The sequence below is a fragment of the Curtobacterium sp. VKM Ac-2861 genome, from assembly GCF_013204965.1.
GTDB lineage: Bacteria > Actinomycetota > Actinomycetes > Actinomycetales > Microbacteriaceae > Curtobacterium.
This window is the reverse complement of record NZ_JABMLA010000003.1, coordinates 56,205-112,165: the sequence shown is the minus strand read 5'-3', so window position 1 is coordinate 112,165 and position 55,961 is coordinate 56,205. Positions and strand designations below refer to the sequence as shown.

The following is a 55,961-nucleotide window of genomic DNA, read 5'->3' as shown; positions in this document are numbered from 1 at the left end:
GCCGCTCGCCGCGTGCTCGAGCCCGATCGCGGCCGGCCTGGCCGGCAGCGCCCTCAACCCCGAGACGCTCGTCTTCTGGAACCTCTTCGGCGGCGGTGACGGCCTCCGCATGCAGGCGATGGAGGACGGCTACGCGAAGCAGCACGGCGGATCGAGCTCGCTGCAGGCCACCACGTTCGCGTGGGGCAACCCGTACTACTCGAAGCTGACACTGGCGACCGTCGGGAACAAGCCGCCGGACGTCGCGGTCGCCCACCTGACCCGCGCGAAGCCGCTGTGGGACGGCGACCTGCTCGACCCGATCACGTCCGAGGACCTGGCGAGCGTCGGCCTCAGCGCCGCCGACTTCAACCAGAAGGCGTGGACGGCGCAGAAGACCGACGGCAACAACATCGCCATCCCGCTCGACACCCACCCCTTCGTGCTCTTCTACAACGTTGACGTGTGCAAGAAGGCGGGCCTGCTCGACAGTGACGGCAACCTCAAGGACCTGTCCGGCATGGACACGTTCGAGAGCGCCCTCGCCGCCGTCGCGAAGGTCACCGGCGGCACCGCGCTCAACGTCGCCAACGTCGTGCCGGAGACCGCCACGCCGTGGCGCTTCTTCTGGACGATGTACAACCAGATCAACGACGCGACCCCGTTCATCAGCGACGGCGGCGCGAAGCTCACCGTCAACGAGGACGCCTACAACGAGGTCACCAGCCGCACCCAGAAGTGGGTCAAGCAGGGTTGGATGAACAAGGCGCTCGACTACGCCACGGCACAGTCCCTGATGTTCGACGGCAAGGCCGGCTTCTTCATGCAGGGCGAGTGGGAGATCAGCACGGCGCAGTCCATCAAGGGACTGAAGTTCGGCATGGCCCCGATCCCGCAGCTCTACGACAAGCCCGCGACGCAGGCGGACTCGCACACCTTCGTGCTGCCGAAGAAGGACCGCACGCCGGAGCAGCGCAAGCAGCACATGCTCTTCATCAAGCAGATGCTCGAGCAGAGCCTGACCTGGGCCGAGGGCGGGCACGTCCCCGCCTACATCCCGACCTTCGACAGCAGCGCCTACAAGGAGCTCAAGCCCCAGTCGAACTACGCGGCCGCAGCCGAGACCGCCGTGTTCGACGACCCCGCCTGGTACGGCGGCTCCGGCTCGACCTTCGAGGGCACCGTCGGCGCCCAGCTGGCACTCGTGCAGCAGGGCAGCTCGTCGCCCGCACAGGCGCTCAGTGCCATCAAGTCGCAGCTCGCGACCTACCTGAACACCCCGAGCCCGCTGTGACCGGGCACACGACCGCCCGGCTCGTACGCTCCGGGCACACGACCCACGCGATCGCCGTGAACACCGCGCGAAAGGCACGATGACGTGACCACAGCACCTGTCCTCGACCGGTCCACGGACGCGGCCACCGCGTCGCGTCCGCGCCGGAACCGCACCTACGGCACCAGCCTCACCCGTGGCCAGGGCCGCAGCGGCTGGCTCTTCCTCGCCCCGTTCGGCTTGTTCTACGCGGCCTTCCTGCTCGGCCCGACGGTCTGGATGATCGTCTCGAGCTTCTTCAACACCTCGACCGTCCGCACGGGCCTCGGCAGCTTCGCCGGGTTCGCGAACTACGCCGAGATGCTCGGACGCTCCGACTTCTGGTCGTCGCTCTGGCACACGCTGCAGTTCACGCTGTACACGACGCCGCCGCTCGTCATCCTGGCGTTCGTCTTCGCCGTGCTGACGAACCGGATGAACCGCGGCCAGTGGTTCTTCCGGCTGGCGTTCTTCCTGCCGTTCATCCTGCCGTCGGCGACGATCTCGCTCATCTGGGTGTTCATCTTCACGCCGGCGACCGGCCTCTGGGCGAGCATGCAGTCGGCCATCGGCCTCACCCCGGGCTCCGGCATGCTGTCCAGCCCGAACACCGCGATGATCGGTGTCGCGATCGCCACCGTCTGGTGGACCCTCGGCTTCAACTTCGTGCTCTACCTGGCCGGTCTGCAGGAGATCCCGCGCGAACTGTACGAAGCGGCCGCCGTCGACGGCGCGTCGAACTGGCAGCAGATCAAGTCGATCACGCTGCCGCTGCTCGGCCGCACCACGACGCTGGTCATCCTGTTGCAGATCATCGCGAGCCTGAAGATCTTCGACCAGGTGTACCTGATGACGAACGGCGGACCGGGCATCTCCACCCAGGTCTCGCTGCAGCTCATCACGGGCGTCGGCTTCACCGACAACCGACTCGGTGCCGCCTCGGCAGCGTCGGTGCTCCTGTTCATCGTGATCGTCGCGATCGCGGTCATCCGGCAGCTCGTCGAGCGCGCTGCCGCCAAGCGAGAGATCGGGGCCTGACATGACCGCCACCGAGAGCATCACCACCGGCCGCGCCAAGCTCCGCACCGGCGTCTCGGCCGCCGCGCCCGCGAACGCCGCCAAGATCGGCGTCTCCGGCAAGGGCTTCAACCTGGTCGCCGGCATCATCCTGATCGTCTTCGCGATCATCTGGCTCATCCCCAGCCTGTTCGCCCTGAAGACGTCGCTGTCCGACAACGGCGTCGCCGCCCTCGGCGCGAACTCGATCCTGTCGAACTGGAACCCGACGCTGCACTCCTACGCGGCACTGTTCCAGGCCGGCGACATCTGGAACTGGTACCTCGCCAGCGCCATCACGAGCGTCGTCACGGCCGTCCTGACCGTCATGTTCGCCTCGATGGCGGCGTTCGCGTTGTCCCGCCTGGTGTTCCGCGGTCGGAACATCGCGTTCCTGCTCATCATCCTCGGGATCATGATCCCGACGCAGGTCCTGATCATCCCGATCTTCCAGGAGCTCAACGCCGTCGGCCTGCTGAACACCTACTGGTCGGTCATCTTCCCGCAGGTGCCCGCCGTGATCGCGGTGTTCATCTTCAAGCAGTTCTTCGACGGGATCCCGAAGGAGCTGGAGGAAGCGGCACGCATCGACGGCGCCAACATCTGGAAGATCTACTGGTCGGTCATCCTGCCGCTGTCGCGTCCGGTGATCGCCGCGGTGACGATCCTGACGTTCGTCGGTGTCTGGAACAACCTGCTGCTGCCGCTGTTCGTGCTGTCGAACCCGGACCTCATGACGATCCCGGTCGGGCTCGCCACGGTCCAGGGCAGCTTCGGTCAGCGCTACGCGGACATCCAGGCCGGAGCGATCCTGGCGGCGTTGCCGCTGATCATCCTCTACCTGATCTTCCAGCGGCAGATCGTGGAGGGCGTGACGGGTTCCGGCCTCAAGGGCTGACGCCGCCCCAGGGCGGACGGGAGGCCCGGTGCCAGCTGGCACCGGGCCTCCCGTCCGTCGGTCGGTCGCGTCTCGGGCGCGGGTCGCCTGCCGAGATCGGGCGTACCTGGCGGGGACGGGCGTACCTGGCGAGAAGTTCTGTGACGGTTCGCCCGAAGGCACCAGGCACCAGGCATCGCAGGCGCCAGGGGAAGGAACGAGCGCCGCTCAGGCGGAGACGGACTCCTTGGCCTCGTGCTTCCAGAAGCCGGAGAACGTGATGCGCGCCTTCGGCAGACCCGCACGGTGCAGGTGCCGGCGGCCCTCGGTGGCGAGGGTCGACTCGCCGACCACGAAGGCGTACCCGCGGTCGTCGACGGGCACGTGCCGCTGCAGTTCGGCGAGCGCCGCGCGGCCCGGGACGGCGTGGTGGTCGACCTCGTCACGGACGATCCACATGACCGTGACCCCGGCCGGTGCGTCGATCTCGCGGACGTCGCCAGCGGTGGGGACCTCTTGGATGATGCGGCCGACGGCGTTCCGGGGCAGCGACGCGGCGATGCCGAGCACGCCGGGCAGGCCGGTCTCCTCGGCCGCGATGACGATCTCGCTGGTGTCGTCCGGGCAGTCGAAGATGCAGCCCTGGTCGAGCATCGCCAGTTGGTCGCCGGGGCGGGCACCGCAGGCCCAGATCGCGGCACGGCCTTCGGGCTCGCCGTCGGCGTCGGTGTGCACGACGAAGTCGATGTCCATCTCGGCGGTGCCGTCGGGCATCGGGCGGAACGCGGCGACGGTGTAGTTCGCGCAGTGCGGGCGGACGTCCTCGGGGATGGCCAGGAACGTCGGCCACCACTTCTTGCCGTCGAGGTCCGGCATCCGGAACGCGTCCTGGTCCGGACGCCCGGTGAACAGGCGGAACCAGTGGTCGAAGCCGAGGAACGGGAACTCGTGCAGGTCGTCGCCGGTGACGGTCACGCGCTGCATCGACGGCGTCGTGCGCTCGGTCCGCAGGACCCGGGCACGGAAGAGCCGGGGATTCTCGGGCAGGAGCCGCGGAGTCTTCGCCATGAGGCAAGGCTAACCTAAGATGTTCTCCGTGCCAGCCCCCTCCCCCACCTTGGCTTCCGTCTCGGAGGCCCGCGTCACCGATGCGTCCGCCGCACTCGGCGTCCACCGCACCGCCGTCCGTCGCCGCGTCCTGGTGATCGCCGGACTGGTCGTCGTGCTGGTCGTGGTGGCGGTCGCGAGCATGCTCCTCGGCAGCAACCGGATCGGCGTCGACCGGGTGCTCGACGGCCTGTTCCGGACCGGGTCGACCACCGACGAGGCGATCGTCTGGGGCTCCCGGATCCCGCGCACGCTCATCGGTGCCGCGGTCGGTGCGGCCCTCGGGATCGCGGGGCTCCTGATGCAGGGACACACGCGCAACCCGCTCGCCGACCCCGGACTGTTCGGGGTCTCGTCGGGTGCCGGGCTCGCCGTCGTCCTCGGCGTCTACGTGTTCGGCGTCACGAGCACCGGCGCGACGGTGTGGTTCGCCCTCGGCGGCGCACTGGTCGCGAGCGTCGTGGTGTTCTCGGTGACCATCGCGGGCAGCGGGACGGCGAGCCCGGTACCCCTCGCCCTCGCGGGCGCCGCCGTCTCGGCCCTGTTGGGCGCGCTGACCTCGTTCGTCGTCCTGACCGACCAGGACTCGCTCGACGCGTACCGGCTGTGGGTCGTCGGTTCCCTCGCCGCACGCCAACTCGACATCCTCGGGGCAGTGTGGCCGTTCCTGGTCGCCGGGCTGGTGCTCGCGATCCTGAACGTCCGGGCACTCGATGCGCTCGGGCTCGGCTCGGACCTGGCCAAGGGCCTGGGCGAGAACGTGCTCTTCGCGCGGCTCGTCGGGCTCGGGGCCATCACGTTGCTGGCAGCCGGAGCGACCGCCGCCGCCGGGCCGATCGGCTTCGTCGGCCTGACGGTGCCGCACGTCGCCCGAGCCCTCGTCGGTACCGGGCACCGGTGGACCCTGCCGGTCTCCGGGCTCGTCGGAGCGGCGCTCGTGCTGCTCGCCGACGTCGTGGGGCGGCTCATCGGCGGGTTCTCGGAGGTCGAGGTCGGCATCGTCCTGGCCGTCATCGGCGGCCCCGTCTTCGTCGCCGTCGCTCGTCGCCGATCGCTGGTGTCCCTGTGACGGGCGCAGCGGTCCGCGCGCCCGGCCGTTCCGGTGTCCGCATCGGCCCGATCGGCCTCGCCTGGCGCCCGCGGGTGTTCTGGTACACGGTCGCCGCTCTCGGTCTGGTCCTGGTGCTCGTCGTCCTCGGTGTCGCGATCGGCTCGACCTGGATCGCCCCGGGCATCGTGCTCCGCTCCCTGGTCGGGCTCGAGACCGGCCCGGACGGCTTCATCATCACCACCCTCCGGCTGCCCCGTGTCCTCACCGGAGCGCTCGTCGGGCTGACCCTCGGCATCGCCGGCGCACTGACCCAGACCTTCACGCGGAACCCCCTGGGCACCCCGGACATCATCGGCGTGACCTCGGGCGCGAGCGTCGGCGCCGTGGCGGCCATCGTGCTCGGTGGGGGCACGTACTCGGTGTCCTCGATCGTGCTCAGCGGCGGGATCCCGGTGGCCGCGACGATCGGTGCGCTCATCGCCGCCGCCGTCGTGTACGGGCTCGGCTGGCGCGGCGGGGTGCAGAGCTACCGGCTCATCCTGGTCGGCATCGGCGTGAGCGCGACCCTCGACGCCGTGACGAGCTACCTGCTCGTCCGCGCCAAGATCACCATCGCGACCGCGGCGTCGCAGTGGCTCGTCGGCAGCCTGTCGAGCACCTCGTGGTCGAGCGTCTGGCCGCTGCTCATCGTCGCCGCGGTCGCGGTGCCGATCGCCCTGGCGACGAGTGCGGCGCTCGGCATCGGACAGCTCGGTGACGAGGTCGCGACGGGGGTGGGGCTCGCCGTCCAGCGGCACCGCCTGCTCGTGATCGCCCTGGCCGTCGTGCTCACCGCCGCCGCCGTCGCCGCCGCCGGACCGGTCGGCTTCGTCGCGTTCGTGGTACCGCAGGTCGGACTCCGGCTGGCCGGGACGAACCGGCCACCGCTACTGCTCGCCGGTCTGCTCGGCGCCGCGCTGGTCCTCGCGGCGGACCTGCTGTCCCGATCGGCGTTCCCGTGGCAGGTGCCCGTCGGCATCATCACGACCGTGATCGGTGCCCCGTACCTGATCTGGCTCCTCATCCGTCACCGCAAGGAGATGTCCCGATGACGACACCCCCGTCCACCCCGCCGTCCACCCCGGTCCTCGAAGCCCGCGGCCTGTCCGTCGGCTACGACCGGCACCCGGTGCTGACCGATCTCGACCTGCGCATCGAGCGCGGCACCGTGACGACGTTCCTCGGCGCGAACGGCTGCGGCAAGTCGACCCTGCTCAAGGCCTTCGGGCGCGTGCTGAAGCCGCAGTCCGGCGAGGTCCTGCTCGACGGTGCCCCGATCCGCAAGGAACCGAACCGCCAGGTCGCGCGGAAACTCGCGATCCTGCCGCAGTCCCCCGTCGCTCCTGCGGGCACGAGCGTGCTCGACCTGGTGATGCGCGGCCGCAACCCGCACCAGTCGTGGGCGAAGCCGTGGACCGCGGACGACGCCGACGTCGCCGAGCAGGCCATCGCGGCGACCGGGCTGACCGACGTCGCCCACCGCGACGTCGCGAGCCTGTCGGGTGGCCAGCGACAGCGTGCGTGGATCGCCCTGGTGGTGGCGCAGCAGGCCGACACGTTGCTGCTCGACGAACCGACGACCTACCTGGACCTCGCGCACCAGCTCGAGGTCCTGCGCCTGGTGCGCCGACTCAACCGGGAGCAGGGCTCCACCATCGTGATGGTCCTGCACGACCTGTCGCTCGCGGCCCGGTTCTCCGACCGGCTCGTCGTCCTGCACGACGGCGGCGTCGCTGCAGACGGCGCACCGCACGAGGTACTGACCCCCGCGTTGCTCGAGCACGCCTTCGGGCTGCACGCGCGCGTGTTCCCGGACCCCGTGACCGGGGCGCCGATGATCGTGCCCGAGGCCGACGAGCACGACCCGGCGCCGCATGCCGAACCAGACGTCGAACTAGCGGGTGCCGCAAACTTAGGTTAGCCTCTCCTAACGTGAAGCTCTCCCGACGCGGCTCCCTCCGAGCCACCCTCCTGACCTCCGTGGCCGTCTCGGCCCTCCTCCTCGCCGGCTGCTCGAGCACCGACTCGAACGACTCCGACGGCGACACCGCGGCGTCGAAGGCCTGGTCCTACGAGGACGCCACCGGCACGACCGTCAAGGTCGACCACACGCCGAAGCGCGTCGTCGTGCTGAACGACATCGCGATCTCGTTCATCGAGTACGGCCTGAAGCCGGTCGGCACCTTCGGCCAGCTGACCATGGCGAAGGACGCCCGCTTCGATGACCTGGACACCGACGGCATCACGCAGCTCGGCACCGGGTACGGCGACGTCGACCTCGAGAAGCTCGCAGCGCTGAAGCCCGACCTCGTCGTGACCTCGGTCTACCCGACCGACGAGAAGGGCACGCTCGACGACACGCAGCCCGGGTACGGCTTCAAGGACAACGAGCAGGAGAAGCAGATCGAGGCCATCGCGCCGGTCGTCCAGGTCAAGTGGGGCGGCAAGGGCGAGGACGTCATCGAGAAGATCGCCGACCTGAGCGAGTCCCTCGGTGCCAAGGAGTCGACGATCGAGGCCGCCGAGAAGCGCTTCGACACCGCCGGCGACGAGCTCGAGAAGGTCGCGAAGGAGCAGGACCTGTCGGTCGTCTCCATGTACGCCGACGGTGACGGCGCCTACGTCACCCGCCCGACCGACGAGCCGCTGCTGCAGATGTACTCGTCGTTCGGCGTCGACTTCGTGAACCCGAAGCCGAAGGGCTTCTACTGGGGCATCTACTCGTGGGAGAACGCGGGCCAGATCAAGGCCGACGTGCTGCTGCTGTCGCAGCAGGGCTACCAGGTCGCGGACCTCGAGAAGCAGCCGACCTTCGCCGACAACGCGGCGCTCGAGGCCGGCCAGGTGCACAGCTTCACCTTCCCGGCGCTCGACTACGCCTCGCAGGCCGGCTACATGACGGAGCTCGCGGGCTGGCTCGAGGACAGCAAGAAGCTGTCCTAGACGCAACCGGAAAGCAGACGGGAGGCCCGTTGCCAGCTGGCAACGGGCCTCCCGTCTGTCCGTGGTGCGTTCTCGAACACGTGCCCCGCCTGGTGTCGTCAGCCCACTGGCAAGGCGGCGTTCACCGCGGTCTGCGCATCGCGCCAGACCGCTGCGCGGGACCCCGCGTAGGTGCCGCCCTGACCGTTCGAGTAGTACCGCAGGTTGTGCTTCCCGCCGTCGGTGTTGCCCTGCCAGTACGCGGTCACAGCGCGCGAGCTCCCGCCGACCAACCACACCTGGTCGGCGGCGTCGGCCGTACCGGTCTTGCCGAACAGCGTGGTGCCGTCCGGGGTCTGGCCGCCGCTCGCCGTGCCGCCCCGGAACGCGCCCTGCATGACCTCGAAGGCCGTCGCCGCGGTCTGCGGCGAGACGGCCTGCGAGCAGGTGCGCGGCTGCCCGCCGAGCTCCGTGCCGTCCGGTGCGGTCACCTGGTCGATGACGACCGGCGCGCAGTAGCGACCACCGTTCGCGACGCCCGCGTACGCCGCCGCCATCGTCAGCGGCGCGATGCTCTCGGTGCCGAGCAGCGACGCGGGGTTCCACGGCAGCTCGCCGCCGGCGGCCAGGTGCACACCGAGGCGCTTCGCGACGTCGCGGATGTCGCACAGGTCGAGCTGTGCCGCCATCGACTGGTAGGCGGCGTTCACGGACTGGGCCGTGGCCGAGCGGACCGAGTACGGCCCCTTCTGGCCGGGCGAGTCGTTCTTCGGCTGCCAGAAGGCCGTCGTCTGCTCGCCGCACGCCGTCCACGTGCTCTGCGGGTGCGGCGTACCGTTCACGACCGTGTCCGGGCTGCGGCCGGCCTCGAGCCACGCCAGCAGCGTGAACATCTTGTACGTCGAGCCGGTCTGGAAGCCCGTCGAATCTCCGTCGGCCTGGTCGACGGCGTAGTTCAGCGACGTCGCCGTCGGTGGCGCCTGCTCCGACCGGTCGTAGTCGGTGTTCTGCGCCATCGTGAGCACCCGGCCGGTGCCCGCCTCGACGGTGTTCAGCGTCGCGCCCAGCGCGAGACGAGTCTCGGTCTTCGGGTCGTACCGGTCGAGCAGTTCCTTCTGCTTCGCGTTCAGGTCGAGGTCGAGCGTCGTCTGGATGCGGTACCCACCCGTCCGCCAGGCGTCGGCGCGCTGCTGCTTCGTCGCTCCGAGCTGCGGCAGTCGTGCGGCGACGCGTTTGGCGTAGTCGCAGAAGAACTCCGCACCGGTCTCGACGGCCTCGCACCCCTGCTGCGGTGCGGTGATGCGCACGGAGTCGGCCAGCCGCGACAGCCGTGCCGTGCGGTACTCGTCGGTCGTCAGGTGTCCCTGCTCGTGCATCGAGCGGAGGATCACGTTCCGCCGCGCGGCGTTGTCGCGGTAGTTGTCCGGCGTGGACAGGTCGCGGCGCTCCGGCCACTGCACGATCGCGATGAGCGATGCCGCTTCGGCCGGGGTCAGGTCGGTGGCGGACTTGCCGTAGTAGTGCTGCGCGGCCGACTGCACACCGTAGGTCTGGTCGCCGAAGTACGCGATGTTCAGGTACGCCGTCAGGATCTGCTCCTTGGTGTACTTCTTCGCCAGGCCGATCGCGAGCTTCATCTCGGCGAGCTTCCGCTGCGGCGACCGCTTCGTCGCCTCCTTGTACCCGGCCTTCTGCTCCTCGAGCGTCGGCAGCTCGCTCGCCCGCTGGATCTTGATGTTGCGGACGAGCTGCATCGTGAGCGTCGAGCCACCCGAACCGCCCTCGCCCTGCGACGCGGCGACGCTCACCAGGGAGCGGACCATCGACGTCGCGTCCACACCACCGGTCTCGTAGAACCGCTTGTCCTCACCGTCGACCGCGGCGTGCTTCAGCTGGTCGCTGATCTGGTCGAACGACAGCTCCTGCCGGTCCTGCGCCCACACGTTCGCCAGGTGCACCGGTTCGCCACCGCGGTAGGCCCAGACCTGGTTGCGCTGCGGCAGATCCCCGATCTCGATGTGCTCCGGCAGCGATTCGAACACCCCGATCGCCGACGTCGTGCTCACCCCGGCGACCGCGATCATCGGCGTCACGCCGACCCCGATCATCAACCCGGCGAGCACACTGCCGCCCACGAAGCCGAGCGCGGCTCCCCCTGCACGTCTCATCGTCATCGCTCTGGATCCCCCGTGGTGCATCACCGCACCGATCTGGCGCGGTAGTTCGGGAGCGTCCCAGCCGTTCTCGGGCGGTCGCCGGGACTTCGCCGCGGAACACCGCCGTGTCCGCTGGGAATGCGCCCGTCGTGACGGGATCGTGACGTCAGTGGGGGCGATCTCGGCCCTCCGGACGATGACGGGCGACCCCGAGAGCGCCCATCCCTGCGCGTCTCGTCGCCAGGCGGTCAGTTCAGTACGAGCGTGCAGCACGTGAGGCACGAGCTCCCAATGCACCTCCATCGAAAAAACGTCGGTCGTCGCGGCGCACGCCCGCGGCAACGAGGGGTCCTCGCGCCGAGCCGTGTCCCGCTGCCGGACGCACAGGCGAGCCAGACCCGATCTACATCGCCACGTTGTCTCGCAAGCCACTGTGAATGACACCTTCACCGAAGACGCTTGCGAGACATGGTTGTGAGAACCGTCGCATCCCCGGATCCCGCGGGACGGAACGCCTCGGCCGTGCTACCGACGAGACGTTTCGCAACCGTACGGACGCAAGACGGTGCTCGCGGCCCTACTCGGGCGAGTCCGCGAGCCAACGAGTCCGAGCGAGGACGTCGTCAAAAGGCAAACACTTCGCGTTCGGGCAGCGGGCACTGGTTCGCACCACGGTCGAGACGGGTGAGCGTCGACGGATCCACTGATCGTCGCCAACTCCGGTTCACGACTCCGGCGCCGGCGCGAGTGTCGCTTCGCTCGATCAGACATCTCGTCGCCGTCGCCCCAATGACCACCCCGTGGCTGAAGGGGTGCCCAGATGCGACAGATAGCTGCGCAGTTGGTGCGTGATCCGTCCACATTCAGTCGGGGCACGGTGTGGCAGCGCGGGTTCGCAAGTCGAAGGGGTCGCCGGACGTCAGTGCGCTGCACCAACCTCGATGAGGAGGACACCGCCGATGATGAGGATGATCCCGAGGCTCATCAGCCAGGTGAGGGGTTCCTTGAAGAGGACCTTGGAGATGATCGCGGTGAGGGCGACGCCGGCTGCTGCCCAGATACCGTAGGCGATCCCCAGGGGGAGACCGTTGGACAGTGTGAGGGTTAGTGCGATGAAGGCGAGGACGTAGCCGACTGCAACGCCGGCGTACTAACGTTTGTTGTCGATAGCGAGGCGAAGTGATGTGGTGCCGGCGACCTCGAAGAGGATCGCGCCGATCAGGAACAGTTAGGCCATCAGGCGGTCTCCGCTTTCTTTGCCGCCTGCGCACCGAGCTCCACGCAGAGCACGCCGACGATGATGACGACGACCCGCTGACCCGAACACGTCGCCTCCGACCCAGACTTGTCCAGTTAGAGTCCAAGACCTCCGAGAGCAAGTGTCATACAAACCCAAATCGGACCCTAACCGGACGCTCCTCCAACGTCATGCCTGACGTCCAGTTGGGGTGTACCTCAACCAGACGGTACGAAGAACGCCCCGCCGGAAGGGCGGGGCGTTCTGGGGGGACCTACAGACTGCTTTCGACGTTGACGACGAATCCAGTGACGTGGATTGATATATCCAATTGATGAACCTTGAAAGTGTTTTCTACTTTTTGGGTTTTGGCACCTGTCGGCCAACGGTCGGCAGCTGACGGAGCCTTATCCTGCTCGAAATCAGGCGCAATTGCGTAGATTTCTTTTATTGCTCCGGCGATCGGCCTGGCATTCGGAGAATCCGATGCAATGCTGTCAATTTCCCATGAGGGTGCATCGTCACCGAGCATGTCGGTGTACCACTCGCGGTGCGCCGGAATGATTATCCAATCTACGCTGTCGCCATCCTTAAGATCGAGGCTAAGATCCTCCAAATACCATCGGGGTATCCAAACCTTCATCAGACAGCCTTCTTCAGCCAGTTCGGGCAGTACTGTGCCTTACCGGCCTGCCGACAATATCCCGTGACAACTCCGCGCGGTTTACCATCGATTCTGTCTTTGTTGCGATTGACGATGGTTCGGTAATGCGCAATATTCTCGATTTTGCCGCGGTAAGTCTTGTAGAATGTCGTGTCATACTGATAGGTAGTCGCGTTTGGGTTACCTCGACTATCGGCGTACTGCGTTGCTCGCTGCACAATCTTCAGCGTGCCGTTATGCTTAGCGACAATCTTGTTGAAGTAGACACCATTGCGTAGATAGACGCGGTAGCCATACTTATCCGTCCAGCTCGTGTAGATCTCTTGTTCGTAGGACTGCTTCGCGGAGGTCGAACTAGCAGCGCTAGTGCTGTTGAGTTCCCCGGCCGGCGCGGTCACGACCTGCCCGTCACTGGTGGTGAGTTCAGTGTCAACTGGTGTTGGGTCGGTGTTGAAGGTGCTCAACGGCGACTCGCGGTGCACCTGTGCTCGGCTTTCGCCGGACTTTCCTTCGACTACGACGTTCCAGTAGTAGGTGCGCCCAGCCTCAAGCTGCCCGCTGGGGACGGTCCATGAATCAGCTTGCCAACCGCTTTCGACGATGGGAGTGGAGAGTCCGTCAGGGTTGGCTGTCACTGTGTACTTGAACTTCGTGTCGCCCTCGAACGCATCTCCGGTAGGCGCCACCGACAGCGTCACGTCGTCTGCATTCACCAAGGAGCCCTGTTCCGGCATCGTGGTGAGGTCTGCGCTACCCCAGTCACCCAGCCCAAAGGAGAAGCTGGATTCTGCAACAACAGCATCGGTCTCATCGACGATTGCTGCGGAAACCAGGTTGATACCACCGGTGGTGTCGAGCAGGAAATCTCCTGTCGATGACGCGGTCTCGTCGAGGCTTGTGCCCCAGACTGCGATCCCGTTGTTCGATACGACGAGTTGGAGGTCGGATCGGAAAGCAGGAGCAACCGAGTAGTGGCAGGATATGGCGTTTGCGGGGTACGTCGATGACCACGATCCAGGGGTGTAGGCGCCGTCGCAAGTCACCGTCGGCGCTGCGGGATTGGTGTACCAGCCCTGCACGTCAATGACGTAGTTAGTGGCGTCGGCGACGTTGTTGAGGTTGATCTTGCCGTTCGTGCCGAGGGCGACGGTGACGGTGTTGGTGCGGATCTCGTCGGTCTGGAAGTTGATTGACGTCGTGTCCGGCTGCGTGGTTCCGTTGGCCCACACGGATGCGCGCCCGTCGCTGCCGCCGTGCGCGGCGGTCAGCGTGAGGACGACGGCGGTGATGCCGGAGCCCATGACCGGGACGCCGGCCTGACCGGCGACCGGGATTGCGCGGGTCTCGTTCTTGGCAAGGATCGTGTTTCCCGTCGCGCGGGAGTCGAAGACCCGACCAATGCCGGGAGTGAAGGTTGCGCCGGTGACGCCGGCCTTGGTGAAGTACCCCTGCAGGTCGATGACGAGGTTGATGGTCGACGAGCCGTTGTAGATCGTCATCTTCCCGCTCGAGGACAGGCGAACCTGCGCCTGGATCGAGGTGTTCACCGACGGCGCGTAGTGCAGCGCATTGTCCGGACGGGTGGTCCCGGTCGCGTACGGGGTGAGGTACCCGTCGGAAGCGGTGGAGTTGATCGGCAGGAGGTTCACGACCGCGCCGGATGCGCCGGCCGGGACGCCGTTGGCGCCGGTGACCTGGATGTCGACGCTCTTCCCCGGCGCGAGGAGTGCCTTCGGGGCGCCGAGCCCGGAACGGGTGTCGACGATGCGCTTGCCCGCGACGGGGACGAAGCCACCGGCGGCGGTGCCGTCGGTGTTGGCGGTGTAGTAGCCCTGCACGTCGAGGATCAGTCGTGCGGCTGTCTCGGTCGACACCTGGATGGTGCCAGCCGCGCTGACGGCGACGATCGCGGTGTTGGAGACGTACTCGCCCGCGTTGTCGTTGTAGATCAGCATCGTCGTGCGCGACGTGTCCGCATCCGGGCGGCCGTAGAGGATGCCGTTGTCCGCCGAGCCGCTGACGGTCGCGTTGAGGGACACGGCGCCGACAGTGCCGTCGTCGGGGATCCCGGCGACGCCGGCGATCTTGATGGTCCGGTACTTGCCCGCCTCCATCGGCGTGCTGAACCCGCCGGTACCAACCTTGGTGTCAAGGACACGGCCGGACGCGGGCACGAACACGCCACCGGTGCCGGTGTCGTTGATGGCCTGCGCCGGGGTAGCGACGAGTAGTGATCCGACAAGTGCGAGCGCGCCGAGGGTGGCAGCAGCGATGCTGCGCTTCCTCGTGCGCGGAGCGTGCAGCAGTGTGCGCACAAGACCCCCTACGTGATGGACAGCACGGGTTGCTGTCAGCTTGCGCAGCATATGAGGAAGCTGAGTATCTGTACCCGACCCCCAAACGGGGACGTTAACAAAAGGCCTGGTCAGAGCCGATTGTACCGATTTGATATGAGTGATCCTTCAGGTCAGACTCGTACATGGGACAGTGCGGAAGCCATGCGGGCACGGGGTACAGATGAGCGGATACAGTGACGCTGTGCATCCTTTGCTTCGTCGACCACGCCTGTTGATTGGCGCCCTGCTCTTTGCTGCCGTGGCGGTGGCAGTCGTGGCGGCAATTGCGACGCACAACGCGTCCCCCCTACAGCCAGTGTTCGGCCTCGGTGATTCACCCGTCCGGTCATACGTTGCGACGAAGAGTCAATGGGAGGCGGCGAACACCGCACACACCGTGGCATGGGTGACTGCCACACTTTCGGTTACCCTTCTGCTGGCCACTCTCGCCATCGGCGTCATGACGCGCCCCAAGATGCGGCCCCGCAACGGAGCTTGACTCAGATCACGTCCTCGGTGCCCGTTAAGCACGAGGCGGCGGATCCTGGTCTGTTGAGTCGCCGGGCGGATGATCCTTCACTTCCCCCGTAGTGTCGGCATTGGCGTCTTGTTTGGACTCTCCCGAGGCACCGTTGGCGTTGAGGGCGGAGCGCGCTGCACGGCGCGCCGAGTCCGAGAGTGCGGACCAAGCAGGGTCACTGCCGCTTAGTTCACGATGCGCAAGTGCTGTGGCGACGGATCCAACGCCAGTATTCTCGGCCGCACGCCGCTGGATCTCCGCAGCGATCGACCCGAGGTTCGTCCCTTCGGCCGCACGTCGCTGGATCTCCGCAGCGATCGACCCAAGGTTCGTCCCTTCGGCCGCACGTCGCTGGATCTCCGCAGCGATCGAGCCGAGGTTCGTCCCTTCGGCCGCACGTCGCTGGATCTCCGCAGCGATCGAGCCGAGGTTCGCTCCCTCAGTCGCACGCCGCTGGATCTCAGCAGCGATCGACGACTTCGTGACTGCCGCCTGTTGGGCGGCGAATACTGCTGAGTTGATTTGCTGACGCTCCCAGAGAGAAAAAGCACTTGATGTGAGCGTCCGAGTGCCCTGCGCATCTACGCTGCCGAATCGCGGTCCGGTGTAGATGGGGGCGGGCTGGATGTCGGTGCGGTCGCGATCGACGTGAATCCCGTGATCATCAACGGTGTACCAAGCGGTGATGTCGAGGTCCTGGTACGAGCTCTCGTCATCGTCATCTGGCCAGTCGATCCAGTCGAACGCAACGCGGGCCGTCATACGGATCCTCGTCCGATACGACCGGCCCCCATCTACGAGGTCACGGGCAAACGCCCATACGAGTTCGGGTGCGCCAGGGTCACTGACATCAGCATCGACGGGTTCATCAAGATCGAGAGCGATCCACAGTTCGGGGGCGTGGAGCTCTCCGTTGGGGAACAGTGCGCGGACCACATCGCCCAGGTGCTCCGCTTCCGGAACGACACGGTCTTCGCTGCTGGAGTACTTCTGGGGAGGTACGAAGTCGTTGAGCGTTTTGCAGATACGGATGGTTCCCGTCGTCAGGATCGCGTCGATCTCGTCACGGAGCTCCGGATGAAGGTCAGCGCCCTTGTTGTTCCGGTAGGCGAGGTCTTTTGAGATGAAGACGATCTCCTCGTGCGGGAACTCGCGAGCAAGGTCGAGCACGGTGTACCAGTGCAACGCGTCACGATAGCCGCCGCCGTCTTCGTTGAACGGCTTGCCTCTGTCGATGGCGCGTTGAGCAACCTCATCGTGGGGAACGACCGGGGTGTCCCTGATAGTCACGCCTTCCGCTTCAAGGTAGATCGTGGCGTCGTACTGACTGGCCCAGCGTTCCACCTCGTCTGCGGCTGCCCGTACTGCTTGCTTCACCTCGTCTGGCGCCCGATGAACATCAACCCTAGGACGCTGATCGCGCCGGTTCTGCCGAACTTTTCCGGTGACCTCAGCGGCAACGATGCGTGGCACCACCACCGTGAGGGCGCCATCGCGGATCGCCGTCGTGATCGCGCGCCACGTGCCACCCTGCAGCTGAGGGTTCGGCACGATCGCGTTCGCATCGGGTACAAGAATCATGGAACTTAGTCCTCAGTCCTGATTGCCACGAAACGCTTCGGGCGGGTCGATAGCTGCACCGGAGGTGTCGAGGAACACTTGGAAGTAAGCGGTGAGTGGGTTTGCGTCAGTAAGAGCACTCGTGTCGACAGCGACTTTGTCGGCCCATGCCTGCCCGACGAGGACTCGCACCCAAGGGCGGACTGCTGAAGTGACCGGGACTCGGTCGTCAGTGCCTTGACGTCGCGCGGAAACTGAGACGGTCAGGATCTTACCGACACCGTCCGCGTCTCCAATCCAAGCTTCTTCGGTGGTGAAGTCTGCTGTGAAGAGGAAGGCGGTATCGGGTTCGTTGACCGCCGTTATTGGCCCGAGACGCGGCATCGTCACCGCCCTCAACCGGGCTGTCTCTTGGAGTTCTGCGCCTTGCTTGCCGCCGTGGGTGGGGAGGATGTCGGTGGAGTCCCCTGCCGCCGTGAAGAGGGCTTGCTGGAACGCTCGAATCTCGGGTTCGTGGTTCGTGGTTCGTCCAGATGACGGCCTCGAGAGGGTCTTCTGGTGCCGACTCGGACAGATGTCCACCGGACTGTTTGTAAGCCAGCATCAGCGCGTCGACACCGGCGGTTTTCCGTGCCGCTTCGACCCGGGCCACCTCCGCTGCCGTACTCGGAAGCCCAAGCAGATGCCCTCGCAACGGCTTCGCAGCGTCGATGACGGCCTGGTGATACTGCACGCACAGATTGCAGCGGCGGCGTCCGAAAGGCGGTCTCCAGTGAGCTGGTGAACATAGTCCTCAGCCGGCACTTCAAGCTCCCCGACCGACAGGTTCGCCGCGGCCGCTACCGCGCACACGGCGTCCCACCCCGGATAGAGGTCCCCAGCTCCCCACCCGTTCACGATGGTCTCGTGCTAACCGAGCGCGGCAGCCAATCCTGCTCCGCCACCAGGAACACGGCGTACCGCGTTGGCAATCCAGAACGGGCGGAACCCTCCAGCCCGCCACTGGGCGAACGTGACGGGGAACGACCTTTGGGCTGCGGCGACGCTGACGCCGTCGAGACGACTCTGGAGCGCCGCGGTATCGATCTCGTCCATAGGTTCCATGATGTCCCCCCGCCGCGAGCGGACTGTCCACCCGCAGAAGACCGTGACCAGAACCATGCAGAACAACGTGAACAGCCACAGTTCTGGCCCTCATCTCAAGGCGTCCAAATCTGCACCGGTGACCGACCGGCTAAAGAGACGCCCGGGCACGGATCTCACTGGCAGGCTGGATGTTATGAAGACGGATCTCGCCTCGGTCACTGCAGCTATCCCGAAGGACGGTTCCTCGCTGCCGCCTTGGGTCGTTGTCTTGTTTGTGGTTGTGATCGTCGGCGTAGCGCTCACGTTGTTCCTTCGACGCAAGCGCTGAGCGCCGAACGCCCGGAGGGCGATCCCGCTGCGGCACGACTCGACGGCAGTGGAGTCCGGGCAGGGCACTGGTGCCGATGTGTGGGCTGTAGGAAGTGAGTGCTTTGCGGACGTCCGCCGCGAACGCGGCCTGCTCACCGTTCATGAGCTGGTGCCAGCGAACCGGCTTCGAGTGTCATGTCTGCTCCGTCTGCCGCGATCGAGACAGAAACGCCAAGAGTTGGTCGTTGACGAGCGTTTGCGAATCACCATCGACGAACAGCTCGTTCGTCGCGAGAACGTCGGGGAACGCCTTGTTGAGGAGAGCTGCCCCGTCCTCAGAGAGGAACAGGCGACCGGATCGACCACGCCCTCGGACGCCTTCTCGACGAATCAGCCCTCGCCCGTCGAGACCATCGATGATCGGGGCGACGCTCTGCGCTCGGATCTCCGCGGCACGGGCCACTTCAGCCTGGGTGAGCTCGCCGTTTGCGGCGGCAAGCTGAGACAGGACCCCGAACTCCACCGGGGTGAGCCCATGCTCCTTCAACGCCATCGCGACGATTCGGCCCGCCTGACGCGCGGCACGGATGACGGTCCACCCGACGACCGCGTCGATGTCGGCCTCAGTGATCTTGATCGTGTCTGACACCCAGCCATCGTAGGCCGAGTAGCGTCTAGAATCAGGAAACTGATTTGAAGGGCAACATGACTGACACGATTACGATCACCGGCGCGACCGGGGATGTTGGCGGCAAGACCCTCGAGCAGCTCCGAGGGATGGGAGCAACCGTTCGTGCAGTTGCTCGCCGCCCAGAGCAGATCGCGAAGTTCGAGAAGCAAGGGATCCAGGCGGCCCTGTCGACGCTTGATGACCTGCCGTCGTTGACGCGCGTATTCGAGGGATCTGACCAGGTCTTGATCGTGACCGCGGGCGGCAAGGAGCAGGCGCTCCACGGCCGGAATGCCGTACTTGCTGCGAAGCAGGCCGGCGTGCGGGCGATCGTGCACCTCTCGACCGGGGATGCGAACCCTGCCTCGTCCGTGCCGTGGGCGCGGGCACCTTGGCACACCGACGAATTGATCAAGATGTCGGGGCTTGAGTACACGATCCTTCACCCGTCGGCGTTCATGCAGAACCTCACCCAGTTCGCCATCCCCATCAAGCGCGGCTTTTTCCCGCAGACGACGGGGCGCGGCGCTGTCGCGTGGACGGACACCAACGACATCGCCCGGGTCGCAGCCACGATCCTCCACAACGGCCAGCACAGCGGCAGCGAGCCACTGATCACCGGGCCGGTCTCTTTGACGTCCCGGGAGGTCGCAGACATCTTCTCGAAGGTTCTCGGCCGTCGAATCCGCTACGTGCATCTTCCGAGCCGCGTGTTCGCAGGCATCATCCGTCTCGGCGGCGGCGACGCGTGGACAGCAGAGGGTCTCCGACAGCAGTTCGCCCGGGTAGTTCGACACGGACTCGACCACGCCGGGGACCGGTCCGATGACGTCCAGAAGATCACCGGCACTCCCGCCACCTCGCTCGAAGCGTGGGTCCGAGCGAACAGGAACAGCTTCGTCTCCAGCTGAACCATCGGCTGCAGAACACTGGCCGGGACCGCGTGCGATCCCGGCCATGCAACTGCCCAAGGCACCCCTCACACGCACTGACGAGATCCCGGAACGGACCAACCCCATGACGACCACTGAACGCGCCCCGAGTACCGGATCGAACCCGATACCCCAGACCCGACACCGATGGTGGGTGCTCGTCGCGGTGTCCGTGGCGCAGCTGATGGTCGTCCTGGACAGCTCGATCGTGAACATCGCCCTGCCCGCCGCCCAGGCCGACCTCGGCTTCGACGACGCGGGGCGGCAATGGATCGTCACCGGATACGCACTGTCCTTCGGCAGCCTGCTGCTGCTCGCGGGACGACTGAATGATCTCATCGGACGACGCCGATCCTTCCTGATCGGCCTCGCCGGGTTCGCGGCCGCATCGGCCCTGGCGGGCTTCGCACCGGACTTCGGCGTCCTTGTTACAGCCCGCATCCTGCAAGGCACCTTCGCCGCCCTGCTCGCACCCGCCGGACTCTCCCTCCTCACCAGCACTTTCCGAGAGAGCAAAGAAAGGGCCCGAGCACTCGGGATCTTCGGCGCAATCGCCGGCGCCGGCGGCGCCGTCGGACTCCTCCTCGGCGGCGTCCTGACGGAGTACACCAGTTGGAGGTGGTGCCTGTACGTCAACCTGTTCTTCGCCGGCTTCGCCTTTATCGCCGGCCGGGCCTTCCTCCCCGCGGACGTCTCTTCCTCGAAGAAGATCGCCCTGGACCTCCCGGGAAGTATCACCGCTGTCCTAGCGCTCTTCGGCGTCGTCTACGGGCTCGGAAACGCAGAGAACGAAGGTTGGACATCGCCGCTGACCCTCATCCCCCTCATCGGCGGAGGCGTACTCCTGGCCGTGTTCGTCCTCATCGAACGACGCGCCAGCAATCCGCTCCTGCCGCTTCGCCTCGTGGCGGACCGCACCCGCGGTGGGGCCTACATCGTGCTCGCCATCACCGGCGCAGGCATGTTCGGAATCTTCCTGTTCCTCACCTACTACCTGATCCAAGCCCTCGGCTTCACGTCGCTGCAAACCGGCGCCGCGTTCATGCCCATGGTCGCCGCCCTCGTCGTGTCGGCAAGCATCATCGGAGTCTGGGCCACCTCCCGGTTCGGCGCCCGAGTCCCCGTCGCTGCCGGCGGGGTAATCGTCGCGTTCGGCATGTTCCTGCTCACCAGGCTCCAACTCGACAGCACCTACCTGCTCAACGTCGTCCCCGCACTCGTCATCATCGGCCTCGGCCTGGGACTTGTGTTCTCGGCCGTACAGATCGCTGCACTCGCCGGGGTAGAAACCCGCGACGGCGGTGCCGCGGGAGCCATGGTCAACACCATGCAACAGATCGGCGGTTCAATCGGGATCGCCGTCCTCAGCGCGGTCTCCGCAGGCCAAGCCGCTGCGGCCCTCACCGGATCGAATCCCACGGCGGTCGCGCAAGCCGAAGCAGCATTGGCCGGCTACCACGCCGTCTTCTGGTGCTCGCTCGGATTCTTCCTGCTCGCATCCCTTGCAGCACTCCTGCTCATCAAGCGCGGCCAGCTGCCTCAGAACCCCGACATCGCCGTAGCAGCCCACTGAGCTAGCGCGCGAAGAATGAAAGCAGGGACATGCCCACACTCGTTCCTCGCTTACGACTCAATTCACCGTTCTGGACCCTCGATCGACGGAGCAGGGCGCCGCCGCCGCGCGGGTTCTGGAAAGCTACTTGGCGAAGGCAGGTAGACGATCGTGCAGCGGGGCGGCTCGAGCGCATCACCATAGTGCTTGATGATCAAGCCGTGCGGACGCGCCTTCGATCGGTGGCGATGCGACCGGGAAATCAATCACGTCGGTGACCACGAGCAGATCACCGACCATGAGTGCATGAGATGGAACGAGAACGCGACGGGGAAGCAACTGCGCGATCTGCGACCGCCGCGGTCCGCCCGGTAGCGGATCGGCTATCGGACGTGATCACGACACGGATCGGTGCGAGAACGACGACACCGAACGAAGCTGCTCGCAGGCAATGGGTTTTGGACAGCTGATCGGTCGGCGTGTCACGACTCAGGAGCTACCTGCTCAGAAACGATCGTTTGTGAACGCGGTCACGGCCACACATGAGGGCTACACCACCGGCAGGTGTGTGACCGACGGGGTCGGAACATCAGCTGGCCGAGGAGTCCATCGGGTTGTGTCCCGCGAGCAGGTCGAGCACGCCGTCCGGGAACACCGGGACGTCCGTGTCGACGGGCGCCCAGCGCACCGGGCTGCCCTCGTCCAGCACCACGAGTTCAGCGTCGAGCGGCACCGCGTCCAGCTCTGCCGACCGGACGGCGAACACGTGGACGTACTCGTGCCCGGGCTGCCCCTCGTACTCGAACAGGTTCTCGAGGACACCGAGCAGCCGGACCTCGTCGAGGGCGACGTCGAGCTCCTCGCGGAACTCCCGGCGGAGCGCCTGGACCGCGGTCTCGCCGAACTCGATGCCGCCGCCGACCGCGCGGTGGAAGCGGAGGTCCCGCACGCTGTCGAACGACTCGGACAGCAGCACGTGGCCGTCCTTGACCGGCAGCCCGACCGAGATGTTCCGGATGCTCCCCATCACGCCACTCTGCCACCGGTTCGGGTTCGGTAGGTTCGGACCATGCACGCCATCCGCTCGATCGCCACCCTCGCGATCGTCTTCCTCGGTCTGGGCTTCCTGCTCACAGCCGGTGGTTCGGTCTGGACGATCCTCACCCCGGACGGCACCGGCGTGAACTTCGCCGCGGGGTTCATGTACATGGGTGGCATGGTCGTCGGTATCGCCGGGATCGCACTCGGGGTCGCCGCGCTCATGGCCGTCGCCCGGGCGGCGAAGCGCTTCGGCCGCTAACCGGCGAGCGCCTCGGCAGCAGCACCCCACCCGGTGGGGTCATCCCCCGGCGGGACGAACAGCATCGTGTTCCAGAGCACCAGGACGTCCCACCACGCGAGCTCGTCGGCAGTGAGCGCGCTCACCGAGCGGTAGCCGTCGAGCAGCTGCCGGTGGACGGCCGCGGGGACCGGGCCCCAGTCGTGGAAGAGCGTCCCGAGCAGGACGGCCGAGCGTGCCAGCTCGACGATGCGGTGGTCGAGCCGCAGGTCCTCGAAGTCGATGACGGCGACGACGTCCGAGTCGGCGCACAGGACGTTCGCCGCCCGGTAGTCGCCGTGCACGATCTGGACCGGCAGGTCGTCGGACGGCGCGGCCGCAAGCAGCCGTCGCAGTGCCACCCGGGCGCGGTCCAGCACGTGCGTCGGCCCACCGTCGAGCCAGCCCTCGACCTGCTGCACGAGTGGGATCGGCAGCGGGCGCACACCGGCTGCGCGCGCCCGATCGGGGCTGTCGCGCAGCGCGTCGTGGAAGCGGGCCAGCGTCGCACCGGCCGCGTGGACCTGTGCCGGATCGCGGACGTCCAGCAGGGTTCCGCCGATGACGTGCTGGAGCCCCATCGAGACCCCGTCTTCCTCGACCTGCACCCGTCCGTCGGGCGTCGGCATCGGGGCGGAAACGGGCAGGCCGCGCTCCGCGAGCCACGTCGTGAGGTCCGCCGCGAACGCCAAGCGCTCGAACACGTCCGGTGCGATCGACCACTTCAGGAGCATCCGGCCGCCAGCGGTCGAGACCCAGGCGAGCGCGTTGTGGTCACTCATCACGATGCGCTCGCAGGCGATGACGCGCACGTTCCACCACCGCCCGAGCGTCCGGATGACCCAGTCCTCGGCAGCGGCGACGTCCGTGAACCCGAAACGGCTCCGCAGCACCTCGGTGGGATCAGCTCGTTCCCAGAGCATCTCGGGGGTCATCGCTCCACCCTCGCAGGTCGCGCTACCATCCGGTACCGGTCCACGCACGGAAGCGAGTCGCCATGACCTCCCAGAGCACGAGGGTCCTGCACGTGATGTGCACGGTGTTCCTGTTGGGCGCCTTCCTGTCGGTCGGGATCGGTGGGTGGTCGCTCGCGAACGACACCGGGGGCGGTGCGAACATCGGCGGCGGCATCCTGATGCTGTTCGGTTACCTGCTCGGTCTGATCGGGATCGCGCTCGGGCTCGCCACACTCGTCGTCGGCACCGTGTCGCGGCGACGGTCACGCACGCGCAGCTGACGCCTCAGCGGCGGCGGGTGCGGAGCCGCTGCACGCCCACCCATCCGGCGACCGCGAAGCAGCCGAGCGCGAGGACGTACGAGACGAGCAGGTCGGCCCATGCGCGCGGGTTGATCGATCCGTCGGGCAACCGCTCCTGGAGCTGGAACGACGTCGGGAACAGCCAGTACGAGGTCGCGTAGACGGTCAGCGCCAGCCCGACGACGACCGAGCCGACGATGATCCACCGAGCGGCGCGCGCTCCGACGGTCACGCGGACGCCCCCTTCGCGGATCGTCGCGACGCCGACCGCGGCGGGTTCGCTCGCAGGTGTTCGCTGATGCGCCCGAGGACCCGGGCGAGGTCATTGGCATCGTCGTCCGAGATGGGAGCGAACAGGAGTCCGTGCACGGTGCCGATGTGGCCGGGGAACACGTCGGCAAGGACTTCGCGCCCCGCATCGGTGATCGCGACGACGGTGCTGCGTTCATCGTCCGGCGACGGGGACCTCGTGACGAGGCCGCGCTGATCCAGCAGTTGCGCCTGGTAGGTCAGCCCGCTGCGGCTGTACACGACGCCGTCGGCCAGGTCCGTCATCCGCTGGCGGCCGTCGGCGGTGTCACCGAGGCGCGCGAGGAGCTGGAACTGGACGTAACTCAGCCGACCGACGTCGCGCAGCTGCTTCTCGACCGCGGGGCGCAGGAGTGCACTCACCTCGGTCAGCGCGAAGTAGGCGCCGAGCTGTGTCGGGGTCAGTGCCGTCGGGGTTTCCGTCATGCATCGATCCTACCTGTTGCTTCGAGTTCGAAGCAGTGTTACGGTCGTCGCATTCGCTTCGAATTCGAAGCACTTACGAAGGGCATGACCATGCAGGCAGTGCAGTTCCACGAAGTCGGCGGACCCGAGGTCCTCCAGTACGGCGAGGTCGAGCAGCCGACCCCGGCAGCGGGTCAGGTGCGACTCCGCGTCGCGGCCTCCGCGTACAACGCTGCGGACAACGGCATGCGGGCCGGCTTCCTGCCGATCCCGATCCAGCTGCCGCACATCCCCGGCTACGACGTCTCCGGCACGGTCGACGCGATCGCCGAGGGGGTGACCGGGTTGACCGTGGGCGACGCGGTCATCGCGTTCCTGCCGATGGACCGGGACGGCGGGGCAGCCGAGTCCGTCGTCGCACCCGCTGAGGCCGTCGTGGCAGCACCCACGAGCATCCCACTGGCCGATGCCGCCGCCCTGCCGTCCGTCGCGCTGACGGCATGGCAGGCCCTGTTCGACGACGGCCGGCTCACCGCCGGGCAGCGTCTGCTCGTCGTGGGTGCCGGCGGGGTCGTCGGCAAGTACGCCGTCCAGCTCGCCAAGCGCGCCGGAGCACACGTCATCGCGACCGCCAGCCCCCGCAGTGCCGATGCCGTGCGCGCGGCCGGTGCCGACCAGGTCATCGACCACACCGACGTCGACCTGCTCGACGCCCTCGACGGTCAGGTCGACGTGCTGCTCAACCTGGCGCCGATCGAGCCCGAGCAGTTCGCGGCGGACGTCGCAGCGGTCCGTGACGGCGGGGTCGTCGTGAGCACGACGGCGTTCATGGCCACGCCGGGTGACGAGTCGCGAGGCGTTCGTGCAGCGACTGTGTTCGTCCTGCCGAACCGCGAACGCCTGACGGAGCTCGTCGCGCTCGTGGACGCCGGGGCCCTGACGGTCGAGGTCACGCGGCGCATCCCGCTCGCCGATCTGCCCGCACTGCACGCCGAGGGCGCAGCCGGGAGGATCGTCGGCAAGGTCATCGTCCTGCCCTGACCCGGATCACCGGAGCGGCCAGTGCCCTGGACGATCGAGGTCGTCGGGCAGCACCGTGGACGCATCGCCCTGCGCGGCGTTCACCTGCGGCTGGGTGAGGAACAACGTGTTCGACAGGTCCGCTCCCCCGAGCCGGGCATCGCGCAGGTCCGCCCCGAGCAGGTCCACGCCCGACAGGTCGCATCCCCGCAGGTCCGCGGCGATCAGGACCGCACCGCGCAGATCGGCGCCGACCAGGACGCGAGATCGCAGGTCGCGGCCGGCCAGGTCAGCCGACGGGTGCAGGTCACCGGCCGAGTCGCCGGCGGCGGGGTACCCACCTCGGGCCTCCGCGCTGACGTCGATCAGGACGGAACGGACCTCGGACCGGAGCGACTCGACGTCCACCGCGAGGACGCCGGCCAACTCACCGTCGAGGACCTGCTGGATGCGGAGCCGGAGCACGGTCGGTGCATCCGCTGACCCCAGAGCGGTCGAGCGATACACCGCCTCGGCCAGGTACCAGAGCATCTCGTGGAGCTGCCGGGCGACGGCGAAGGCCTGGAACATCTCGGGCTTCGAGTCCGGCTCCTCGACCCAGCTCGTGCCGTCGAACAGGACCTGCGAGACGTACTGGCCAGCCCCGAAGCAGTCGAAGGTGGTGCACCCGGTGAAGCCCCGTGGACGGAGGGCCTGGTGGATCGTGCAGGAGAAGTCGTCGGCCAGGTTCCGGCACGGGGTGCCGGCGGGCTTGTCGATCGGGAAGTCGCTGGACCGCTGGAACCCGAAGGCGGTGCAGCAGAGCGCGAAGCAGTCACCGCACGAAGCGCGGAGGGCCGAGCGTTCGGCGGGAGAAGAGGGAGGAGGAAAAGAAGAAGAAGACGATGACATGGACGAACGGTCTCTCTGGAGTGGTCTCGACAGGGCGCCGGGGTGCTGGGGAACTCCGTCGGGAGTCCCCGTTCCGGGCGCACGAGATCACCACCCCTCGTCCGAGGAGCGAACCGGTGTCGCTGGATGGGCTCTGCGTCACAGAGCGGGAGAACGTGTCACTGCGGCCAGGCTAGCGGCGCGCGACTGCGCCCGTCCGCAGTCCCGACGCGTACGGTGCACGTGTGACCAGAACCCATCCGGCAAGACCGCACCGCCTCGTGCTGATCGCCGCCGCCGTCGTGCTGGTGATCGGCATCGTGCTCCTGTTCACCCCGTGGGACGGGCTGGTCCCCGTGCTCGCCTGGGTGCTCATCGTGGCGTCCATCGCCCTCGGCGCGATCACCCTCTTCTTCTCGCGCGCACCCCGCAGCTGACCGCGCCGCCACGCGATCGGCGCCCCGTCAGGACCGCGGCACGAGACCGTGCTCGTAGGCGAAGATCACCGCGTGCACCCGGTCGCGCAGGCCCAGTTTGCCGAGCACCCGCCCGACGTGCGTCTTGACCGTGGACTCGCTCGTCACCAGGTGCGCGGCGATCTCGGGGTTCGACAACCCGCGGGCCATCGCGAGCAGCACCTCGCGCTCCCGCGGGGTCAGGGGCCCCAGCGGGTCCGGACCCGCCGGCCGGTCGTCCGGCAGCACGGAGCCGAAGAGCTCGAGCATCCGCTGCGTCACCCGCGGTGAGACCGCGGCCTCGCCCGCAGCCACGGACCGGACGGCGTCGAGGAGCTGCGCGGCACTGACGTCCTTGAGCAGGAACCCGCTCGCCCCGGCACGCAGGCCACCGAACGCGTACTCGTCCAGGTCGAAGGTCGTCAGCACGAGCACCCGGGTCTCGGGGACCTGCTCGACGATCGCGGCCGTCGCCGTGACGCCGTCGACGTGGGGCATCCGGACGTCCATCAGCACGACGTCCGGACGCAGGGCACGCACGAGCCGAACACCCGCACCGCCGTCACCGGCCTCGCCGACGACCTCGATGTCGGGCTGCGCCTCGAGCAGCAGCCGGAACCCCGTCCGGATGAGCTGCTGGTCGTCGACGATCGCCACGCGGATCACCGGTCCTCCGTCCTGACCGGGATCGTCGCCCGGATCTGCCAACCGTCGGTGCCGTCGCGGAAGCCCGCGCGCACCTGCCCACCCAGCGCGCGGATGCGCTCGTCGATCCCGATGAGCCCTCGACCCGACCCCGCTGGGGCGTGGGCCGATCCGTCCAGCCGAATCCGGCCTCCTGTCCGTCCGTCGTCGGTGACGACCACGGTGACCTCGGTGGCGGACGCTGCCACGCGGACGTCGACCGATCGGACGCGCTGCGCGTGCCGGGCGGTGTTGGTGAGGCCCTCCTGCACGACCCGGTACACGGCGAGCTGCAGGGCGTCGTCGTCGGGGACGACGCCGACCAGTTCGAGGGCGACGGGGGTGCCCAGCGCGCGGAACCGGTCGACGAGCTGCGGGACGTCGTGGATGCCCGGTTGCGGCGCGAGCGCGGGTTCGCCGTCGCCTCCGAGCACCCCGAGCATGCGGCGCATGTCGCCCATCGCGCCACGGCCGACATCGGCGACTCCGCGCATGGCCGCCGTCGCTGCGGACTCGGCCCCACCGGACGACGCCCCACCAGACGACGCCCCCGCGGACGACGCGGCCGCCGATCCGGCTGCCGAACCGGCCGCCGACCCGGCCGCCGCGCCCTCGGCCAGCCGCACCATCACCGTGAGCGAGTGCGACACGATGTCGTGCATCTCCCGCGCGATCCGGGCCCGCTCCGCGGCAGTGGCGAGCTGCGCCTGCTGGTCACGCTCCCGGGCCAGCTGGTGCGCGCGGTCGATCAGCGCCTGCGTGTAGCGACGGCGGTTCGACACGTTGACCCCGATCAGGACCGCTGCCAGCAGGAACGTCGTGGGCTGCGGGTACAGGACGTCCGCGAGTCCTCCGGACCCCGGCGCGACCACGAAGACGCGCAGCGCCGTCGCCCCCGCGGCCAGCACGACGGCGACCGCGGCCGTCCACCACCCCGCGGCGCGCGACCACCACACGGTCGCGGCGTACACGGTGAAGAGCACCGGCGAGTACCCCGCTTCCGTCCACGTCATCGCGACGACGGACGCGAGCCCGAGCACCGCCGTCACCGCGGGGTGCGTGCGCCGGAGCGGGATGCCGGAGACGGCGATGACCACGAGGACGACGACCGTGACCCGCGCGGCGGGGCTCCCGTCGACCTGCCACGCACTCCGGAACGCGACGACGACCTCGATCGCACCCCAGAAGACCATGAGCAGCGCGTCGGTCATGACCGGGTGGCGCGCCCAGAACCGCCGAAGCCTGCCGGGTGCGTCGGGCAGGGCGATGCCCCCGGCACCGTCCTGGACGGCACCGGGGGCGAGGTCAGCAGGGGTCACGCGTCCCGCTTCTCGACCAGGGCGAGCGCCGTCACCGAGGCGACGACCACCCAGGCCAGCAGTACCGCGAATCCGCTCCATCCCCCCAAGGCTAGGACGCCGTCGTGCCACCCCGACGTCACCTCGGTGCCGAACTGCATGAGCGGCTGCCCGGCGTTCTGCGGCAGCAGGTTCGTCAGCGTGCCGAGCCAGTCCGCTCCGGTGAACGACTGCACCAGCTGCACGACGACCGGGGCGACCAGCATCAGGCCGAGGACCGCGGCGATCGCGCCGGCTGTGGAGCGCAGGACCACGCCGACCGCGAAGGCCAGCAGCGCGATGAGCGTCAGGTAGACGGAGGCACCCAGCAGCGGCATCGCGACACTCGCGTCCAGCGACGCCTCGACGTTCCGCCCCGCGGCGATGGGCAGGGTGGTGAAGGCGGTGGCCCAGACGCTCACGGCACTCGTGACGAAGACGGCCACGGCGAGGACGATCGCCTTCGCCGCCAGCGCGACCGACCGCCGTGGGACCGCCGCGAACGAGGAGCGGATCATGCCGGTGCCGTACTCGCCGGTGACGACGAGGGCGCCGATCACCGCGACGATCAGCGAGGAGAGCATCGTGCCGCTCGTGCTGTAGAGGACGAGGGCGTTCCGAGCCGCGTCACCCGAGAGCCCCTGACCGCCGTTGTCCGCGAAGGCCGCCAGGAGCACACCGATGCCGATCGGCAGGACGAGCACCAGCAGGAAGCTCCACGCCGTCGACCGCAGCGAGCGGAGCTTGATCCACTCCGAGCGCAGGACGCCGGAGAAGTGGACGCCGGACGTGTGGCTGCCGGCTCCGTCGTGCCGAGGCACGGCGTTGCTCGTGACCGCGCTCATCGGGCCACCTCCGATCGGTACTCGACCTGGTCGTGCGTGAGTTCGAGGTAGGCCTGCTCCAGGCTCGCCTCGGTGGTCGCCAGCTGGTGCAGGACGATGCCCGCGGCACCCGCTGCCTCGCCGATCTGCTCGGCGCCGAGGCCACGGACCTGCAGCGACCCGTCGCCCTCGTAGCCGATGGTGACGTCCGGTCCGGCGATCGCGTCGAGGAGCCGCTCGGGCTCCGGCGTCCGCACGGTGACCGACCGCTCCGTGGCGGCGGCGACCAGGTCCGCGATGTCCATGTCCGCCAGCACCCGGCCGCGACCCATCACGACGATGCGGTCGGCGGTCAGGGCCATCTCGCTCATCAGGTGGCTCGAGATGAACACCGCACGTCCTTCGGCGGCCAGGCTGCGGGCGAGCCGACGCACCCACACGACGCCCTCGGGGTCGAGGCCGTTGACCGGCTCGTCGAGGATCAGCGTCTGCGGATCACCGAGCAGTGCCGCCGCGATCCCGAGCCGCTGCCCCATGCCGAGCGAGAACCCGCCGACGCGCTTCTTCGCGACGTTCTCGAGGCCGGTCATGCCGATGACCTCGTGCACCCGGGCCGTCGGGATCCGGTGCGTCGCGGCGAGCGCCGACAGGTGGTCGAAGGCGCTGCGTCCCTTGTGGACCGCCTTGGCCTCGAGCAGTGCGCCGACGCGACGCAGCGGGTCGCGCAGCTCGCGGTAGGGGCGTCCGTCGACGTGGGCGGTGCCCGAGGTCGGCCGGTCGAGTCCGACGACGGCGCGCATCGTGGTGGACTTGCCCGCGCCGTTCGGACCGAGGAAGCCGGTGACGACGCCGGGACGCACCGTGAAGGACACGTCGTCGACGGCGACCTTCTCGCCGTAGCGCTTGGAGAGGTTCTGGATCTCGATCATGCGGCAACGGTACGGAGACGACCGGGTCCGCCACATCGCCGTCGCAGACGATCTCCGCGGAGCGACCGTGGTACCCCGGTACCACCCGCAGCGGTGCCGGATACGGTGGGGTCATGGGCGTCCAGCGGTGGCACGAGGACGTCCTCGGAGCGCCCTACGAGCGACTCGAACTGCCGCTCGGCTCCGACTCCGAGGGGCCGGTCGTCGCCACCCTCGTCCGTCGTCGGCACACCCCGACGGACCTGCTCCTGCACGGGCGCGGGCCGCTGCACGGCGCTGACGTGCTGTACGTGCACGGGTGGTCCGACTACTTCTTCCAGACGGAGCTCGCCGAGCGCGTCGAACGGCTCGGTGCCCGCTTCCACGCACTGGACCTGCGGAAGTACGGCCGGAGCCTCCGCCCCCAGCAGACCCCGGGGAACGTCGACGACCTGGCGGTGTACGACGAGGACATCGCCGCAGCGCTCGACGCGGTGTCCGCCGAGCACCCCGGCCCCGGTGAGCGGCGACTCGTGCTGATGGGGCACTCCACCGGCGGTCTGACGCTGTCGCTGTGGGCTGCGCGGCACCCGGAACTCGTCGACGGGATCATCCTGAACAGTCCCTGGCTCGAGTTCCAGGCGACCGCCGTGGGCCGGGCGATCGTCGCGCCCGTCATCAAGCTCGGCGCGAAGCGGAACCCCCTCGCCCCGATGCCTGCCGTCGACCCGGGCTTCTACACGCGCACCGTGTCGGCCGCGGGCGAGGGCTCCTGGACGTACGACCAGCAGTGGCGGCCGGAACGCGGGTTCCCCCTGCACCCCGGTTGGCTCGCGGCGGTCTTCGCGGGGCAGGAGACGGTCGAGCACGGGCTCGACATCCAGGTCCCCGTCCTCGTCATGCTCAGCGACAAGAGCATGTTGCAACCCCGGTGGGACCCCGGCATGGCGCACGCCGACGTCGCGCTGAACGTCGACACGGTGGCCCATCGGGCCCTGTCGCTCGGCAACGAGGTGACGGTCCGCCGACTGCCGGGAGCCGTGCACGACGTGGTGCTGTCCGCGCCCGACGTGCGCGAGCAGGCGTACGACGCGATCGGACGCTGGGCCACCACGCTGCACCCCCGCTAGCGTGACGGGATGACCGAGCGCTCCGTCCGGCTGACCCGGCTCGACCCGACCGGGATCGACCACGACACACTCGTCGACTTCCTGTCGACCGAGGACTTCCCGTTCCACGTGCGGCGGACGTGGAGCCGTGCAGAAGCCGTCCAGGCCGTGGACTCCGGCTCCTCCCGCGACGACGAGCACGACTCGTACTGGGTCGACCACACGGAGCACGGCCGCATCGGGCTCGTCCGGCTCGAGGACCTGGGAGACCCGGTCCCGCTGTTCGACCTGCGCATCGCCGGTACGTTCCGCGGTCGCGGACTCGGCGTCCCGACACTGCGCGCGGTCACCGACCACGTCTTCGGCACCCTGCCGTCGGTGACCCGCTTCGAGGGCCAGACCCGCGAGGACAACACGGCCATGCGCCGGGTCTTCGTGCGTGCCGGGTGGGTCAAGGAAGCGCACTACCGCGAGGGGTGGCCGATCGAGGGCGGCCGCGCGGTCGCGTCGGTCGGGTACGGGATCCTGCGCCACGACTGGGAGACGGGCGAGACGACGCCGGTGCCGTGGGACGACGACGTGCTCCCCGACGACTGACGGTTCTGGTTCGTAATCCACGGGGAACGTGAACCAGAACCGTCACCACACGAGGAACGTGCTTGCCCGGCGCGTCTCGCGTCACGGTCCAGAGCGGACGGGAGGCTCGGGTCACGCCCGCCACGGGCCTCCCGTCCGCCCGGTGGACGCGTCCAGGGCGTGACGCGCGATCAGCCGCCAGTCGCCGCCTTCCGCAGCGCGGCGCAGGTCCGCCGGAACGCCACGCTGAGCGACTCCCCCGCGGGGCGCTCCGCCCACTCGTCGAACGCGGCGCGCAGCGCGAGCAGCGCCAACGGCACCGCGAACCGGTCGGCGCCCTGCCACGCCGACTGCAGCTCCAGCGTCTGCGCGGCGTCCCGCTCGAGCACGGCGGACAGCAGTGCCGGATCGGCGACGAGCAGCGCGCGCACCCGGACCAGGCGGTCGAGGTCGTCGTGGCGATCGCATTCGAACGTCACGAGCACCTCGGCGATCACCTCGGTCAACGCGGCGAACGTCACCGGGGCGGTCACCGCGGCGGTGACGGCGTCGTGGACGTCGCGCGGGACGAACAGGAACGCGTCGACCTTCGCGGCGCAGTACCGGAAGAACGTGCGCTCGGTGATGCCGGCCGCGGTCGCGATCTCGGCCCCGGTGACGACGTCGAACCCGCGCGCGCCGACCAGCGCGACCGCGGCGTCCTCGACGGCACACTCCGTCGCCCGCCGGTTCTGCGCCCGGACCCCGGTCACGACGCCGACCGCGTGGAGACCGTCTCGCGCTGCCAGAGCTCCGGCAGCCGGAGGTCGACACCGTCGGCGTCCGCCAGGCGTGTGAACGCGCGCATCGTGACGTCGAGGCGGTCGAGCTTCTTCGGCAGCGGCCTGAGCGGACGGGTCAACGGACGCCAGAACGCGTCCCAGTGCACCGGTCGGACGACGCTCGGCCGCAGGGCGCCGACGGTCTCCTGCCAGTACTGCTCGATCCAGGCCGTCGGCTTCGCACCGGCGGCGCCCGCACCCAGGTAGACGGTGTCGGCGTGGAGCCCCGCGAACGCTCCGCGGATGAAGTTCGCCGTCGGGTGGACCAGCACCGATCCGTCCGGGTGCTCGAACAGGAACGAGGAGCACCCGCCGGTACGGAAGTCGCGCATCCGGGCCGGCAGGGTGACCGGCTCGGTGATCTCGCCCGGCACCGCATCGCCGTCGCTGTGCAGCGCGTGCAGCGGCGTGACCGTGAAGGCCCCCACCGCGAACGACTCGCGGTCGTGGAGCTCCCGGAAGGGCACGCGGTCGAGCCCGTACCCGGTGGCGATCATCCGGGTGGACGCCGAGCCGCCGAGTTCGGCCCCGGTCCGGTCCGCGACCACGGGCGCGTCGAGGGCGTGGTCGGCGTGCGAGTGCGAGACGAGCACGGCATCGAGGTGGTCGACGTCGAACCGTGCGAGTGCGTCCTCGATCCGGGTGACGTCCGGTCGGAGCCGGCCGAGCATCAGCCGCGGGAACGAGGGACGACTGAAGAAGCCGTCCACGAGCAGTGAGGTCGTGCCGTCGGAGACGAGGACGTTGGACACCCCGCCGAACACCGTGGTGACGCTCATGCGTGCGCCCCGCCGAGCACGTCGTCGAGGAGCCGCATCGTACGCGCGGCGTCCTCCATCGCGAGGTCGTGGTGCACCCCGTGCACCCGTTCGACGTCCCACCCGAGGCGCTCGTAGACCGGTACTTCGGCCGCCGGCACGACGTGTCGACCGTCGTCGGTGAGCACGAGCGTCGACGGCACGAACGGGGCCGCCGGAGCGACCGGTGTCGTCGCGACCGCTCGCAGGACGTCGCGCAGCATCGTGCGGTCCCAGTGCCGGTGGCTCTCCTCGGCCCGGGCGACGTTCGCCGGACCCCACCGCGGATCGGTGCGGTCGTAGGCCTTCACGAGCAACGGCTGCAGCCCGGGCAGCGCCCAGAACGCCCGCCCGAGCACGCTCCGCCCCGGTGCCCGCAGGTGGAAGCCGGGGTCGAGGTACACCGCGCGGGCCGGGCGCAACCGGTCGACGGCGTCGAACAGCACCCGTCCGCCGAGCGAGTGTCCGACGACGGCGTCGAGCCCCTGCGGCAGCGTCTCGGCGAGGTCGTCGGCGAACGCGGCGAGCGTGTACGACGCCGCGCGGTCGCTCTCGCCGTGACCCCGCAGGTCCGGCACGAGGAACGTGTACCGGTCCGGGTCGGCGTGGGACACGAGGTCGCGCCACACCAGCGCCGAACCGAGGACGCCGTGCACGAGTCCGACCCGGACCGGGCCGTGACCGTGGGTCTCGACGTGGAGCTGCATGTGCACTCGATTCTGTCAGTGACTGACAGAATACATGGTCAAGCGGGACGGCTGAAGAGGTTCACGAGGTTGCCGTCCGGGTCACGGAACAGCGCCGACCGGTTTCCCCAGGGCATCGTCGTCGGCGGCAGCACCACGTCGTCGAGGGCACCACGCAACCCCGCGAACGCAGCGTCGACGTCGTCCACCACGAACTCGAGGAACACCCCGCCGTTCGTGCGGGGCTCGGGCGCGGCCGGTCCGAGCATCGCCACGGTCACCGGGGTCGCGAGGGCGAGCACGACGCCGCCGGTCACGATCTCGGCGAAGACGGGTGCGGGCCGCCGCGCCTCGGACCCGGTGACGCGTTCGTAGAACCGCACCATCCCGTCGAGGTCGTCGGTGATGATCCGGACGGATGCGAACTGCATGGGAAGCCCTCCTGGCCGGCCACCGTGACCGGACTCGTCGAGCATGCGCGACCACCGCGACACCGTCCTGTCGGTGTTTCGGCGAACCACAAGGCGGATCTGGCGGTTCAGTCCCCGAGCAGGTCCCCGAGCACGGGGCGCAGGACACCGTGCGGGATGTCGAGTTCGTCGAGGTGGACCACTCGGGGCGGAGCCTGTTCGTCGGTCTCCTCGACCGCCAGCACCCGGTCTCCGCGGAAGGCACGGACGCCGTCGCGCAACCGGCACCACGCGACCAGGTACCAGTCCTCGCCCTTCCCGATGTACCCGAGCGGTTCGACGACCCGATCGGTCTCCGCGCCCGCTGCGTCGCGGTACCGCATCCGGACGACGCGCCCGCCCGTCAGCGCACCGGCGAGCGCCGTGGGAGCCGGCGTGCGCTCCCCCGACTCCAGCAGGTGCACGCGGCTCGCGAGTCGCACTGCCCGTCGGGCGTCGTCCTCGGCGAGCACCGCGGTGACCTTGCGGGCAGCGCTGCGAGCCGCGTCGCGGAACGGGCTGGAGCCGAGCGTGCCGAGGCCGATCGCCACCGCGAGCGCTTCGTCGACGGTCAGCCCGAGCGGCGGGAGCGTCGCACGGGCGTCGATCGTGTACCCGCCGGTGCGCCCCGGCTCGGCCCAGATCGGCACCCCGGCTCGCTGCAGGGACAGCAGGTCCCGCTCGACCGTGCGCACACTGACCCCGAACCGCTCGGCGAGTCGGCGCGCGCTCCGCAGCGCGGGCGCCGCGGCGCGGAGCTCCTCGACGAGCGCGTACAGGCGGTCGGTCCGGTTCACGACGCGACCATAGCCCGTGACGCGACCGGGCACCGGACGGGAGGCGCGGCGCCAGCTGGCACCGGGCCTCCCGTCCGCCGTCCGGTCACGCGCAGGGCGCGACTCGCGTCAGGAACGCGACAAGCGTTCGACCGTGGCGTGGGCGCCGTCGGCGATGAGCCCGTCGAGGGCGTCGCGGTACGCCGCGACGAACCGGTCGTCGTCGATCAGGTCGCCGAAGACCTGCCGGTTCGCGATGAAGGCGAGCCGGTCGTCGCGCTGGGTGAGTGCGATGCGGTGCAGCGGTTCGGCCAGGCGGTCGACGATCTGGATCGGCTCACCGGACTCGTCCGTGCCCTCGTCGTAGCGCGCCCACGACGCGACGATGCCGGCGGACAGCGTGACGGGCCGGCCGGCGGCGAGGTTGTCGCGGACCACCGGCAGCAGCCACTTCGGGATCCGGTCGCTCGACTCGGCACAGAGCCGGGCCAGGGTGTCGCGGACCTCGGGGTTCTGGAAGCGCTCGATGAGGGTGGACTTGTAGTCCTCGAGGTCGATGCCGGGCACGGGGTGCAGGGTCGGCGAGCCCTCTTCGTCCATGTAGCGGCGCAGGAACGTGGCGATCGCGGGGTCCTGCGTGGCCTCGTGCGCGTAGCGGTACCCGGACAGGTACCCGAAGTAGCACAGGCCCTGGTGCGAGGCGTTGAGCAACCGGAGCTTCATCAGCTCGTACGGCTCGACGTCCTCGACGATCTGCACGTCGGCGTCCTGGTACGGCGGACGTCCGGCGGGGTGGTCGTCCTCGAGCACCCACTGGAAGAACGGTTCGGCGACGACGGGCCAGGCGTCCTCGATGCCGAGCTCGTCGCGGACCCAGGCGCGGTCCTCGTCGGCGGTGACCGGGGTGATGCGGTCGACCATCGAGTTCGGGAACGACACGTGCTCGTCCATCCAGTCGGCGAACGCCGGGTCCTGCAGGCGTGCGTAGGCGGTGAACATGTCGCGGGCGACGTGGCCGTTGCCCTGGATGTTGTCGCAGGACATCACGGTGAACGGCTGCTCGCCGCGGTCACGCCGTCGACGCAGGGCTTCGACGACCAGACCGAACACGGTGCGAGGCGGTCCGTCGCCGCGCAGGTCGGCCGCGACGCCGGGCTCGTCCGCGACGAACTCGCCGGTGACGTGGTCGAAGTTGTAGCCACCCTCGGTGATGGTCAGGCTGACGATCCTGGTGTCCGGGTGCGCCATCTTCTCGACGACGGCGTCCGGGTCGTCGACGGCGAGCAGGTAGTCGACGATGCTGCCGACGACGCGGGACTCGCGGGTGCCGTCGGGGTGTTTGAGGACGAGCGTGTAGAGCCCGCCCTGCTCCGCCATGGCCGTGGCCATCCGGCGGTCCTGCTCGAGGACACCGACGCCGCAGATGCCGTACTCGCGCGCCTCGCCCTGCTGGAGCAGCCGGTCGATCACCATCGCCTGGTGCGCGCGGTGGAAGCCGCCGACGCCGAAGTGCACGATGCCGGCGGTGATCCCGCTGCGGTCGTAGGTCGGGACGGCGACACCGCTCGCGGCGATCTCGTCGAGGGTCTCCGGGGACAGGCGGACGGGCATCGGGTACTCCTTCGTACGGCGGTCGTTCTGGCGGTCGTTCTGGCGGTCGCGCCGCCGGTCGCACCGGCGGTCGTGCTGGGTGCAGTCAACCATGCGCACATCTGTTCAGAACCGAGTTTCCACCGCGGGGTACGAACCTGAAGATGTACTCCTGGTCGTTGCACCGAGTGCATCGATGCACCTAGTGTTCTCATTCGTGACCCTCACGACCGACCGCCGCGCCGCCCTCAAGGCGAAGCACCGTGCGGCGATCCTGCAGGCCGCACGCGACCTGGTCGACGAACGCGGCGGCCGCGAGTTCAGCGTCGACGACCTGGCAGCACGGGCCGACATCGCGCGGCGGACGGTGTTCAACCACTTCGCCTCGCTCGACGAGGTCCTGCTGGCCGTGTGCGAGCAGGAGCTGTCCGTGATCATCGACCGGTTCCTCGCCGACATGGCACGCACCCCGGTCGGCGACGGCAGCCGGGCCTCGATGTTCGACGAGCTCGAGTCCGCCGCACGCGGAGCCGACCTGGCAGCCGCGATCTCGAGCATGTACCGGATCCTCGGCGACCCGGGCAAGGACGACCCGAAGGCCGCGGTCCTCACCCAGACGGCGTTCTCGCGGGTCACCGAACGACTCCGCGACGAGGTCGCACGCCGCTACCCGGCAGCGGACCCCCTCGACGCAGCCCTGCTCGTCGAGTCGCTCATGAGCGGCATCGTCGTGATCGCGGAACACTGGCTGGCCACCTCCGGCCCCGCGATCGACGAGCAGTCCGTCGCCGACTGGGACGCCCTGCTGGCACGACTCGTGCACAGCGTCCGCAGCGGCTACATGCCCACCGACTGACACTTCCCTCCCCAGGGGTCCACCGGCGCACCCCGCTCCACACAGCACCTGCAACGAAAGGAACGGGGCAACCGCATGGCCGGTCTCCTCTACCGTCTCGGACGGTTCTCCGCACGACGCCACTGGCTCGTGATCATCACCTGGGTGGTGATCATGGCCGTCGCCGGCGTCACCTACAGCCTGTTCTCGGGCACGATCTCATCGGCGATCTCGATCCCGAACACCAAGACCAGTCAGGTGCAGGACGAGCTCGCCGACAAGTTCCCGTCGGCGAACGGCGGCAACGGCACGATCGTCTTCGAGACGAAGAACGGCGGGGCGTTCACCGACGCGCAGAAGTCGGAGGTCGCGGACTTCCTGACCAGGGTCGAGAAGCTCGACGGCGTCAAGGGCGCGACGAGCGGCTTCGACACCCAGGACCAGCTCGATGAGCAGCGTCAGAAGATCGTCGACGGCCGCAAGGAGATCACCGACGGCCGCGCGAAGCTCGAGACCGGCCAGGACCAGCTCGACGCCCAGAAGGCGCAGCTGACCTCCGGCAAGCAGCAGATCGAGGACGCCCAGGCGCAGCTCGACGCCCAGAAGGCCCAGGGCGAGGCCGCCGGCGCAGCGCTCCCCGCAGCGCAGGCGCAGGCCGCAGCGGCGCAGCTCCAGCAGGCGCAGGCCCAGATCGACGCCCAGCAGGCGCAGATCGACGCCGGTGAGCAGCAGATCGCCGACGCGCAGAAGACGATCGACGCCAACACGAAGAAGCTCGACGACAGCGCCGACGAGCTGGAGCAGGGCTCGAAGCTCCTCGACCTGTCGAAGGACGTCCGCTTCGTGTCGTCGAACGGCAGCGCCGCCATCGGCACGGTCCAGTTCACGAAGTCGACCTACGAGGTCCCCGCCGACACGAAGACCGCCATCGCGGACGACGCCGACTCGGCCGACATCAGCGGCGTGAACGTCTACGTGTCGAACGACATCGCGCAGGGCGTGCCGTCGATCCTCGGCCCGGGCGAGATCGTCGGCGTGATCATCGCCGCGCTCGTGCTCTTCCTGATGCTCCGCACCGTCATCGGTGCGGCGATCCCGCTCGTCAGCGCCGTGCTCGGTGTCGGCGTGGCGTCCCTTGCCTCCCTGTCGTTCTCCGGCCTGGTCGAGTTCATCTCGGTCACGCCGGTGCTGGGGGTGATGTTGGGCCTGGCGGTCGGCATCGACTACTCGCTCTTCATCCTGAACCGACACCGCACCCAGCTGAAGCAGGGCATGCAGGTGCACGAGTCCATCGGCCTCGCGAACGGTACCTCGGGCAACGCCGTGGTGTTCGCCGGTACGACCGTCATCGTCGCGCTGCTCGCGCTGAACATCACCGGCATCCCGTTCCTCGGGCTCATGGGCACGGTCGGTGCGGTCGCGGTGTTCTTCGCGATCCTCATCGCCACCTCGTTCACCCCGGCGCTGCTGTCCCTGATCGGGATGCGGATCCTGCGGAAGAAGGAGCGCGCGAAGATCGGCAACACCGGCTCGACCCGGGTGCCGAACAAGCCGATGAAGACCTGGCGCGCGATCGTCACGCTCGTCGCCGGTGTCGCCGTGCTCGGTGTCATCGCGCTCCCCGCGACGCAGATGCGCCTCGGCCTTCCGACCGGTGCGTCCGAGTCCGTCGACTCGAGCCAGTACAAGGCGTACAAGGCCCTCGACGAGGAGTTCGGTGCCGGCCAGAACGGCCCGCTGCTCGTCGTCGCGACCCTGCCGGAGTCGATCAGCAAGTCCGACGTCACCGCGACCGAGGTCACCATCGGCGAGGCCCTGGCGAAGAACGACGACGTCAAGGCCGTCCTGCCGATCGGCACCTCGTCGGACCGCGACATCATCGCGTTCCAGGTGAAGCCCGGCGGCGGTCCCGACAGCATCTCCACCGAGAACCTGGTCAAGGACCTGCGCGAGCAGACCGTCACGACCGACGACGGTACGGTCACGCTCGGAGTCGCGGGCAACGCGTCCGCCAACATCGACGTGTCCGAGAAGCTGTCGAACGTCCTGCCGCTCTACCTCGTGGTGGTCGTCGGCCTGTCGCTCATCATCCTGATCATCGTGTTCCGGTCCTTCCTGGTCCCGATCACGGCGACGGCGGGCTTCATCCTGTCCGTGATGGCGTCCTTCGGTGGCCTGACCGCGATCTACCAGTGGGGCTGGCTCGGCTCCGTGTTCGGCGTGCACGACCCGGCTCCGATCCTGAGCTTCCTGCCCATCATCGAGATCGGCATCCTGTTCGGTCTGGCGATGGACTACCAGCTGTTCCTGGTGTCCGGCATGCGTGAGGCCTACGCCCACGGCGCCTCGGCGAAGGTCGCGGTCCAGCGCGGGCTGCACGCCGGTCGCGCGGTGGTCACGGCAGCGGCAATCATCATGATCTCGGTGTTCGCGGGCTTCATCTTCTCGGACTCCTCCACCATCAAGCCGATCGGCTTCGGGCTGGCGTTCGGTGTGCTCATCGACGCGTTCGTCGTCCGCATGCTGCTGATCCCGGCCGCGATGCACCTGCTCGGCCAGAGCGCCTGGTGGTTCCCGAAGTGGCTCGACCGGATCGTGCCGGACGTCGACGTCGAGGGCGCGAAGCTCGAGCGGTCGCACCCGGTCGCCGGTCAGCCCGGTCAGCCCGGCCAGCCCGGCCAGCCCGGTCAGCCCGGTCAGCCGGGCCAGCCCGGTCACGAGGAGACCCACACGGGGTCGCACGCCCTTCCCGTGGCGCCGGACGCCAACGCGCACGAGTCGGGGCACCCGCCCGCGCACCGCGCGTAGTCGACGCACCCAGCCTGGAGGCCCGGGGCCGGTCCACGAGACCGGCCCCGGGCCTCCCGTGCGTGCGCCCACCCCGCGCGGCCGACGCCGACCCGCGACCCAGATCGACATCCTCGATGTCGTACGACACCGAGGATGTCGCCAGCCCGCGCCTGCAACTGTTGCGGCCGCGCCGGTGCGACAAGATCGATGTCGTACGACGTCGAACTTGTCGCACCGACCCACACCGACCCGCACCACTCGCCGCGCCCCCGGAACACTTCGTGGGCGAACGGTATCGTGGGCGCATGACCTCCGCACCCGACCCGCTCGCGCTCGACCGGCAGCTCTGCTTCGCCCTCGCGGCCACGAGCCGGAGCGTCATCGGGCTGTACCGCGACCTGCTCGAGCCGATGGGCCTGACGCATCCGCAGTACCTCGTGATGCTCGCACTCTGGGAGCAGGATACGCGGTCGGTGCGCGAGATCGCCGGCGAACTGCGGCTCGACTCGGCCACCCTCAGCCCATTACTCAAGCGACTCGAGGCCTCCGGCTACGTCCGCCGGACCCGCAGCGCCGCCGACGAACGGCAGCTCGAGGTCTCGCTCACCACGGCCGGGCGGGCCCTGCGCGACCGTGCACGAGCGGTCCCCCTGGCGGTCGCGGACCGGCTCGGGTGGCCACTGGAACGCCTCGAAGCGCTCAAGGACGACCTGACGGAACTGTTGGAGCGGGTCGACCAGGTGTGATCCGGGGCCGATGGTGCCATAATGGTTCGTGCACGAACGAAAGGACGCACCGTGGGGCGCTTCGGCAAGTGGTACGAACGGTGGAACACGACGCTCATCAACAAGATGGGACCGTCGCAGATCGGCGCCGGACACCCCGAGGGGGTCGACGACCGGTCAGTGGACCGCGGCTGCCCGATCTGCGGCAAGCCCCTCTCCCTGCACCAGGTGATCCGCCCCGAGGGCCAGGTCCGTTCGTCGACCCTGGTCTGCCCGCGCGACTGACGGCGGGAATTGCACCGAGCAACACGACGTTCCACTCCCTCGTGAAGCTCTTCGAACCCACCTCCTTCGGCGCCCTGCGCCTGTCGAACCGCGTCGTCATGGCCCCGCTCACGCGCACCCGCGCCGGTGAGCACGGCATCCCGAACGACCTGCTCGTCGAGCACTACCGTCAGCGTGCGGGCCTCGGCATGATCATCACCGAGGGCACCTGGCCCGTGCAGGAAGGCCGCTCCTACCCCGGGCAGCCCGGCATCGAGACCGACGAGCAGATCGCCGGCTGGCGCCGCGTCGCCGACGCCGTGCACGCCGAGGGCGGCACCATCGTGATGCAGCTCATGCACGGTGGCCGCGTCTCGCACCCCGACATCTCGCAGACGCCGCGCATCGTCGCCCCGAGCGCCATCGCCGCTCCCGGTCAGACCCACACCGCGACCGGCAAGGCCGACATGCCCGTCCCCCACGAGCTGACCACCTCCGAGGTGCAGGACGCCGTGCAGGGCTTCGCGCAGGCTGCCCGCAACGCCATCGCCGCCGGACTCGACGGCGTCGAGGTCCACGGCGCCAACGGCTACCTGGTGCACGAGTTCATGTCCCCGGTGTCGAACACCCGCACCGACCAGTACGGCGGCTCCCCCGAGAACCGCGCCCGCTTCGCGATCGAGGTCACGACCGCCGTCGCCGAGGCCGTCGGCGCAGACCGCACCGGCATCCGCCTGTCGCCCGAGCACGGCATCCAGGGCGTCATCGAGGACGACGCGGCCGACGTCCGCGCGACCTACACCGCGATCGCCGAGGGCCTCGCGCCGCTCGGACTCGCTTTCATCGACGTGCTGCACGCCGAGCCGACCGGCGACCTGGTGCAGCACGTCCGCCGCACCGCGGGCGCACCGTTCGTGGTCAACTCCGGCTTCTCGTCACTGACCACCCGCGACGAGGCCATCGCACTCGTCGACGCCGACCATGCCGACGCCGTCGCCGCCGGCCGCCCGGCCATCGCGAACCCGGACCTCGCGCACCGCTGGGAGCAGGACGCGGAGCTCAACGAGCCCCGCCCCGAGCTCTTCTACGGCGCGACCGCCGAGGGCTACACAGACTACCCGTCGCTGGCCGAGGTGCGCGCGACCGTCTGACGCTGCGCGCGGATCCACGACACGCGGCGCGCTGCGCGTCGAGGTTCCACGACACCCCGCGTGCGTTCCGTCGAGGTTCCGATCAGGACGGCGCGTGCCCGCGAGGTTCCGAGATCTCGGAACCCCACGGGGTGGGGGCCAGCGAACGACGGACGGGAGGCCCGTGGCGAGACCGCCACGGGCCTCCCGTCTTCTCGCGTGCCGTCCCAGGGCGTGACGCGCTTCTCGTAGGATCGTCGCAGTGAACACTGCAACGCCGGGCGAGCGGGGCCCCGCGCACCGCGCGCGCGACACGACGCGGTGGGACATCCAGGGTCTCCGCGCGTTCGCGGTGCTGGCCGTCGTCGTGTACCACCTGTGGCCGCACGCCCTGCGGGGCGGGTTCGTCGGGGTCGACGTCTTCTTCGTGATCTCCGGGTTCCTCATCACCGGACTCCTGTTGCGCGAACAGGTCGCCACCGGCACGATCCACCTCGGCCGGTTCTGGTCCCGCCGGGCCAAACGCCTGCTGCCGGCCGCGTTCCTCACCATCACCACCACCGGCGCAGCGGTGCTCGTCGCCGTGCCGAGCGCACTGTGGGGGCAGTACGGCCGCGAGCTCATCGCGTCGACGGTCTACCTGCAGAACTGGGAGCTGGCGGCGAACTCGGTCGACTACCTGGCCTCGGCGGACGACCCCTCACCGTTCCAGCACTTCTGGTCGCTGTCGGTCGAGGAGCAGTTCTACATCGTCCTGCCGCTCCTGCTGTTCGGGTTGGCCGTCGCCGTGCGCGGGCGCCTCTCGACGCTGACCACCGCACGCCTGCTGCTCGGCGCGGTCGTCGTGCTGTCCCTGGTGTGGAGCATCGTGCAGACCAGCACGAACCCCGGCGTCGCGTACTTCTCCACCGGCACCCGCGCGTGGGAGTTCGCACTGGGCGGCCTCGCCGCGACCGTGCACCTGCCCGAGGTCCGCACCGAGGTCGCCCGGCGGGTGCGCATGATCCTGACGAGCATCGGCGCCGTGGCCCTCGTCCTGTCCTTGTTCGTCATCGGGGCGGAGACGCCGTTCCCCGGGATCGCCGCGCTGCTCCCCGTCGCCGGTGCGACCCTCGTGGTGCTGTTCGGCGGACGCACCGTGTTCGAGTCGATCGGCGCGCTCGGACCGGTCGCGTTCACCGGACGGATCTCGTACGCGCTGTACCTCTGGCACTGGCCGCTCGTCGTGATCCTGCCGATCATGCTCGGAGGCCCGCTGGACTGGGCGACCAGCACCTCGGTGCTCCTGGTGTCGGTCGGACTGGCAGCCGTCACGACCATCTGGTTCGAGGAACCCGTCCGCTTCTCGACCTGGCTGCGCGACCTGCGGCCCCGCGGGGTCGTCGCGCTCGGCGTCATCTGCACCTTCACGGTCGTCACGCTCGGCGCCTCGACCCTGACCGCCGTCTACGTGCAGGAGGTCCACGCCGAAGGCGCCACCCAGCAGCTCACGAAGCGGCTCGCGACCGAACGGGCACAGGACGACGAGTCCTGCATCGGAGCAGCCGCACGGATCAGCTCAGCCGACCCCTGCGTCGACCCGGCCCTCGCCGACACACGGATCCCGGCCCCCGCCGCGGCCGAGGACGACGACGCGAACCGCCCCGAGTGCTGGAACGGCACCTTCCGCACCTGCGTGCTCGGCAAGGCGACCGGCTGGTCGAAGCACCTGATCGTCATCGGCGACTCGCACAGCAACGCCCTGCTCGGCGCCTACGAGAAGATCGCCGACGACAACGGGTGGCGCATCGACATGGCCGGCATCGGCGGCTGCTACCTCACCACGGCGCAGCAGAACTCGGTGAACGCCGGCGCGCTGCGCGGCTGCAACGCGTGGAAGCACGCGGCCATCGACTACGTCCGCGCCCACCGCGACGCCGACGCCCTGGTCGTCACCCACTCCGCCACGCAGATGCCCGTCAGCCTGCCGGCCGGAGCCTCACGCGACATCGCCACCCGCAACGGCCTCGTCGACGCCTGGGAGCAGGCCGCCGGCGACGAACTCCCCGTCATCGCGATCCGCGACAACCCGGTCCCCCGGCCCGACGTCATCGCCTGCGTGAGCAAGATGTCCGGGCCGACGAACACGTCGTGCGACCGGCCCCGCTCCGAGGCGCTCGCCCAGACCGACTCGTCGATCGAGGCCGTGCGGGCGTTCAAGGCCGCCGGAGGACGAGCCGGGGTGATCGACCTGACCGACTACTACTGCACCGAGACGACCTGCCCCGCGGTGATCGGCGGCGTGCTGGTCTACCGGGACACCACGCACATCACGGCGACGTGGGCGACGTCGTTGGAGCCGTACCTCGAGCGCGGGTTGCAGAAGCAGCTCACGGCGCTCGGGCGCTGAGCGCGTGCGCTTCGTGAGCGCGTGCGCCTCGTGAGCGCGTGCGCTTCGTGAGCACAAATGGTCGAGTCCCGTCGATGAACCCGACCATTTCTGCTCACGAAGTCGCCCGACCGGGCAGCTGGACCCCGAATGCGGGCCTCCGCTCCGGGCGCCGTCGCTCTACTCTTGAGCGGACCTCGTACGCCCGCAGCTCGCCACGTGCGCCGACTGAACGGAAGACACCCGTGACCGACCTCGCCCCCGAGCGTTCCGCGCCGGCCGCCCCCGCCCCGGCCGCCTCCGCCTCGAGCACGGACGGGACGCCCGGACTCGCGCCGCTGAGCCTGCTCGCCGTCGTGGCGATCGCGCTCGCCTTCGTCGCCCCGATCGGCGGCGTCGTCGTCGGGTTCATCGCGCGGCACGAGGTCCGACGGACCGGCGAGCGTGGAGACGGACTGGCGTTCGCGGCCATCCTGATCGGCGCGACGCTCACCCTGTTCGGCGTGCTCGTCCCGGGAGCCCTCGCGCTGTCCGGCGTCATCGACTCGACGATCCACCTCTGGGGCTGACTCGTCGCCCAGTCGTTCCACTGGCCACTGGCCACTGGCCACCGCGCTCAGGAGTGGCCGCGCCCGACGACGGCGTGCCGCACCCCGCCAGCCGGCGCCGGGACATCGCCGTCGAAGCGCGGGATGACGTGCAGGTGGGCGTGGAAGACGGTCTGGCCAGCGGCCGATCCGTCGTTGAACCCGACGTTGTAGCCGTCGGGGTGGTGCTGCTCGTCGAGCCGGGCCTTCAGCACCGCCACCATCCGGGTCATCGCGGCGAGCTCTCCCTCGGTGGCATCGAACCAGCTGGTGATCCGACGCTTCGGGATGACGAGCGTGTGACCAGGTGACACCGGATGTGCATCGAGGATCGCGAAGACGAACTCGTCGTCCGCGACCCACTGCGCTCGTGGTACCTGTTCGAACACGGACGTCGTCGTCATGTTCCCCATCCAACCTCGCCGTGCTTCACTCGGACCATGACCACGACCACCGTCCTCGCCTCCTGTGCCGTCGGGAACGTCGACTGCCACGACGACACCGCGTCGATCGACCTGCTCCCCCTGCTCGTCGTCGTCGGGCTCGTCGTCGTGGCGCTGGTCGTGCTGGGGATCGCGCTGCTCGGGCGTCAGCGTCGGTGAAACACGACTCGCGCACGGACCACCAACGACGAAGGGCCCCGGCGGAATCCGCCGGGGCCCTTCATCTGTTCGGTGTCATGCCGTTCAACCGGCACTGTGCGCTCGAAGGGACTCGAACCCCCAACCTTCTGGTCTGTAGCCTCTGAGCTCGTCCAGGCAGCGTAGCGACATGCCACGCCGGGTTACGAATCGGCAACACTCGTCGGATACAACGATGTACGCTCACGCGCGTAGTTCCGGTCTGGAACGATCGATGCACGTAATGCGACTCGTACCCGAAACCTGGTCCCTTGCCATCGCCGGATTCCTGGCGGCACAGCTCGCCGCCGGCCTCCCGACGTCCACGATCTACACCCGCCGTCAGCACCTGGAGCACCTTGCTCGGCGCATCGGCACGGGAACGCCGTGGGAGGTCACCGGGTCGCAACTCGTGACGTGGGCGGGCATGCAGCCGTGGGCGCGCGAGACTCGTCGTGGTCGCCGGTCCACTTTCCGGGCATTCTGGAGCTGGGCGGTCCTCTCCGAGCTCACGAGCACCAACCCGGCCCTCACCCTCCCCAGGGTCAAGCCGTCTCCCCCGATGCCGCACCCGTGCCCGGACGACGTGTTCGAGGCCGCGTACCGGCGCGCTGACGATCGGGAGCGGCTGATGATGCGGCTGGCGGCTGAGTGCGGGATGCGGAGAGCCGAGATTGCTCGCTGTCACACCGATGACCTGTTCCGAGCTCCTGGCGGCTGGAGCCTGACGGTGCACGGCAAGGGCGACAAGCCACGCAACATACCGCTCGCGCCAGGGCTCGCCGCGGTGCTCCGCTCGGAGCCGTGGGGCTTCCTGTTCCCGGGCGACGAGGACGGCCACCTGAGCCCTCGGTGGGTCGGCAAGCTCGTCAACCGGCTCCTCACCGGCGACTGGACGATCCACTCGCTGCGGCATCGGTTCGCGGCGAGAGCCCACCGGGTCAACCGGGACCTCGCGACGGTGCAGGACCTCCTCGGGCACGCGTCGCCTGCCACGACTCGCATCTACGTCCCGGTGGACGACAGCGAGCTCCGCCGCACGATCGAGGCGATAGCATACTGAGCCGGACGGGACACCGAACGACCGTCACCGCAAACGCCGCGCGCTGCGCGGCGTTTGCTGTTTATCAGACCTGGTCAGCTTCTCGGTCGGACAGCCGTTCGGCTGGCCGGTAATAGCGGTGATCGAAGTGCGATTCGACGGCCAGACCCGGACCAAACTGGTAGCTCACGACCCACTGTGTAGGGCCGGTTGATCCCGCATATCGCACGGAGACTCGATCGATGTGGTCTGCCCCAGGGATGAAACCAGGCAACTCGACGTTATGGATTGGCCCGCGCTGCCCGAAAGACAAACCGCTGTAAGACAGCTTCATCCCGTCCAGCGGCTCGAGCGCTCTGGTCTCCTCAATACCTTTGTGGGTGAGAGTCAGGATGAGCGTTTCGGCGCGATGCGTGGAGACGTTCTCGATGAGCAAGTGCCGCCGGCCTTCGTATTCCTGGAGGAGTAGATCCAGCTTTGGTCGCGCGGCGTAGCTGAGGGCACGGGTCGCCTCACGCGCCGCCATGGACGACTCTCTCGCTGCCTGGTTACTGGCCAAGGCAGATAGAAGCGCCGCGATCGTCGCGAAGGCTGTAGCGAGTGACGCAACAACCGTCAGCCGGTCCTTGTCGAACGGCAGGAAGTAGGCCGCGATGAGGACCGCCCCCACGATCAGCAGTACCGTGATGGTTCCTCGCCTTGATCCCACTCGCGAATCGTAACCGAGATCCCATCCGACTCGCAGCGGCTTCCGTGGCGGCCTCAACTCGCCGGCGGAACGCGGAGGCGGGCGACGTAGGACAGGCCGGCGGTGAGGACGCTCTTGACGACGGCGGTGCCGGCGGCGACCCACGCTGCTGTTGAGAGCACATCGTCGCCGGACCAGTGCTGGACGACGGCGTAGCCGGCTGCTGCGCCGGCGATTGCTACGTCCACGGCGAGACCTTGGGCGAGGGTGCGGAGGGAGCGCTGGCGGGCGTCTGCGGTGTCAGCGGCGAGGTGCTTGGACATGTGTTCTCCTGGTGCTGGGCGAGCGCGTCGAGGCGTTCACGGTTGGTGTCGGTGCGGCGGTAGAGGGTGCCAACGTCGCGACGGACGGCGCGGACCTCGGAGCGGACACCGCCGATGTCTCGGCGGACCTCCTGGAGCCCGTCGAGCACCCGGCCGAAGTTGACGACGGTCTCGCCGTGGCGCTGGTCGCCCTCGACGCGGAGGTTGGTGCTGTGGTGGTTCTCGACCTGGTAGCGGGCCGCGGCGGCGTCCCTGGCCGAGCTGGTGGCCGCTGCGGCGGCGCGCTTGCTGTGCGTGTTCGATCGGGTGACGATCGCGACCGTCACGGCGCTGATGGCCGTGACGATCGCGACGAGTACGGCGTCGCTCACGTGACCGGCGAGGTCCAGGCCGCGCGCCAGGTGTTGACGCCCACGAGCCCGTCCGGGGTCAGGCCCTTCTCGCGCTGGAACGCGAGGGCGTTGGCGCGGGTCTCGTCGCCGTAGAGGCCGTCCGCGCCGGAGCGGGGGAACGTCCACCCGCGGTGCATCATCTGACGCTGCCAGCGCCGGAGGTCCTCGCGGTGGCTGTAGTAGCCGGAGACCGAGCGGATGGGGCCGCTCTTGGGGCCGAAGTAGCTGCCGGCCGACAGGGGGAACGCCGGCGCGGAGCTCGCCGCCGGCTTGGCCGCGGGCTTGGCTGCCGGCTTGGGCGCCGGGGCCGGCTTGGCCCCCGCGACGAGCTCGGTGGCGCGCTTAACGATCGCGCCAACGTCGAGCCCGCCGGGGCAGGCGGTCGCGTAGGACGCGCCCCACCGGGTGTAGAGCTCCTTGTGGCCGACAACGTGGTCACGGTCGAGCTTGACGCCGTAGCGGCGGTGGAAGTCAGCGAGGAGCTGCGCGACGGTCTCGTGCGACTGGGCGGAGACAGGCCACGAGCCGCCGTTGCTCTCGTTCTGAATCTCGAATGTGATGGCGCGGCGGTCGAACGCAGCGCCCTTGCCGCCGTCGCTCGGGCTGCCGGAGGTCCACGCGCGCCACTCCTCGGGCACGACGCCGACGATCCGGCGGTCCTTGACGACGTAGTTGGCCGACACTCGCCGGCTGCCGCTGGTCATCATCTGGAGCACCTGGTCGGTGTTCGTTGTCGCCGAGTGGTGGAGGATCACCATGTCGATGGTGTGGTTCTCGCGGCCGGACTTCTGGGAGGTCTCGACGGTCTCGGTGGTGAGCGGGCTGTAGGTCACGAGGGCGGTCCTTTCGGAAGGGGCTGAGGGGGGCGTGGTCAGTCGTTGGGGTAGCTGACGCTGCCGAAGTAGACGGCGTTGGCGGACGTGCCGGAGATACCCACGTCCATGCGGTTGGACGAGATCACGACATTCGCGGTGTAGCCGTTGAACAGGGCGACCGTGCCGCGGTAGTACTGCTTTGACTGGCCGATGACGGGCAGGTCGTTGGTGACTCGCGTGTAGCCGGCGGCGAACTGCTCGGTGCTGTTGGTCTTCGCGACCGCGCCGCGCCACTGCACCTGATTGCGGCGCACGCGGAACCCCCAACCGCTCTGTGCCACATGGCCGGCGGTGAGCTCGGGGGTGATCCATCCGCTGTCGTCGGCGAGGGCTGCCTGGGTTGCGACGGCGAGGTCCTTGAACCACTGTTCGAGCGGTGCGAAATCGTCGCCGTCCTCGGGGTACGGGAGGCTGTCGGGGGTTGTGAGCTTCATGGCGTCTCCTGGGGGTCGAATGGCATTGCGTCTACGTCGCCGAAGGTTTTGGTGGCGAGTGCGCGGTTGACCTCTGCGAATGTTGTGGCGTCGAACACGGCGTTCACGTCGCCGAATCGAGGTCCGACGCGGGGCTCGTGCACGGTGACGGTGACCATCCAGCGGGTCGGGCTGACTGCGTGTTCGATCGTGAGCACGCGGGCGCGTTGGCGGATGGTCTCGTAGTCCACCGCGATGGTTCGGCCGAGCTCCAGGGCGTCCAGGAGCTCGGGGTTGGACTGAGCGTTGAAGGTGAACGATCGGACGCTGTAGGCCGGCAGGCGGAGAGAGTCGGTCACCTCGCGGGCACGGAGCTCGGCGTCGGCCTGGTGGGGGCTGCCGAGGTAGAGGCAGGTGTCCAGCTCGCCGGCGCGCGCTCCCCATTCCGCGATGGATTCCTCATCGGTGTAGGTCTGCGAGGAGTCTGCGGCGTCGCCGGTAGCGGGGTCGTAGCCGTGCTGATTGAGCTTCAAGCTGTTGACGACGTTGCGGGTGTCGTACGAGAGCCCGACATCGGTATAGGACACGTCGCCGGCGGCGGTATCGGAGAACCTTGCCACGGGGTCCACGTCCTCGTCCTGCTGCCGGAACACGACGTTGCCGCGCTTGGTGACGCTCCAACGAGCGCCGACGCTGTTGCAGGCGAGGTCGAAGTGATTGAGCAGAGTGGACTCGTAGGCAACGTCCTGGAGGACGTAGCTGCTCTGAGCTCCAACGCGGAAAACGCGGGTGTCCTTGATTGCGACGGCGAGTCGCGATGTGGGCGCAGTCAGCCGAGCGGTGCCGCGCTGGAGGACGACGAGTTTGCCGGTCGGGTCGGGAGGGCTGAACCGGAGCAGAAGCGTCTGCACGCCTGCGGCGGTCGGCTTGAACGATTCCCCTCGAGTCTCACCTGATGCAGACCGCCAGACAGCGACGAATTCCAGGCCGCTGACGGCGGCGAGCTCGGGGACTTCCACCGTCAGGGACGCGACGTGACCACGGCCGACCTGCAAGGACTGGATAAAGCGCTGTTCGATTTCGAGGCCGGTCACATCCGTTGCTGCGGGTGTGTACCAATCGAGGTCGTACGCGTACACGCTGAACGCGTTGTCGTAGCCCTCCATCGACCAGCCGAGGGGCGAGGACAGGGTCGGCCACTCGTTGCTCCAGCCCCAGTTGGGGCGGGTCTCCTCGTGCTGGTCGTAGACCGTCACGTCGGGGAACGTCGGCGCATCGATCGGAACGCGCGAGCTCGTCGCGAGCTGCGCGATGCGGTCGGCGAATGATTGGTAGCCGGCCCCGTTGCGTGCGACGACGCCGTAGCGGTCGGTGTTGGCGAGGGACTGCACAGAGTCCACTGCCTCGACAGTGGTGTAGGTGTGCCGTTCTCCCGTGCTCTTGTCGAGCTCGACCGACTGGTAAAGGTCGCTGACGGTGCCGGTGAACTCAGGCCGGGGCGTCGGTTCGGCGACGACGCGGAGCCGCGCCACCCGGACACCGACCGAGAACCCGGTAGCGGTGCCGGTGGCGGCATCCTGGTCGAGCATGAGGCCGAGCTGCCAGTCGCTACTCGCCGGCGCAGTGAACGTCCACGACACCTCCCCGTTCCGGTCCTCCGGGGTGAATGCCGGCGACTGCGCGAGGATGGTCGGGTTCAGCGCCTCACCGGTGAACACGACGATGCGGATGACGGCAACGGTGGTGAGGGTGTTGGCGAACTCGCCGCGGACGGTGAATGGCTCACCCTGGTAGAACGTGCCGACTGGTTTGGGGTTGGTCGCTCGGTCCACCCCGACCGCCGTGTTCGGCGTGTGCGCGATGATCGTGCCTGCCCGCACCGTTAGCGCCTCGGTTCCGCCGAGGTAGAACATCTGCGTATCGCGGCTGCCGGCATAGTTGTAGGTGGAGGATCGGACCGTCGTCTCCGCTCCGCTCTTGTCGACTGCTGGCACCGCGCGCGGCGTCGCCATCGCCTTGGAGGCGTGGTAGTCCGTGCTTTCGGGGGGCTGGAGGTCCCACGCGGTGCGGGGCGCGGCTGGCGGCCGCACCACACGGATCGGACTGTTCGGTCGGAGCATGGCCACGCGGGCGAGGTTGAGCGCGCCGTAGAGCGTGGCGTCGAGCGTCCCGACGTGAGTTTTGACCGCTGCGCCGTCCTGCTGCCCGCCACGGCGCACGGCGACCTCGGTCGCGTGCTCGTGCAGGTCCACCCACTCGCCGCCGGTGGCGTCGTATGCCTGGAGGGTGAGCAGTTCCACGACGGGGCGCTCGATGACCACGCCGGCGCTCATCGGCCTCGTCCGTTCTTACGGTTCCACTCGTCGATCGCTTCCGCGATGATTCGTCCGGACTGCGCCGAGGGGGCGAGCATCTGCGCCTGCACGGTGGAGGCGAGGACGATCGTTCGCGGGGCTGCGCCGGAGAGGTCGAGGTCGCTGAATCCGAGTTGCAGGTCGCGGGTCGAGCCGAGCCCGCCCTGGATCATGTCGGTGACGCCGGCGAGCGTCTTACGGACGCCAGCGCGGCCCCCGTCGAGGCCCTTGACGAGACCGCCCATGATGAGCGAGCCGGCGCGGGTGAGGAGCTTGCGGTCGCGCTTCTCGGGACCCTTCCACGAAGGGATCTTGTCGGTGAGCTTGTTGAACCACGACTGCACGGTGTTCCACAGGGACTGGAGGCCGTCGAGGAACCCCTGAATGACGCTCTTGCCGGCCCCCCACAGGGTGCGGCCGAGGTTGCCGACGCCGCGGCTGATCGAACCAGCGAGCCCGCCGAGCCAGCGGGTGACGGTGCTGTAGCCGTTCTTGGCCCCGTTGAGCAGGCCGACGAGGATGTTTCGCCCGCCGGAAACGAGCCAGTTGATCGCGGCCGAGAAAACGGCGCGGACCTTCGCTGGGAGGCCCTTGAACCAGGCGATGATGCGGCCCCAGTTGTTGACGATCATGCCGAGCGGGCTGTAGTTCCACACGGTCTTGATCAGGTTGAGCAGGAACGTCAGGACCTTGTTGATGCCGGCCTTGCCGGCGGCGAACGCGGCGAGGATGCCGGACCAGGTGCGCTTCAGGAAAGGCAGCGCGGTGCCCTTGAACCAGTCCACGACGGCACCGATGGCCTTGCGGATCGCGCCCCACACCTTCGCGACGATGAGCCGGCCGAGCTCGGTCTGGGTGAAGAACCAAACCAGGCCGGCGACGAGCGCGGCGATAGCGGCGATGAGGAGTCCGATCGGGTTGGCCGTCATGGCGGCGTTGAGGAGCCACTGGACGGCGGCTGCGGTGCGCGTGGCTGCGCTCACGGCGAGTTGCGCGGTCTTGCTGGCGACCATGCGGGCGGTGTTGACCGTCCAAGCGGCCGCCTGACGGCCGAGGGCGGCCGTTCCGAGGGCAAGGTTTCGGGCGAGGGTTGCTGCGCCGCTGGCGAGGCTGCCGAGGCCGCTGACTGCCGTGCGGGCTGCGCCGCCGACCGTGCCGGCTTTGCCGGAGAACGCGGAGGCTGCTGCGGAGGAGCTGGTGAACCCGTCGCGGAGCCGGCCCGCAACGCCGACGACGCCGGAGATGCCGCCCTTCACGGCGGAGAATGTCGACGTCACGGTGGACCACCCCTGCATGACCAGGCCGGCGGCTTTCAGCGCGCCGGCGAGGCCGATGAGCGCGCCGACGAGACCGAGGACGAGGGTCGGGTTGTCGGTGAACCACTGGACGATCGCGGCGAACGCCGGCGAGCTCACGAACTTGTTGAGCCCGTCGAGGACCTGGGCGACGACGGGCAGGAATGCGGTGCCTAGGGTCGCGGCGGTGTTCTTGATCTTGGCGGTCGCAATCTGCTGCTTCTCGCCGACCGTGTTGGTCTGCTTCTGGAACTGGCCGGCGGCGTCGGTGGACTGCTTCGTGAGGGCGGCGAGGATGACCTGTTGCTTCTGCGCGTTGGTCCAGCTCGCGGTGTTCTTGTCGAGGCCCATTGCCTGCGCCTGCTGCTGGAGCATGGCCTGATTGAGCGAAATACCGTACTTCTCGATCGGGTCCATTTCGCCCTTCATCGCGGACGAAAGCGCATCTACGGCGTCGGCGGTGGTGCCACCGAACGTCGCGGCGAGGTCCGCTCCGAGCCCGATGAGGTCCTTGGTCTTGCCGCCGAGCTCCTGGAGGGGCGTGCCGGCGTTCTTCAGCTGGGAGCCGAGGAGCGTGGCGAACCGGTCGTACTCGGTCGCTGAGAGGCCCACGGCGTCCGCGGCGCGCTTCGAGTCCTTGACGACGCCGTTGGCGTACTTGCCGAACACGGCTTGCACGCCGCCGACCATCTGCTCCAGGTCGCTGGCCGGCTTGATCGTGGAGGCGAGGCCGGCGACGATGCCGCCGGCCGCGCCCGCCACGATGTTCCCGGCCTTGGAGAACCGGCCACCGATGCGGTCGAGCTTCTGGGCGAGCTTGTCGAGGCCCTTGTTAGCTCCACCGGTGTTCGCGAGCACCGAAATGGTGATCGTGTTGCCGGCCATGTGGTCCTACTTCCGTTTGGTTGCTTCGCGCTTGATCGCGTTGCGCTGGGCGATGGTGAGGGCGTCGTACTCGCTCGGCGAGATACCGAGGTGCACGACGAACGTCGCTAGCTCGCGGTCGCGGTCTCGCCGGAGAGCTCGGACGCGGGCGAGCTCTCCGGGGCCGTAGGGTCCTCGGCGTGCTCCTCGTCGTCGCTGACGCCGAGGAGGGCTTCGGCTTCGCCGAGCGGGAGGTTGAGCGCCTGGTCGAACGAGTAGGCGGGGACCTCGCGGCGCTTGATGACGTACGCGAGCGCGGCGAGGGCGCGGCCCTTGGGCTTCTCCTCGTCGGCGATGCTGCCGATGGACATGCGGGAGATTTCCTCCACCTTCGCGACTTCGCCGAGGGTGAGGGTTTCGAGGTCGAACATGTGAGGGGTCCTGTTCAGTCGGGTAGGCCGTTCTTGGCGAGGATCGCCATGAGGCCGCGGTCGAGTTGGTCGTAGATGTCTGCGGCTTCCTGCCGAAGCGCGTCGGTCAGGAAGGGGTGCGCGGCGATACCGTGCGCCGGCCAGCCGTAGTGCTGGACGCCGGCGTAGGGCACCCGCGCGGAGCCGGCGCGGATGACGGCTTTGGTCTTGCCCCGTCCGGCGCGGATCGAGCGGGAGACCGCGCCGGACAGGTGTGGAGCTCGCGGGCGGGCGGCGAGGACGACGGTCGTGCCGATCGCGTGCATGAGCTCGGACATGTCCTGCATGTCGGCTCCGGACTTCCGGAGCGCGCGGACGGCCTTGTTGAGACCGTCCACGCGCACCCGAACGGCGGAGCCCTCGCCGCCG

Annotated in this window: 57 protein-coding genes and 1 pseudogene (2 of these 58 cut by a window edge); 25 read left to right on the top strand and 33 right to left on the bottom strand. The window is 68.8% G+C overall.

Annotated elements, in window-relative coordinates:
- From HQQ88_RS08515 to HQQ88_RS08505, 3 genes are all read left to right on the top strand, one after another.
- Positions 1-1,273, top strand: the 3' portion of a protein-coding gene (locus HQQ88_RS08515; protein WP_111086245.1) for an extracellular solute-binding protein. The gene continues 83 nt to the left of window position 1, outside the view; only the last 1,273 of its 1,356 coding nucleotides appear in the window; the start codon falls outside the window, past its left edge; it ends in the stop codon at positions 1,271-1,273.
- Between the two features lie 84 nt (positions 1,274-1,357).
- Positions 1,358-2,329: a carbohydrate ABC transporter permease gene (locus HQQ88_RS19485; protein WP_173169213.1), complete on the top strand. Its 972-nt coding sequence runs from the start codon at positions 1,358-1,360 to the stop codon at positions 2,327-2,329.
- Between the two features lies 1 nt (position 2,330).
- Positions 2,331-3,245: a carbohydrate ABC transporter permease gene (locus tag HQQ88_RS08505; RefSeq protein WP_123314121.1), complete on the top strand. Its 915-nt coding sequence runs from the start codon at positions 2,331-2,333 to the stop codon at positions 3,243-3,245.
- A 207-nt stretch (positions 3,246-3,452) separates the two neighbouring features.
- Here the strand turns inward: HQQ88_RS08505 and HQQ88_RS08500 are convergent, their stop codons facing one another.
- Positions 3,453-4,292, bottom strand: coding sequence for a siderophore-interacting protein (locus tag HQQ88_RS08500; protein WP_131921515.1), 840 nt, complete (start codon positions 4,290-4,292; stop codon positions 3,453-3,455).
- 28 nt (positions 4,293-4,320) lie between these two features.
- On the opposite strand from HQQ88_RS08500, the gene HQQ88_RS08495 reads away from it, so the two are divergent.
- Genes HQQ88_RS08495 through HQQ88_RS08480 form a run of 4 tightly spaced genes read left to right on the top strand, consistent with a single transcriptional unit; the run spans position 4,321 to position 8,364 of the window.
- Positions 4,321-5,400, top strand: coding sequence for a FecCD family ABC transporter permease (locus HQQ88_RS08495; RefSeq protein WP_367916999.1), 1,080 nt, complete (start codon positions 4,321-4,323; stop codon positions 5,398-5,400).
- Positions 5,397-6,473: a FecCD family ABC transporter permease gene (locus HQQ88_RS08490; protein WP_367916998.1), complete on the top strand. Its 1,077-nt coding sequence runs from the start codon at positions 5,397-5,399 to the stop codon at positions 6,471-6,473. Before HQQ88_RS08495 ends, HQQ88_RS08490 begins: the two co-directional genes overlap by 4 nt.
- Positions 6,470-7,342: an ABC transporter ATP-binding protein gene (locus tag HQQ88_RS08485; RefSeq protein WP_173169211.1), complete on the top strand. Its 873-nt coding sequence runs from the start codon at positions 6,470-6,472 to the stop codon at positions 7,340-7,342. Before HQQ88_RS08490 ends, HQQ88_RS08485 begins: the two co-directional genes overlap by 4 nt.
- A gap of 11 nt (positions 7,343-7,353) precedes the next feature.
- Positions 7,354-8,364, top strand: coding sequence for an ABC transporter substrate-binding protein (locus HQQ88_RS08480; RefSeq protein ID WP_123938322.1), 1,011 nt, complete (start codon positions 7,354-7,356; stop codon positions 8,362-8,364).
- A gap of 98 nt (positions 8,365-8,462) precedes the next feature.
- Here HQQ88_RS08480 and HQQ88_RS08475 read toward each other — a convergent pair whose 3' ends face one another.
- The 6 genes and pseudogenes from HQQ88_RS08475 to HQQ88_RS08450 all read right to left on the bottom strand — a co-directional run bounded on the left by HQQ88_RS08475 (position 8,463) and on the right by HQQ88_RS08450 (position 17,398).
- Entirely contained in the window at positions 8,463-10,517 is a 2,055-nt protein-coding gene (locus HQQ88_RS08475) for a transglycosylase domain-containing protein (protein ID WP_254066996.1), read from the bottom strand.
- Positions 10,518-11,418: 901 nt separating this feature from the next.
- Positions 11,419-11,727, bottom strand: a pseudogene (locus HQQ88_RS08470) (multidrug efflux SMR transporter).
- A gap of 283 nt (positions 11,728-12,010) precedes the next feature.
- A complete protein-coding gene (locus HQQ88_RS08465; RefSeq protein WP_173169210.1) occupies positions 12,011-12,379 on the bottom strand; it encodes a DUF6578 domain-containing protein in 369 nt (122 codons plus the stop codon).
- On the bottom strand, positions 12,379-14,766 hold the full coding sequence (locus HQQ88_RS08460) for a hypothetical protein (RefSeq protein WP_173169209.1): 2,388 nt from the start codon (positions 14,764-14,766) through the stop codon (positions 12,379-12,381). Before HQQ88_RS08460 ends, HQQ88_RS08465 begins: the two co-directional genes overlap by 1 nt.
- Positions 14,767-15,259: 493 nt before the next feature.
- Positions 15,260-16,837: a PIN domain-containing protein gene (locus tag HQQ88_RS08455; RefSeq protein WP_173169208.1), complete on the bottom strand. Its 1,578-nt coding sequence runs from the start codon at positions 16,835-16,837 to the stop codon at positions 15,260-15,262.
- A gap of 12 nt (positions 16,838-16,849) precedes the next feature.
- Positions 16,850-17,398, bottom strand: coding sequence for a hypothetical protein (locus HQQ88_RS08450; protein WP_173169207.1), 549 nt, complete (start codon positions 17,396-17,398; stop codon positions 16,850-16,852).
- A gap of 577 nt (positions 17,399-17,975) precedes the next feature.
- Here HQQ88_RS08450 and HQQ88_RS08445 point away from each other — a divergent pair.
- The gene (locus HQQ88_RS08445; RefSeq protein ID WP_173169206.1) at positions 17,976-18,230 is read left to right on the top strand and encodes a hypothetical protein; all 255 of its coding nucleotides are present in this window, start codon (positions 17,976-17,978) and stop codon (positions 18,228-18,230) included.
- 174 nt (positions 18,231-18,404) lie between these two features.
- On the opposite strand, the gene HQQ88_RS08440 is transcribed toward HQQ88_RS08445, so the two are convergent.
- Positions 18,405-18,860, bottom strand: a complete 456-nt coding sequence (locus HQQ88_RS08440; RefSeq protein ID WP_173169205.1) for a MarR family winged helix-turn-helix transcriptional regulator — start codon at positions 18,858-18,860, stop codon at positions 18,405-18,407.
- A gap of 56 nt (positions 18,861-18,916) precedes the next feature.
- On the opposite strand from HQQ88_RS08440, the gene HQQ88_RS08435 reads away from it, so the two are divergent.
- A complete protein-coding gene (locus tag HQQ88_RS08435) occupies positions 18,917-19,792 on the top strand; it encodes an NmrA family NAD(P)-binding protein (protein ID WP_173169204.1) in 876 nt (291 codons plus the stop codon).
- Between the two features lie 46 nt (positions 19,793-19,838).
- On the top strand, positions 19,839-21,386 hold the full coding sequence (locus tag HQQ88_RS08430) for an MFS transporter (RefSeq protein ID WP_216834423.1): 1,548 nt from the start codon (positions 19,839-19,841) through the stop codon (positions 21,384-21,386).
- A 568-nt stretch (positions 21,387-21,954) separates the two neighbouring features.
- Here HQQ88_RS08430 and HQQ88_RS08425 read toward each other — a convergent pair.
- Positions 21,955-22,392 carry an NUDIX domain-containing protein gene (locus HQQ88_RS08425; protein ID WP_173169203.1) on the bottom strand — a complete coding sequence of 146 codons (438 nt, stop codon included), beginning with the start codon at positions 22,390-22,392 and terminating at the stop codon, positions 21,955-21,957.
- Between the two features lie 42 nt (positions 22,393-22,434).
- On the opposite strand from HQQ88_RS08425, the gene HQQ88_RS08420 reads away from it, so the two are divergent.
- Positions 22,435-22,665: a hypothetical protein gene (locus tag HQQ88_RS08420; RefSeq protein WP_173169202.1), complete on the top strand. Its 231-nt coding sequence runs from the start codon at positions 22,435-22,437 to the stop codon at positions 22,663-22,665.
- Here HQQ88_RS08420 and HQQ88_RS08415 read toward each other — a convergent pair.
- Positions 22,662-23,618 (bottom strand): phosphotransferase, encoded by a 957-nt coding sequence (locus HQQ88_RS08415; RefSeq protein ID WP_173169201.1) that lies wholly within the window; start codon positions 23,616-23,618, stop codon positions 22,662-22,664. The genes HQQ88_RS08420 and HQQ88_RS08415 overlap by 4 nt on opposite strands.
- 62 nt (positions 23,619-23,680) lie before the next feature.
- On the opposite strand from HQQ88_RS08415, the gene HQQ88_RS08410 reads away from it, so the two are divergent.
- Positions 23,681-23,920, top strand: coding sequence for a hypothetical protein (locus HQQ88_RS08410; protein WP_173169200.1), 240 nt, complete (start codon positions 23,681-23,683; stop codon positions 23,918-23,920).
- A gap of 4 nt (positions 23,921-23,924) precedes the next feature.
- Here the strand turns inward: HQQ88_RS08410 and HQQ88_RS08405 are convergent, their stop codons facing one another.
- Together HQQ88_RS08405 and HQQ88_RS08400 are read right to left on the bottom strand one after the other, a co-directional pair.
- Positions 23,925-24,173 (bottom strand): hypothetical protein, encoded by a 249-nt coding sequence (locus HQQ88_RS08405; protein ID WP_173169199.1) that lies wholly within the window; start codon positions 24,171-24,173, stop codon positions 23,925-23,927.
- Positions 24,170-24,676 carry a MarR family transcriptional regulator gene (locus HQQ88_RS08400; RefSeq protein WP_173169198.1) on the bottom strand — a complete coding sequence of 169 codons (507 nt, stop codon included), beginning with the start codon at positions 24,674-24,676 and terminating at the stop codon, positions 24,170-24,172. The genes HQQ88_RS08405 and HQQ88_RS08400 overlap by 4 nt, the downstream gene beginning before the upstream one ends.
- A 90-nt stretch (positions 24,677-24,766) precedes the next feature.
- Here HQQ88_RS08400 and HQQ88_RS08395 point away from each other — a divergent pair, with 90 nt between their 5' ends.
- Entirely contained in the window at positions 24,767-25,696 is a 930-nt protein-coding gene (locus HQQ88_RS08395) for an NADP-dependent oxidoreductase (protein WP_173169437.1), read from the top strand.
- 6 nt (positions 25,697-25,702) lie between these two features.
- On the opposite strand, the gene HQQ88_RS08390 is transcribed toward HQQ88_RS08395, so the two are convergent.
- Entirely contained in the window at positions 25,703-26,566 is an 864-nt protein-coding gene (locus HQQ88_RS08390; RefSeq protein WP_173169197.1) for a pentapeptide repeat-containing protein, read from the bottom strand.
- Positions 26,567-26,790: 224 nt separating this feature from the next.
- Here HQQ88_RS08390 and HQQ88_RS08385 point away from each other — a divergent pair, with 224 nt between their 5' ends.
- Positions 26,791-26,982: a hypothetical protein gene (locus tag HQQ88_RS08385; protein WP_173169196.1), complete on the top strand. Its 192-nt coding sequence runs from the start codon at positions 26,791-26,793 to the stop codon at positions 26,980-26,982.
- Between the two features lie 27 nt (positions 26,983-27,009).
- Here the strand turns inward: HQQ88_RS08385 and HQQ88_RS08380 are convergent, their stop codons facing one another.
- From HQQ88_RS08380 to HQQ88_RS08365, 4 genes are read right to left on the bottom strand one after another with little or no spacing between them, the layout of a single operon-like run.
- Positions 27,010-27,666 carry a response regulator transcription factor gene (locus HQQ88_RS08380; protein WP_173169195.1) on the bottom strand — a complete coding sequence of 219 codons (657 nt, stop codon included), beginning with the start codon at positions 27,664-27,666 and terminating at the stop codon, positions 27,010-27,012.
- Positions 27,663-29,003: a histidine kinase gene (locus HQQ88_RS19875; RefSeq protein WP_173169194.1), complete on the bottom strand. Its 1,341-nt coding sequence runs from the start codon at positions 29,001-29,003 to the stop codon at positions 27,663-27,665. The genes HQQ88_RS08380 and HQQ88_RS19875 overlap by 4 nt, the downstream gene beginning before the upstream one ends.
- Positions 29,000-29,866 (bottom strand): ABC transporter permease subunit, encoded by an 867-nt coding sequence (locus HQQ88_RS08370; protein ID WP_173169193.1) that lies wholly within the window; start codon positions 29,864-29,866, stop codon positions 29,000-29,002. Before HQQ88_RS08370 ends, HQQ88_RS19875 begins: the two co-directional genes overlap by 4 nt.
- On the bottom strand, positions 29,863-30,774 hold the full coding sequence (locus tag HQQ88_RS08365) for an ABC transporter ATP-binding protein (RefSeq protein WP_131880578.1): 912 nt from the start codon (positions 30,772-30,774) through the stop codon (positions 29,863-29,865). Before HQQ88_RS08365 ends, HQQ88_RS08370 begins: the two co-directional genes overlap by 4 nt.
- A 113-nt stretch (positions 30,775-30,887) precedes the next feature.
- Between HQQ88_RS08365 and HQQ88_RS08360 the strand changes: the two genes are divergently transcribed.
- Both HQQ88_RS08360 and HQQ88_RS08355 read left to right on the top strand, forming a co-directional pair.
- Positions 30,888-31,883 (top strand): alpha/beta hydrolase, encoded by a 996-nt coding sequence (locus tag HQQ88_RS08360; protein ID WP_173169192.1) that lies wholly within the window; start codon positions 30,888-30,890, stop codon positions 31,881-31,883.
- Between the two features lie 9 nt (positions 31,884-31,892).
- A complete protein-coding gene (locus HQQ88_RS08355) occupies positions 31,893-32,459 on the top strand; it encodes a GNAT family N-acetyltransferase (RefSeq protein WP_173169191.1) in 567 nt (188 codons plus the stop codon).
- 170 nt (positions 32,460-32,629) lie between these two features.
- Here the strand turns inward: HQQ88_RS08355 and HQQ88_RS08350 are convergent, their stop codons facing one another.
- From HQQ88_RS08350 to HQQ88_RS08325, 6 genes are all read right to left on the bottom strand, one after another.
- Positions 32,630-33,190, bottom strand: coding sequence for a TetR family transcriptional regulator (locus HQQ88_RS08350; protein WP_173169190.1), 561 nt, complete (start codon positions 33,188-33,190; stop codon positions 32,630-32,632).
- A complete protein-coding gene (locus tag HQQ88_RS08345; protein ID WP_173169189.1) occupies positions 33,187-34,038 on the bottom strand; it encodes an MBL fold metallo-hydrolase in 852 nt (283 codons plus the stop codon). Before HQQ88_RS08345 ends, HQQ88_RS08350 begins: the two co-directional genes overlap by 4 nt.
- Entirely contained in the window at positions 34,035-34,763 is a 729-nt protein-coding gene (locus HQQ88_RS08340) for an alpha/beta fold hydrolase (protein ID WP_173169188.1), read from the bottom strand. Before HQQ88_RS08340 ends, HQQ88_RS08345 begins: the two co-directional genes overlap by 4 nt.
- A 38-nt stretch (positions 34,764-34,801) precedes the next feature.
- The gene (locus HQQ88_RS08335; protein ID WP_173169187.1) at positions 34,802-35,173 is read right to left on the bottom strand and encodes a VOC family protein; all 372 of its coding nucleotides are present in this window, start codon (positions 35,171-35,173) and stop codon (positions 34,802-34,804) included.
- A 107-nt stretch (positions 35,174-35,280) separates the two neighbouring features.
- The gene (locus HQQ88_RS08330) at positions 35,281-35,988 is read right to left on the bottom strand and encodes a YafY family protein (RefSeq protein WP_173169186.1); all 708 of its coding nucleotides are present in this window, start codon (positions 35,986-35,988) and stop codon (positions 35,281-35,283) included.
- 108 nt (positions 35,989-36,096) lie between these two features.
- The gene (locus HQQ88_RS08325; protein WP_173169436.1) at positions 36,097-37,578 is read right to left on the bottom strand and encodes a mannitol dehydrogenase family protein; all 1,482 of its coding nucleotides are present in this window, start codon (positions 37,576-37,578) and stop codon (positions 36,097-36,099) included.
- A 196-nt stretch (positions 37,579-37,774) separates the two neighbouring features.
- Here HQQ88_RS08325 and HQQ88_RS08320 point away from each other — a divergent pair, with 196 nt between their 5' ends.
- The 7 genes from HQQ88_RS08320 to HQQ88_RS08290 all read left to right on the top strand — a co-directional run bounded on the left by HQQ88_RS08320 (position 37,775) and on the right by HQQ88_RS08290 (position 46,238).
- The gene (locus HQQ88_RS08320; protein ID WP_165901448.1) at positions 37,775-38,413 is read left to right on the top strand and encodes a TetR/AcrR family transcriptional regulator; all 639 of its coding nucleotides are present in this window, start codon (positions 37,775-37,777) and stop codon (positions 38,411-38,413) included.
- 75 nt (positions 38,414-38,488) lie between these two features.
- Positions 38,489-41,200, top strand: a complete 2,712-nt coding sequence (locus tag HQQ88_RS08315; RefSeq protein WP_173169185.1) for an MMPL family transporter — start codon at positions 38,489-38,491, stop codon at positions 41,198-41,200.
- Between the two features lie 287 nt (positions 41,201-41,487).
- Positions 41,488-41,928 carry a MarR family transcriptional regulator gene (locus HQQ88_RS08310; RefSeq protein WP_173169184.1) on the top strand — a complete coding sequence of 147 codons (441 nt, stop codon included), beginning with the start codon at positions 41,488-41,490 and terminating at the stop codon, positions 41,926-41,928.
- Between the two features lie 51 nt (positions 41,929-41,979).
- Positions 41,980-42,192: a hypothetical protein gene (locus HQQ88_RS08305; RefSeq protein WP_173169183.1), complete on the top strand. Its 213-nt coding sequence runs from the start codon at positions 41,980-41,982 to the stop codon at positions 42,190-42,192.
- 41 nt (positions 42,193-42,233) lie between these two features.
- Positions 42,234-43,322, top strand: coding sequence for an alkene reductase (locus tag HQQ88_RS08300; protein ID WP_173169182.1), 1,089 nt, complete (start codon positions 42,234-42,236; stop codon positions 43,320-43,322).
- A gap of 241 nt (positions 43,323-43,563) precedes the next feature.
- Positions 43,564-45,690 carry an acyltransferase family protein gene (locus HQQ88_RS20130; protein ID WP_173169181.1) on the top strand — a complete coding sequence of 709 codons (2,127 nt, stop codon included), beginning with the start codon at positions 43,564-43,566 and terminating at the stop codon, positions 45,688-45,690.
- Positions 45,691-45,914: 224 nt separating this feature from the next.
- Positions 45,915-46,238: a DUF4190 domain-containing protein gene (locus HQQ88_RS08290; protein ID WP_173169180.1), complete on the top strand. Its 324-nt coding sequence runs from the start codon at positions 45,915-45,917 to the stop codon at positions 46,236-46,238.
- Between the two features lie 47 nt (positions 46,239-46,285).
- Here the strand turns inward: HQQ88_RS08290 and HQQ88_RS08285 are convergent, their stop codons facing one another.
- Positions 46,286-46,660 carry an HIT family protein gene (locus HQQ88_RS08285; protein ID WP_173169179.1) on the bottom strand — a complete coding sequence of 125 codons (375 nt, stop codon included), beginning with the start codon at positions 46,658-46,660 and terminating at the stop codon, positions 46,286-46,288.
- A gap of 36 nt (positions 46,661-46,696) precedes the next feature.
- Between HQQ88_RS08285 and HQQ88_RS08280 the strand changes: the two genes are divergently transcribed.
- Positions 46,697-46,858, top strand: a complete 162-nt coding sequence (locus HQQ88_RS08280; protein WP_173169178.1) for a hypothetical protein — start codon at positions 46,697-46,699, stop codon at positions 46,856-46,858.
- A 169-nt stretch (positions 46,859-47,027) separates the two neighbouring features.
- Positions 47,028-47,939, top strand: a complete 912-nt coding sequence (locus HQQ88_RS08275; protein ID WP_216834417.1) for a tyrosine-type recombinase/integrase — start codon at positions 47,028-47,030, stop codon at positions 47,937-47,939.
- Positions 47,940-48,003: 64 nt separating this feature from the next.
- On the opposite strand, the gene HQQ88_RS08270 is transcribed toward HQQ88_RS08275, so the two are convergent.
- From HQQ88_RS08270 to HQQ88_RS08230, 9 genes are all read right to left on the bottom strand, one after another.
- Positions 48,004-48,627, bottom strand: a complete 624-nt coding sequence (locus tag HQQ88_RS08270) for a hypothetical protein (RefSeq protein WP_173169177.1) — start codon at positions 48,625-48,627, stop codon at positions 48,004-48,006.
- Positions 48,628-48,680: 53 nt separating this feature from the next.
- Complete coding sequence (locus HQQ88_RS08265; RefSeq protein ID WP_173169176.1) at positions 48,681-48,854, bottom strand: hypothetical protein; 174 nt, start codon at positions 48,852-48,854, stop codon at positions 48,681-48,683.
- On the bottom strand, positions 48,845-49,300 hold the full coding sequence (locus HQQ88_RS08260; protein ID WP_173169175.1) for a hypothetical protein: 456 nt from the start codon (positions 49,298-49,300) through the stop codon (positions 48,845-48,847). Before HQQ88_RS08260 ends, HQQ88_RS08265 begins: the two co-directional genes overlap by 10 nt.
- A complete protein-coding gene (locus HQQ88_RS08255; RefSeq protein ID WP_173169174.1) occupies positions 49,297-50,154 on the bottom strand; it encodes an N-acetylmuramoyl-L-alanine amidase in 858 nt (285 codons plus the stop codon). Before HQQ88_RS08255 ends, HQQ88_RS08260 begins: the two co-directional genes overlap by 4 nt.
- 38 nt (positions 50,155-50,192) lie before the next feature.
- The gene (locus HQQ88_RS08250) at positions 50,193-50,630 is read right to left on the bottom strand and encodes a hypothetical protein (protein WP_173169173.1); all 438 of its coding nucleotides are present in this window, start codon (positions 50,628-50,630) and stop codon (positions 50,193-50,195) included.
- Complete coding sequence (locus tag HQQ88_RS08245) at positions 50,627-52,942, bottom strand: hypothetical protein (RefSeq protein WP_173169172.1); 2,316 nt, start codon at positions 52,940-52,942, stop codon at positions 50,627-50,629. The genes HQQ88_RS08250 and HQQ88_RS08245 overlap by 4 nt, the downstream gene beginning before the upstream one ends.
- On the bottom strand, positions 52,939-55,143 hold the full coding sequence (locus HQQ88_RS08240; RefSeq protein WP_173169171.1) for a hypothetical protein: 2,205 nt from the start codon (positions 55,141-55,143) through the stop codon (positions 52,939-52,941). Before HQQ88_RS08240 ends, HQQ88_RS08245 begins: the two co-directional genes overlap by 4 nt.
- Positions 55,144-55,250: 107 nt before the next feature.
- Positions 55,251-55,553 carry a hypothetical protein gene (locus HQQ88_RS08235; RefSeq protein WP_173169170.1) on the bottom strand — a complete coding sequence of 101 codons (303 nt, stop codon included), beginning with the start codon at positions 55,551-55,553 and terminating at the stop codon, positions 55,251-55,253.
- Positions 55,554-55,567: 14 nt separating this feature from the next.
- A protein-coding gene (locus HQQ88_RS08230; RefSeq protein ID WP_173169169.1) for an HK97 gp10 family phage protein crosses the window boundary here: on the bottom strand, positions 55,568-55,961 show its 3' portion. 5 nt of this gene lie beyond the right edge of the window; only the last 394 of its 399 coding nucleotides appear in the window; the start codon falls outside the window, past its right edge; its stop codon occupies positions 55,568-55,570.

Bases quoted from the DNA above. Each gene is read 5' to 3' on its own strand.
- HQQ88_RS08435 (WP_173169204.1), top strand. From the start codon at position 18,917: ATGACTGACACGATTACGATCACCGGCGCGACCGGGGATGTTGGCGGC.
- HQQ88_RS08360 (WP_173169192.1), top strand. From the start codon at position 30,888: ATGGGCGTCCAGCGGTGGCACGAGGACGTCCTCGGAGCGCCCTACGAG.
- HQQ88_RS08340 (WP_173169188.1), bottom strand. From the start codon at position 34,763: ATGCAGCTCCACGTCGAGACCCACGGTCACGGCCCGGTCCGGGTCGGA.
- HQQ88_RS08505 (WP_123314121.1), top strand. From the start codon at position 2,331: ATGACCGCCACCGAGAGCATCACCACCGGCCGCGCCAAGCTCCGCACC.
- HQQ88_RS08315 (WP_173169185.1), top strand. From the start codon at position 38,489: ATGGCCGGTCTCCTCTACCGTCTCGGACGGTTCTCCGCACGACGCCAC.
- HQQ88_RS08420 (WP_173169202.1), top strand. From the start codon at position 22,435: ATGCACGCCATCCGCTCGATCGCCACCCTCGCGATCGTCTTCCTCGGT.
- HQQ88_RS08455 (WP_173169208.1), bottom strand. From the start codon at position 16,837: ATGATTCTTGTACCCGATGCGAACGCGATCGTGCCGAACCCTCAGCTG.
- HQQ88_RS08465 (WP_173169210.1), bottom strand. From the start codon at position 12,379: ATGAAGGTTTGGATACCCCGATGGTATTTGGAGGATCTTAGCCTCGAT.
- HQQ88_RS08500 (WP_131921515.1), bottom strand. From the start codon at position 4,292: ATGGCGAAGACTCCGCGGCTCCTGCCCGAGAATCCCCGGCTCTTCCGT.
- HQQ88_RS08370 (WP_173169193.1), bottom strand. From the start codon at position 29,866: ATGAGCGCGGTCACGAGCAACGCCGTGCCTCGGCACGACGGAGCCGGC.
- HQQ88_RS08445 (WP_173169206.1), top strand. From the start codon at position 17,976: ATGCAGAACAACGTGAACAGCCACAGTTCTGGCCCTCATCTCAAGGCG.
- HQQ88_RS08345 (WP_173169189.1), bottom strand. From the start codon at position 34,038: ATGAGCGTCACCACGGTGTTCGGCGGGGTGTCCAACGTCCTCGTCTCC.
- HQQ88_RS08275 (WP_216834417.1), top strand. From the start codon at position 47,028: ATGCCACGCCGGGTTACGAATCGGCAACACTCGTCGGATACAACGATG.
- HQQ88_RS08355 (WP_173169191.1), top strand. From the start codon at position 31,893: ATGACCGAGCGCTCCGTCCGGCTGACCCGGCTCGACCCGACCGGGATC.
- HQQ88_RS08485 (WP_173169211.1), top strand. From the start codon at position 6,470: ATGACGACACCCCCGTCCACCCCGCCGTCCACCCCGGTCCTCGAAGCC.
- HQQ88_RS08425 (WP_173169203.1), bottom strand. From the start codon at position 22,392: ATGGGGAGCATCCGGAACATCTCGGTCGGGCTGCCGGTCAAGGACGGC.
- HQQ88_RS08240 (WP_173169171.1), bottom strand. From the start codon at position 55,143: ATGGCCGGCAACACGATCACCATTTCGGTGCTCGCGAACACCGGTGGA.
- HQQ88_RS08460 (WP_173169209.1), bottom strand. From the start codon at position 14,766: ATGCTGCGCAAGCTGACAGCAACCCGTGCTGTCCATCACGTAGGGGGT.
- HQQ88_RS08400 (WP_173169198.1), bottom strand. From the start codon at position 24,676: ATGACGGAAACCCCGACGGCACTGACCCCGACACAGCTCGGCGCCTAC.
- HQQ88_RS08365 (WP_131880578.1), bottom strand. From the start codon at position 30,774: ATGATCGAGATCCAGAACCTCTCCAAGCGCTACGGCGAGAAGGTCGCC.
- HQQ88_RS08250 (WP_173169173.1), bottom strand. From the start codon at position 50,630: ATGAAGCTCACAACCCCCGACAGCCTCCCGTACCCCGAGGACGGCGAC.
- HQQ88_RS08285 (WP_173169179.1), bottom strand. From the start codon at position 46,660: ATGACGACGACGTCCGTGTTCGAACAGGTACCACGAGCGCAGTGGGTC.
- HQQ88_RS08430 (WP_216834423.1), top strand. From the start codon at position 19,839: ATGCAACTGCCCAAGGCACCCCTCACACGCACTGACGAGATCCCGGAA.
- HQQ88_RS08390 (WP_173169197.1), bottom strand. From the start codon at position 26,566: ATGTCATCGTCTTCTTCTTCTTTTCCTCCTCCCTCTTCTCCCGCCGAA.
- HQQ88_RS08410 (WP_173169200.1), top strand. From the start codon at position 23,681: ATGACCTCCCAGAGCACGAGGGTCCTGCACGTGATGTGCACGGTGTTC.
- HQQ88_RS08310 (WP_173169184.1), top strand. From the start codon at position 41,488: ATGACCTCCGCACCCGACCCGCTCGCGCTCGACCGGCAGCTCTGCTTC.
- HQQ88_RS08280 (WP_173169178.1), top strand. From the start codon at position 46,697: ATGACCACGACCACCGTCCTCGCCTCCTGTGCCGTCGGGAACGTCGAC.
- HQQ88_RS08475 (WP_254066996.1), bottom strand. From the start codon at position 10,517: ATGACGATGAGACGTGCAGGGGGAGCCGCGCTCGGCTTCGTGGGCGGC.
- HQQ88_RS08415 (WP_173169201.1), bottom strand. From the start codon at position 23,618: ATGACCCCCGAGATGCTCTGGGAACGAGCTGATCCCACCGAGGTGCTG.
- HQQ88_RS08245 (WP_173169172.1), bottom strand. From the start codon at position 52,942: ATGAGCGCCGGCGTGGTCATCGAGCGCCCCGTCGTGGAACTGCTCACC.
- HQQ88_RS08395 (WP_173169437.1), top strand. From the start codon at position 24,767: ATGCAGGCAGTGCAGTTCCACGAAGTCGGCGGACCCGAGGTCCTCCAG.
- HQQ88_RS08235 (WP_173169170.1), bottom strand. From the start codon at position 55,553: ATGTTCGACCTCGAAACCCTCACCCTCGGCGAAGTCGCGAAGGTGGAG.
- HQQ88_RS08325 (WP_173169436.1), bottom strand. From the start codon at position 37,578: ATGCCCGTCCGCCTGTCCCCGGAGACCCTCGACGAGATCGCCGCGAGC.
- HQQ88_RS08335 (WP_173169187.1), bottom strand. From the start codon at position 35,173: ATGCAGTTCGCATCCGTCCGGATCATCACCGACGACCTCGACGGGATG.